This window comes from Rufibacter ruber (assembly GCF_001647275.1).
GTDB lineage: Bacteria > Bacteroidota > Bacteroidia > Cytophagales > Hymenobacteraceae > Nibribacter > Nibribacter ruber_C.
Genome location: NZ_LRMM01000014.1, coordinates 1 through 57,671 on the forward strand (window position 1 = coordinate 1; position 57,671 = coordinate 57,671).

Annotated in this window: 47 protein-coding genes and 2 pseudogenes (1 of these 49 running past the window's edge); 26 read left to right on the plus strand and 23 right to left on the minus strand. The window is 51.2% G+C overall.

Annotation, left to right across the window (positions count from 1 at the left end; genetic code table 11):
• Positions 1 to 424 precede the first annotated feature (424 nt).
• The 3 genes from A8O25_RS07470 to A8O25_RS07480 all read right to left on the minus strand — a co-directional run bounded on the left by A8O25_RS07470 (position 425) and on the right by A8O25_RS07480 (position 1,942).
• Positions 425 to 898 (minus strand): very short patch repair endonuclease, encoded by a 474-nt coding sequence (locus A8O25_RS07470; RefSeq protein WP_066832891.1) that lies wholly within the window; start codon positions 896 to 898, stop codon positions 425 to 427.
• Between the two features lie 389 nt (positions 899 to 1,287).
• Complete coding sequence (locus tag A8O25_RS07475; protein ID WP_066832894.1) at positions 1,288 to 1,554, minus strand: hypothetical protein; 267 nt, start codon at positions 1,552 to 1,554, stop codon at positions 1,288 to 1,290.
• 115 nt (positions 1,555 to 1,669) lie between these two features.
• Positions 1,670 to 1,942, minus strand: a complete 273-nt coding sequence (locus A8O25_RS07480; RefSeq protein ID WP_066832896.1) for a hypothetical protein — start codon at positions 1,940 to 1,942, stop codon at positions 1,670 to 1,672.
• A 203-nt stretch (positions 1,943 to 2,145) separates the two neighbouring features.
• Here A8O25_RS07480 and A8O25_RS07485 point away from each other — a divergent pair, with 203 nt between their 5' ends.
• Positions 2,146 to 3,762 (plus strand): hypothetical protein, encoded by a 1,617-nt coding sequence (locus A8O25_RS07485; protein WP_066832898.1) that lies wholly within the window; start codon positions 2,146 to 2,148, stop codon positions 3,760 to 3,762.
• A gap of 316 nt (positions 3,763 to 4,078) precedes the next feature.
• Here A8O25_RS07485 and A8O25_RS07490 read toward each other — a convergent pair whose 3' ends face one another.
• Positions 4,079 to 4,390: a MazG nucleotide pyrophosphohydrolase domain-containing protein gene (locus A8O25_RS07490; protein ID WP_066832900.1), complete on the minus strand. Its 312-nt coding sequence runs from the start codon at positions 4,388 to 4,390 to the stop codon at positions 4,079 to 4,081.
• A gap of 289 nt (positions 4,391 to 4,679) precedes the next feature.
• Between A8O25_RS07490 and A8O25_RS07495 the strand changes: the two genes are divergently transcribed.
• The 3 genes from A8O25_RS07495 (at position 4,680) to lpdA (ending at position 10,863) form a co-directional block, all read left to right on the plus strand.
• Positions 4,680 to 7,439, plus strand: a complete 2,760-nt coding sequence (locus tag A8O25_RS07495; protein WP_066832901.1) for a 2-oxoglutarate dehydrogenase E1 component — start codon at positions 4,680 to 4,682, stop codon at positions 7,437 to 7,439.
• Positions 7,440 to 7,521: 82 nt separating this feature from the next.
• Entirely contained in the window at positions 7,522 to 9,153 is a 1,632-nt protein-coding gene (gene odhB / locus A8O25_RS07500; protein WP_066832903.1) for a 2-oxoglutarate dehydrogenase complex dihydrolipoyllysine-residue succinyltransferase, read from the plus strand.
• Between the two features lie 306 nt (positions 9,154 to 9,459).
• Positions 9,460 to 10,863 carry a dihydrolipoyl dehydrogenase gene (gene lpdA, locus A8O25_RS07505; protein WP_066833095.1) on the plus strand — a complete coding sequence of 468 codons (1,404 nt, stop codon included), beginning with the start codon at positions 9,460 to 9,462 and terminating at the stop codon, positions 10,861 to 10,863.
• A gap of 109 nt (positions 10,864 to 10,972) precedes the next feature.
• On the opposite strand, the gene A8O25_RS07510 is transcribed toward lpdA, so the two are convergent.
• Positions 10,973 to 12,523: an OmpP1/FadL family transporter gene (locus A8O25_RS07510; RefSeq protein WP_066832906.1), complete on the minus strand. Its 1,551-nt coding sequence runs from the start codon at positions 12,521 to 12,523 to the stop codon at positions 10,973 to 10,975.
• 22 nt (positions 12,524 to 12,545) lie between these two features.
• The gene (locus A8O25_RS07515) at positions 12,546 to 13,655 is read right to left on the minus strand and encodes a hypothetical protein (protein WP_066832915.1); all 1,110 of its coding nucleotides are present in this window, start codon (positions 13,653 to 13,655) and stop codon (positions 12,546 to 12,548) included.
• Between the two features lie 204 nt (positions 13,656 to 13,859).
• Between A8O25_RS07515 and proS the strand changes: the two genes are divergently transcribed.
• A complete protein-coding gene (proS, locus tag A8O25_RS07520; protein ID WP_066832918.1) occupies positions 13,860 to 15,338 on the plus strand; it encodes a proline--tRNA ligase in 1,479 nt (492 codons plus the stop codon).
• A 338-nt stretch (positions 15,339 to 15,676) separates the two neighbouring features.
• Positions 15,677 to 16,324, plus strand: a complete 648-nt coding sequence (locus tag A8O25_RS07525; RefSeq protein ID WP_241498955.1) for an LOG family protein — start codon at positions 15,677 to 15,679, stop codon at positions 16,322 to 16,324.
• Between the two features lie 299 nt (positions 16,325 to 16,623).
• Here A8O25_RS07525 and hemH read toward each other — a convergent pair whose 3' ends face one another.
• Positions 16,624 to 17,655, minus strand: coding sequence for a ferrochelatase (hemH, locus tag A8O25_RS07530; RefSeq protein WP_066832921.1), 1,032 nt, complete (start codon positions 17,653 to 17,655; stop codon positions 16,624 to 16,626).
• A 350-nt stretch (positions 17,656 to 18,005) separates the two neighbouring features.
• On the opposite strand from hemH, the gene era reads away from it, so the two are divergent.
• From era to A8O25_RS07555, 5 genes are all read left to right on the plus strand, one after another.
• Positions 18,006 to 18,896 (plus strand): GTPase Era, encoded by an 891-nt coding sequence (era, locus tag A8O25_RS07535; protein WP_066832924.1) that lies wholly within the window; start codon positions 18,006 to 18,008, stop codon positions 18,894 to 18,896.
• 186 nt (positions 18,897 to 19,082) lie between these two features.
• The gene (der, locus tag A8O25_RS07540; RefSeq protein ID WP_066832926.1) at positions 19,083 to 20,396 is read left to right on the plus strand and encodes a ribosome biogenesis GTPase Der; all 1,314 of its coding nucleotides are present in this window, start codon (positions 19,083 to 19,085) and stop codon (positions 20,394 to 20,396) included.
• A gap of 61 nt (positions 20,397 to 20,457) precedes the next feature.
• A complete protein-coding gene (locus A8O25_RS07545; RefSeq protein WP_153042637.1) occupies positions 20,458 to 20,670 on the plus strand; it encodes a hypothetical protein in 213 nt (70 codons plus the stop codon).
• A gap of 231 nt (positions 20,671 to 20,901) precedes the next feature.
• Positions 20,902 to 21,114 carry a hypothetical protein gene (locus tag A8O25_RS07550; protein WP_066832930.1) on the plus strand — a complete coding sequence of 71 codons (213 nt, stop codon included), beginning with the start codon at positions 20,902 to 20,904 and terminating at the stop codon, positions 21,112 to 21,114.
• Positions 21,115 to 21,162: 48 nt separating this feature from the next.
• Positions 21,163 to 21,351 (plus strand): hypothetical protein, encoded by a 189-nt coding sequence (locus tag A8O25_RS07555; RefSeq protein WP_066832932.1) that lies wholly within the window; start codon positions 21,163 to 21,165, stop codon positions 21,349 to 21,351.
• Positions 21,352 to 21,731: 380 nt separating this feature from the next.
• Here the strand turns inward: A8O25_RS07555 and A8O25_RS07560 are convergent, their stop codons facing one another.
• The 5 genes from A8O25_RS07560 to A8O25_RS07580 form a co-directional block, all read right to left on the minus strand.
• Positions 21,732 to 22,301, minus strand: a complete 570-nt coding sequence (locus tag A8O25_RS07560) for a hypothetical protein (RefSeq protein ID WP_066832934.1) — start codon at positions 22,299 to 22,301, stop codon at positions 21,732 to 21,734.
• Positions 22,302 to 22,529: 228 nt separating this feature from the next.
• Positions 22,530 to 23,336 (minus strand): N-acetylmuramic acid 6-phosphate etherase, encoded by an 807-nt coding sequence (gene murQ / locus A8O25_RS07565; protein WP_066832936.1) that lies wholly within the window; start codon positions 23,334 to 23,336, stop codon positions 22,530 to 22,532.
• Entirely contained in the window at positions 23,333 to 24,184 is an 852-nt protein-coding gene (locus tag A8O25_RS07570; protein ID WP_066832939.1) for a BadF/BadG/BcrA/BcrD ATPase family protein, read from the minus strand. Before A8O25_RS07570 ends, murQ begins: the two co-directional genes overlap by 4 nt.
• A 48-nt stretch (positions 24,185 to 24,232) precedes the next feature.
• Positions 24,233 to 24,466, minus strand: coding sequence for a cytochrome b5 domain-containing protein (locus A8O25_RS07575; protein WP_066832942.1), 234 nt, complete (start codon positions 24,464 to 24,466; stop codon positions 24,233 to 24,235).
• A 547-nt stretch (positions 24,467 to 25,013) separates the two neighbouring features.
• Positions 25,014 to 26,162: a formimidoylglutamase gene (locus tag A8O25_RS07580; RefSeq protein ID WP_066832946.1), complete on the minus strand. Its 1,149-nt coding sequence runs from the start codon at positions 26,160 to 26,162 to the stop codon at positions 25,014 to 25,016.
• Positions 26,163 to 26,311: 149 nt separating this feature from the next.
• On the opposite strand from A8O25_RS07580, the gene A8O25_RS07585 reads away from it, so the two are divergent.
• The 10 genes and pseudogenes from A8O25_RS07585 to A8O25_RS07630 all read left to right on the plus strand — a co-directional run bounded on the left by A8O25_RS07585 (position 26,312) and on the right by A8O25_RS07630 (position 40,915).
• Positions 26,312 to 28,078, plus strand: a complete 1,767-nt coding sequence (locus A8O25_RS07585) for an AMP-dependent synthetase/ligase (protein ID WP_066832949.1) — start codon at positions 26,312 to 26,314, stop codon at positions 28,076 to 28,078.
• A gap of 183 nt (positions 28,079 to 28,261) precedes the next feature.
• A complete protein-coding gene (locus A8O25_RS07590) occupies positions 28,262 to 28,720 on the plus strand; it encodes a MarR family winged helix-turn-helix transcriptional regulator (protein WP_066832951.1) in 459 nt (152 codons plus the stop codon).
• A gap of 266 nt (positions 28,721 to 28,986) precedes the next feature.
• Positions 28,987 to 31,388: pseudogene (locus tag A8O25_RS07595) on the plus strand (3-hydroxyacyl-CoA dehydrogenase NAD-binding domain-containing protein).
• Positions 31,389 to 31,656: 268 nt separating this feature from the next.
• A complete protein-coding gene (locus tag A8O25_RS07600; protein ID WP_066832954.1) occupies positions 31,657 to 31,953 on the plus strand; it encodes a GIY-YIG nuclease family protein in 297 nt (98 codons plus the stop codon).
• A gap of 175 nt (positions 31,954 to 32,128) precedes the next feature.
• On the plus strand, positions 32,129 to 33,307 hold the full coding sequence (locus A8O25_RS07605) for an acetyl-CoA C-acyltransferase (protein ID WP_066832957.1): 1,179 nt from the start codon (positions 32,129 to 32,131) through the stop codon (positions 33,305 to 33,307).
• A gap of 37 nt (positions 33,308 to 33,344) precedes the next feature.
• Positions 33,345 to 33,707 (plus strand): four helix bundle protein, encoded by a 363-nt coding sequence (locus A8O25_RS07610; protein WP_066832961.1) that lies wholly within the window; start codon positions 33,345 to 33,347, stop codon positions 33,705 to 33,707.
• 37 nt (positions 33,708 to 33,744) lie between these two features.
• Positions 33,745 to 35,532, plus strand: coding sequence for an acyl-CoA dehydrogenase family protein (locus A8O25_RS07615; RefSeq protein ID WP_066832965.1), 1,788 nt, complete (start codon positions 33,745 to 33,747; stop codon positions 35,530 to 35,532).
• A 372-nt stretch (positions 35,533 to 35,904) separates the two neighbouring features.
• Positions 35,905 to 38,997 carry a SusC/RagA family TonB-linked outer membrane protein gene (locus tag A8O25_RS07620; protein WP_066832966.1) on the plus strand — a complete coding sequence of 1,031 codons (3,093 nt, stop codon included), beginning with the start codon at positions 35,905 to 35,907 and terminating at the stop codon, positions 38,995 to 38,997.
• A gap of 71 nt (positions 38,998 to 39,068) precedes the next feature.
• A complete protein-coding gene (locus A8O25_RS07625) occupies positions 39,069 to 40,448 on the plus strand; it encodes a SusD/RagB family nutrient-binding outer membrane lipoprotein (protein WP_161947716.1) in 1,380 nt (459 codons plus the stop codon).
• An 11-nt stretch (positions 40,449 to 40,459) separates the two neighbouring features.
• Entirely contained in the window at positions 40,460 to 40,915 is a 456-nt protein-coding gene (locus A8O25_RS07630) for a hypothetical protein (protein ID WP_153042638.1), read from the plus strand.
• A gap of 114 nt (positions 40,916 to 41,029) precedes the next feature.
• Here A8O25_RS07630 and A8O25_RS07635 read toward each other — a convergent pair whose 3' ends face one another.
• Together A8O25_RS07635 and A8O25_RS07640 are read right to left on the minus strand one after the other, a co-directional pair.
• Positions 41,030 to 41,668: a hypothetical protein gene (locus A8O25_RS07635; RefSeq protein ID WP_066832971.1), complete on the minus strand. Its 639-nt coding sequence runs from the start codon at positions 41,666 to 41,668 to the stop codon at positions 41,030 to 41,032.
• A 97-nt stretch (positions 41,669 to 41,765) separates the two neighbouring features.
• Positions 41,766 to 43,217 (minus strand): hypothetical protein, encoded by a 1,452-nt coding sequence (locus A8O25_RS07640; protein ID WP_066832974.1) that lies wholly within the window; start codon positions 43,215 to 43,217, stop codon positions 41,766 to 41,768.
• Positions 43,218 to 43,664: 447 nt separating this feature from the next.
• Here A8O25_RS07640 and A8O25_RS07645 point away from each other — a divergent pair, with 447 nt between their 5' ends.
• On the plus strand, positions 43,665 to 43,898 hold the full coding sequence (locus A8O25_RS07645; RefSeq protein WP_066832977.1) for a hypothetical protein: 234 nt from the start codon (positions 43,665 to 43,667) through the stop codon (positions 43,896 to 43,898).
• Positions 43,899 to 43,952: 54 nt separating this feature from the next.
• Here the strand turns inward: A8O25_RS07645 and recG are convergent.
• Together recG and A8O25_RS07655 are read right to left on the minus strand one after the other, a co-directional pair.
• Positions 43,953 to 46,050: pseudogene (recG, locus tag A8O25_RS07650) on the minus strand (ATP-dependent DNA helicase RecG).
• A gap of 141 nt (positions 46,051 to 46,191) precedes the next feature.
• Positions 46,192 to 46,533, minus strand: a complete 342-nt coding sequence (locus A8O25_RS07655) for a zinc ribbon domain-containing protein YjdM (protein WP_066832978.1) — start codon at positions 46,531 to 46,533, stop codon at positions 46,192 to 46,194.
• Between the two features lie 561 nt (positions 46,534 to 47,094).
• Here A8O25_RS07655 and A8O25_RS07660 point away from each other — a divergent pair.
• Positions 47,095 to 48,246 (plus strand): serine hydrolase domain-containing protein, encoded by a 1,152-nt coding sequence (locus A8O25_RS07660; protein ID WP_066832980.1) that lies wholly within the window; start codon positions 47,095 to 47,097, stop codon positions 48,244 to 48,246.
• 76 nt (positions 48,247 to 48,322) lie between these two features.
• Here the strand turns inward: A8O25_RS07660 and A8O25_RS07665 are convergent, their stop codons facing one another.
• The 6 genes from A8O25_RS07665 to mutY all read right to left on the minus strand — a co-directional run bounded on the left by A8O25_RS07665 (position 48,323) and on the right by mutY (position 53,339).
• The gene (locus A8O25_RS07665; protein WP_066832982.1) at positions 48,323 to 48,805 is read right to left on the minus strand and encodes a type II toxin-antitoxin system VapC family toxin; all 483 of its coding nucleotides are present in this window, start codon (positions 48,803 to 48,805) and stop codon (positions 48,323 to 48,325) included.
• On the minus strand, positions 48,795 to 49,574 hold the full coding sequence (locus tag A8O25_RS07670) for a hypothetical protein (RefSeq protein ID WP_066832985.1): 780 nt from the start codon (positions 49,572 to 49,574) through the stop codon (positions 48,795 to 48,797). The genes A8O25_RS07665 and A8O25_RS07670 overlap by 11 nt, the downstream gene beginning before the upstream one ends.
• A 182-nt stretch (positions 49,575 to 49,756) precedes the next feature.
• Complete coding sequence (gene gldD / locus A8O25_RS07675) at positions 49,757 to 50,359, minus strand: gliding motility lipoprotein GldD (RefSeq protein WP_066832988.1); 603 nt, start codon at positions 50,357 to 50,359, stop codon at positions 49,757 to 49,759.
• Positions 50,346 to 51,701, minus strand: a complete 1,356-nt coding sequence (locus tag A8O25_RS07680) for a transporter associated domain-containing protein (protein ID WP_241498956.1) — start codon at positions 51,699 to 51,701, stop codon at positions 50,346 to 50,348. The genes gldD and A8O25_RS07680 overlap by 14 nt, the downstream gene beginning before the upstream one ends.
• A gap of 26 nt (positions 51,702 to 51,727) precedes the next feature.
• Positions 51,728 to 52,216: a single-stranded DNA-binding protein gene (locus tag A8O25_RS07685; protein ID WP_066832993.1), complete on the minus strand. Its 489-nt coding sequence runs from the start codon at positions 52,214 to 52,216 to the stop codon at positions 51,728 to 51,730.
• A 46-nt stretch (positions 52,217 to 52,262) separates the two neighbouring features.
• Entirely contained in the window at positions 52,263 to 53,339 is a 1,077-nt protein-coding gene (gene mutY / locus A8O25_RS07690) for an A/G-specific adenine glycosylase (RefSeq protein WP_066832996.1), read from the minus strand.
• 191 nt (positions 53,340 to 53,530) lie between these two features.
• On the opposite strand from mutY, the gene A8O25_RS07695 reads away from it, so the two are divergent.
• The 3 genes from A8O25_RS07695 to A8O25_RS07705 all read left to right on the plus strand — a co-directional run bounded on the left by A8O25_RS07695 (position 53,531) and on the right by A8O25_RS07705 (position 56,605).
• Positions 53,531 to 53,836, plus strand: coding sequence for an HU family DNA-binding protein (locus A8O25_RS07695; RefSeq protein ID WP_066832997.1), 306 nt, complete (start codon positions 53,531 to 53,533; stop codon positions 53,834 to 53,836).
• A gap of 61 nt (positions 53,837 to 53,897) precedes the next feature.
• Positions 53,898 to 54,782: a tetratricopeptide repeat protein gene (locus A8O25_RS07700; protein ID WP_066832999.1), complete on the plus strand. Its 885-nt coding sequence runs from the start codon at positions 53,898 to 53,900 to the stop codon at positions 54,780 to 54,782.
• Between the two features lie 218 nt (positions 54,783 to 55,000).
• Positions 55,001 to 56,605 carry an Rne/Rng family ribonuclease gene (locus A8O25_RS07705; protein ID WP_066833007.1) on the plus strand — a complete coding sequence of 535 codons (1,605 nt, stop codon included), beginning with the start codon at positions 55,001 to 55,003 and terminating at the stop codon, positions 56,603 to 56,605.
• Positions 56,606 to 57,496: 891 nt separating this feature from the next.
• Here the strand turns inward: A8O25_RS07705 and A8O25_RS07715 are convergent.
• Positions 57,497 to 57,671, minus strand: partial view of a porin family protein gene (locus tag A8O25_RS07715; RefSeq protein WP_153042639.1) — the 3' portion only. The gene runs 536 nt beyond the window's last position; only the last 175 of its 711 coding nucleotides appear in the window; its start codon lies off the right edge, out of view; its stop codon occupies positions 57,497 to 57,499.

Sequence of the window (57,671 nt, forward strand, 5' to 3'; positions counted from 1 at the left end):
AGGCCATCCCCCGCTACCTCCTCATTGACAAGGCAGGCAGGATCGTGAACGCCAACGCCCCCCGCCCCAGCGAGCCGGACCTGCTGGAGAAGGAGCTGGATAAGCTGCTTAGGTAACTGTAAAAGCGGAGGTAGTTAGGATAGTGTAATCCTCTTGGGCAACGGCATGTTGTCTTTATCCTTTGATCCTGCTGAGACGAAGCTGCAAGTTGAAATAAGCATATTTGCCTTTCCTTCTAACATCTTAACCATGTAAAATAATGGGAAAGGGATAAGGCGGCCTCTTAATTTTAAGATTTTAGGAACACGCTGGCAGAAGAAAAGAAAGTGGCTGCGTCATCTATGGTAAGCTAGAGAATAAGTAAACACACCTTTCTTTTTTCCTGCCAATTTGGTTAAAATGGTTCCAAAACGCACTTAGGTACTTACGCCGCCTCCAGCCAATAGCTCTCCGGTACGCCCGCGTGCAGGCCTTTAATGGTGAGCAGGCACCCTTCCAGATCCTGTTGCAGCTGGCATTCCCAGATCACCAGAACCTGCCAGCCGGCTGCTTTTAATTTGGCGCGGTGCTGCTGGTCACGCGCTACATTGCGGGTGAATTTTTCACGCCAGAAGGCTGTGTTGCTTTTAGGCAGGGAAAGAGCACAGTGCGGGCAGCGGTGCCAGAAGCAGCCGTGCAGGAAAATTGCCAGCCTGCGGCCGGGATAGCAGACATCGGGCTTGCCCGGAAGATGTTTCCAGTGTACGCGATAGCCCCGTAGCCCTGCCTGCCACAAGGTTCGGCGCAGCAATAGCTCTGGCTGAGTGTCTTTGCTCTTGTTGCTGCGCATGTACCGGCTAACCTTCTCCTGGGCAGTAAGGGGAGGTGCCGTGGGTTTGTATGCCTTTTTCTTTGCCATGCTTCTGGTGTAGAAACAGAACGCAAATCAACGGCAGAGAGTGCCCGGGAGCAAACTCATTTATAGCAGTCTTACCAATTGAGGAAAAATGCGTTTCCGGGCCATTTTTCTGAAAACAGGCCAAAAACAGCCAGGAGGTGAAAGAGGGCAGCAGGGGTAAACGCTTGGGAGGCTGGTGCTTGGGCCTAGGGGGCGCGTGCGGTTCTGCCGGTGCGGCAGTGTTTGCCCGCCGTACCAGCCGTGGCGCTGGAAAGGATATGGGAAACAAGTTCACAGAAGTATTCTATTCCTGCTTGGGACTTCTATCTATTTATTGGTTCGTGAAAAAAGTCAAGCCCCTGCCGCCGGAGGGCGGGAGGGGCTTGACGGGTATCTTCCGGAAAGAAAGGTTAGTCTTTCACTTCCTCGGCGTCTGCAAACTGACCGCCGCTGTAGCTTACCAGTACAATGGCGCCAATGGCCACGGCGGCCACAGACAGAATCATCTGTACGGGGGTCATTTTCTGGCGTACTTTCAATAACATGTTTCCGGCGTCTGAGAGAAGCTCTGGCAGCACGTCATGGTTGCCCTGGTACACGTGCATGATAGATTCAACAGTGCGGGCAAAATCTTTGGGTTGTACTAGTTGGGCAGAAGTATTGGCTGATTGTTCCATAGTGAAGGTTCTGGTTTAGCGTATAAAAAAACATCCCGGCAGTGCCTTGTGTGGCCCTGCTGGGATGTGTATACGCAAGAAACCTCGCTTTGGTCAGGCAAAATCTCTGAATAAATCAGGCAACTTGCCCGCCCGCCCCGCGCACGGCCTCGTTGATTTTCTGAATGATCTTGTCTGGGCTGAACATCATGCTCGCCGGAAACGCCACATTCACGTTGTTGATCTGAAGAGACTGGCTTGCCTCGTCATACGCGTAATCTGCCGTTACGCCTTGCTTAGATACACGGCCGCTGTTGCCTTCTAATTCAATGCCGGCGGCGCTTAGTTTGCCTTTCAGGTTGTTGTACAACTCAGGGGTGATGCCGTTGTAGGTAGCGCTATTTGCCATAGGTCTGGTTATTTAAGTAGATGGTGAATCAAGGAATACAGTGTAACGCAAGGAGCAGTGGCAAGGTTAAGCTGCCGCTGGCGGCATAAAGGTAGTTGTTTTTGCCTGTTTTCAGGAAAACAGGCCAAAACGCATTTCCGGCATTATTTCTCAACCTTTGGCGGCTTTTTCAGGTACAGTTGAACTCTGAACAACCGCCCTCCATGAAAAGAAAAATTTTGCTGACACTACTGGGTTTCTTTTGCCTGTACGGGTTGGTGAGGGTCTTTTTTTCAGACCAGCCCAGTGAGGCGGTCCTGGGGCCTTCGCCGTTCCTGGGGGGGAATGTCCTGCACCACAACGCCCCAGACAGTGTAATGGTGAGTGCGGGCCGGCACTACCAGCTGGGTAAGGTGGGGGAGTTCTTTCTGGGGAAACATTACCGGGAGGTGTGGGCGGTGCCGGTGAAGGCCAAAGTGTTTCACATGCACGAGCAGAAAGGCGGCCTCCAGATAGAAAAGCTGGGCGGCGGTATGCAAACCACCAGCCTCACCCTCACAGACTCGGTGGGCCGTTTGTTTGCGTTGCGGTCTGTAGACAAAGACCCCATTGAGGTGCTGCCCCCCTTCTGGCGGAAAACATTTGTAGGCTCTTTTGTGCGGGACCAGATCTCAGCCACCAACCCGTATGCGGCCTTGGTGGTGGCCCCGCTGGCAGAGGCGGCCGGTGTCTTCCACCCCACGCCCAGCCTGGTGTACGTGCTGCCCTCAGATCAGGACTTTCAGCAGTATTCCAACCAATTTGGGAACAAGCTCTTTCTCATGGAGGAGAAGTTTACCACCAGGGCCTCGCTCACCAATAAGTTTGGGAACGCCACTGACTTGGTAGAGACAGAAGAAATGCTGGCGCGCCATTACCGCTCCAGCCACCACAGAATTGACCAGTGGGCGTACGCACGGGCCCGCCTGCTGGACCTGCTCATCAGTGACTGGGACCGCCATGAGGGGCAGTGGGACTGGGCAGAGTACCAGCAGAACGGTGAGACGTGGTACAAGCCCGTGCCCAAAGACCGGGACCAGGCTCTCTGCAAGTATGATGACGGCGTCATTCCCTGGATTGCCACCCGCAGGTTTGCGGCCAGAAAATTCTCCTCTTTCCACCCTGAGTTTCAAAATATCTTCGGGCTCACCATCAATGCCGCTTTTCTGGACGCCCGGGCGCTGCCCGAAGTCTCTTTGGTTGACTTTAAGAGGCTGGCCCGGGAGATGCAAATGGCTTTGACAGACTCAGTGCTGAGAATGGCGGTGCGCCGCTTTCCGCCGGCGGTGTATCAACTGGTGGGCGACGAGACCTACCAGAACCTGAAGAGCCGGTTAAAGCAACTGCCGCAGGCCGCCGAAGAATATTACAAGGTGCTGGCCAAAGAAGTAGCCGTGGTGGGGTCAGATGAGCGGGAGCGGTTTGTGGTCCAGCGCCTGTCACAGGGCAGAACCGTGGTAGAGGTCTTCAGGTTGGGCGAAAAGAATATCAACGGGACCAAAATCTACAGCCGCACTTTTTTTGCCAGCGAGACCGAGAAGATCAGCCTGTACGGGCTTGGGGGCGACGATTTCTTTGATCTGCGCGGGCATGCCGTGGTAGGGAGCTATGTCTATGTGTTCGGCGGAGCCGGTGGTGACCAGGTCACAGATGAGTCAACCGTAGAAGGGTGGCGCAAGAAGACAGTGGTGGAAGACACAGACCAGGGGGTGAAGCTGGTAGCAGGCCCTGAGACCGAGGCTAAGCTAGCCCGTGCGGCCGCAGAAGTCCCCTCCTTTGTACGGTTCAGGAAAAGGGAGTAGCGGTTGTTTCTGTTTTGGGGCTGTTTTCTGAAAAATAGCCCCAAAACGGCGGCGCAAGCAGATGCTTGCGCCCAGTCAATAATTTCAGGGCAAGAATGAAAAACGCTAATCAGGGTTTCAGTTTGTGTAGCCTCCGCATCAAAGCGTACACATGCTCTGTTATTAAAATAGCGGGTAAGTTAGAAGCCCTCTCCTTCAGGCAGAGGCTTTAGGAGGTAAGTTTGAGCAGGAATGTCTTCTGTTTTTGGCCTGTTTTCTAAAAAGTAGGCCAAAAACAGAAAAGCATGTTGGCCGCATCACACGCATGAGACAGCTTCTACACTTTTATGTTGCTGCCAATACGGTCAGAGACTTCATTGAATTTCTGCCGCACGCATTCGCCCAGATCCAGCCCCAACTGATCGGCCAGTAGATCAGCGTAGATCACTATGTCTGCCAGTTCTTTTCCTACGTCTTTCACGTCAATGCTGTCACCCCGCCTTATTTTCTTGATGAGGTTGCACATTTCGCCGGTTTCACCGGCAATGGCATTGCTCCAGTCAGCCAATGACCAGTCCAGGCAATTGTGATAGGCGGCAGACGTTTGGTTTCTGAGGCGGCTGGCGTGGGTGAGGTGGGAAAATTCCATAGTGGTTCAAATCTAAAAATTGAATATTGGAAAGAAAAGCAGAAAAAGGGTCATTAGGAAAAGGAGGGAGTAGAAAGATTTGTCCCTTATCTATTTATCTATAATTTCGCCAAAACCATAAAATTAACGTACCTCTTTTTTAAGCATGCGCAGATTCAGGCAATATGGTTCTGAGAGTCAATGATAATTTGATAACGGAAAGCGAATATTTGCTTATGCGAATCTTAGAATTAGGTTGTTAATCAATATTTTTTAATTTGCCGAGGTTTTAGAAAGTTCTAGCACTTTTATGGATAAATACTCTTATATAGCCAATGCGCATGGGGCGTATATAGATGAGCTATACAAACAATACCAACAAGACCCTGCTTCTGTAGAGTTTGGCTGGCAGAAATTTTTTGAGGGGTTTGACTTTTCCCAAAGCTACCCAAGCGAAAACGGGGAGGCGGCCCCAACTGCTTCTTCGGGCGCATCTTCTGCCAAAGGAGCTACCGCCGGTGAGGTGGACAAGGAAATTCAGGTGCGTAATCTAATCTACGCCTACCGTTCCCGTGGCCACCTGCGGTCAAACACCAACCCGGTTAGACCCCGCAAAGACCGCAAAGCGCTGTTAGACCTGTCTGACTTTGGGTTGTCTGAGGCTGATTTGGACACTAAATTCCAGAGCGGTTCAGAATTGGGTTTAGGCACGGCCAGCCTGCGCGATATTCTGGCTACCCTGAAAAAGGTGTATGAAAGAACCATCGGGTTTGAGTACATGTACATCAGAGACCCAGAGGTGCTGGAGTGGTTTAAGCAGAAGGCTGAGAAAGAGTCAGTAGACTTTAACCCTACTATTGAATACAAGAAGCGCATTCTGTCTAAGTTGAATGAGGCAGTGGTGTTTGAAAACTTCCTGCACACTAAGTTCTTAGGCCAGAAGCGTTTCTCACTGGAAGGTGGCGAAACTACTATCCCGGCGCTGGATGCCATCATTGACAAAGGTGCCGAGTTAGGCGTACAGGAAGTGGTGATTGGCATGGCGCACCGGGGCCGCCTGAACGTGCTGGCCAACATCATGGGCAAAACCTATGAGCAGATCTTCTCTGAGTTCCAGGGAACGGCCGTGCCAGACTTGACCATGGGTGACGGTGACGTGAAATACCACATGGGCTTCTCCAGTGAGATTGATACCCCGTATGGCCACAAGATCAACCTGAAGCTGGCACCCAACCCGTCTCACTTAGAGGCGGTGAACCCAGTGGTTGAGGGATTTGTGCGCGCCAAGCTGGACTCTATGTACGGCCGTGACACCAATAAAATACTGCCTATCCTCATTCACGGTGATGCGGCCGTGGCCGGCCAGGGCATTGGCTACGAGGTTACCCAAATGGCCAAACTGGAAGGGTACAGCACCGGCGGTACCATTCACTTTGTGATCAACAACCAGGTTGGTTTCACCACCGACTTTGAAGACGCCCGTTCTTCTATCTACAGCACTGACCTGGCCAAAATCATTGACGCGCCGGTGCTGCACGTAAACGGTGACGACCCGGAGGCGGTAGTGTTTGCCGTGCGTCTGGCTACGGAGTACCGTCAGAAATTCCATAATGATATTTTCATTGACATGGTGTGCTACCGCCGCCATGGGCACAATGAGGCAGATGAGCCTAAGTTCACGCAGCCACAGCTCTACAATCTCATCTCTAAGCACGCCAACCCCCGCGAGATCTATAACAAATCGCTGGTAAGCCGGGGAGAGGTAGATGCGAAGCTGGCAGATGAAATGGACCAGCACTTCCGCCAAACGCTTCAGGAGCGCCTGGATATGGTGAAGCAGGAACCGTTGCCTTACAACTACCAGGTGCTGGAGAAAGAGTGGCAGGAGCTGCGCCGCTCTACCCCAGAAGACTTCCATCAGTCGCCAGAAACGGGCGTGCCATTAGAGGCTATTGAGAAGGTAGGCAAAGCGCTGACTACGCTGCCAGAGAACTTCAAGCCGCTCAAGCAGATTGAAAAGCTTATCAAAGAGCGCCAGGATATGTTCTTTGAGAGCCGCTCATTGAACTGGGCCTCGGCGGAGTTGCTGGCCTACGGGTCTATCTTGCTAGATAACAAAATTGTGCGCATGAGCGGGCAGGATGTGCGCCGCGGTACGTTCTCGCATCGGCATGCGGTGGTGCGTGACGCCAATACCAACGCCGCCTACAACAACCTGAACCACATTCAGGAAGGCCAGCAGCAGCTGCAGATTTACAACTCGCTGCTGTCTGAGTACGGCGTGTTGGGCTTTGAATTCGGCTATGCCATGGCTAACCCCAACGCATTGGTGATTTGGGAAGCCCAGTTTGGTGACTTCGCCAACGGCGCGCAGGTTATGATTGACCAGTTCATCTCGTCTACTGAGTCTAAATGGCAGCGCATGAACGGCGTGGTGATGTTGTTGCCGCACGGTTATGAGGGCCAGGGGCCTGAGCACTCCAATGCCCGCCCAGAGCGCTTCCTGCAGTTGGCCGCTGAGTACAACATGTACGTGACCCAGTGTACCACGCCAGCCAACTTCTTCCACATGCTGCGCCGCCAGTTGGCCACGCCGTACCGCAAGCCGTGCATCCACATGTCGCCTAAGTCTATGCTGCGTCACCAGGCGGTGATGTCACCCATTGAAGACTTCGTGAACGGTTCATTCCAGGAGGTGATTGGTGACGGCTACGCCGATGCCAAGGCCGTGACCAAAGTGTTGCTGTGTACGGGTAAGGTCTACTATGACCTGCTGGAAGAGCAGCAGAGCACCAACCGCTCAGATGTGGCCATCATCCGGATGGAGCAGCTGCATCCGTTCCCAGAGGTGCAGTTGGTGCGTGAGCTGGAGAAATACCCTGAGGCCAAGATTTACTGGGTGCAGGAAGAGCCGTTCAACATGGGCGCCTGGACGTATATTCTGAGCGTGATGCGCAAGAACATTGATGACGTGGTATCACGTAAGCCAAGCTCTTCACCCGCTACCGGTTACAACAAAATTCACCAGAAAGAGCAGCGCAGCATCATTGAAAGAGCATTTAGCATTTAAATAAATATCAAGTCTGTTTTTGGCCTGTTTTTAGAAAAACAGCAAAAACAAACTTAAGGGACATCTTAAGCGAAAAGAAACTATGAGCTTAGAAGTAAAAGTACCGGTGGTTGGGGAATCCATCACGGAAGTAACCATTGCCAAATGGCTAAAACAAGACGGCGACCAGGTGGCCATGGACGAGGTAATCTGCGAACTGGAGTCAGACAAGGCTACGTTTGAGTTGCCCGCCGAGGCTGCCGGGGTGCTGAGAATCAAAGCCCAGGAAGGCGATACCATTCCAATTGGTGAAGTAATTTGCGTGATTGAAGGCGCTGGACAAGGAGCTTCTGCCCCGCAGCCTACCACGTCTGCCTCTCAAGATACGATCACTGAAAGCAAATCTGTGACGGATCCGCAGAGCACCGTAGCGGCAGAGAATACGCCAAGCCACGGCACCCAGAACCAGTCTACCACGGGTGGCGCAGCTGGTCAGACCATTGATGTGAAAATCCCGACGGTAGGGGAGTCTATCACCGAGGTGACCATCTCTAAATGGTTGAAAGCTGACGGTGACCAGGTAGCCATGGACGAGGTTCTATGTGAGCTGGAGTCTGACAAGGCTACGTTTGAATTACCAGCCGAAGCTGCGGGTGTGCTGCGCATAGTGGCGCAGGAAGGGGAAACTGTTGAGATTGGTGCCACCATCTGCCGCATTGAGGCGGGTGCCGGTTCAGGCGTGACTACGTCTCCTGCTCCACAGACGGCTCCTGCCGCCCAGCCGGCACAGGCTGCTTCTGCCCAGGGCGGTGGCGCTTCTACCTACGCCAGCGGCACGCCTTCGCCGGCGGCGGGGAAAATCCTTTCTGAGAAAGGCATCTCTGCTTCTGATGTAACCGGTTCTGGCCGTGACGGCCGAATCACAAAAGAAGATGCTCAGAACGCCCAGGCTCGTCCGGCGGCACAACCAGCCGCTGCTGCTTCCGCGCCAGCGGCCAAAGAATCTGCGGCATCGGCACCAGTCGCGGCGGGTTCTAGAAACTCACGCCGTGAGAAAATGAGCAGCCTGCGTAAAACTGTAGCGCGCCGTCTGGTGGCGGTGAAAAATGAAACGGCTATGTTAACCACCTTCAACGAGGTAGACATGAAGCCGATTATGGATATCAGGGCCAAATACAAAGACAAGTTCAAGGAGAAGCACGAAGTGGGCTTAGGATTTATGTCGTTCTTCGTGAAGGCGTGTACCGTGGCCTTGCAAGAGTGGCCAGCGGTGAACGCCCAGAGTGACGGCGGTGAAATGGTCTTCAACGACTTCTGCGATATCTCTATTGCCGTGTCTGCGCCTAAAGGTCTGGTGGTGCCGGTTATCCGGAACGCCGAAGGTCTGAGCCTGGACGGTATTGAGAAAGAAGTGGTAAGATTGGCTAAGCGTGCCCGTGAGAACAAACTGGGCATTGACGAGATGACCGGCGGTACGTTCACCATCACCAACGGTGGCGTGTTCGGGTCTATGATGTCTACGCCTATCATTAACGCGCCGCAGAGTGCTATCTTGGGCATGCACAATATTGTGAACCGCCCGGTGGCTATCAACAACCAGGTGGAAATTAGACCCATGATGTACCTGGCGCTTTCATATGACCACCGCATTATTGACGGTCGTGAGTCAGTGAGCTTCCTGGTGCGCGTGAAGGAGTTGCTGGAAGACCCAATGAGATTGTTGCTTGGAGTCTAACCGATAAAATCAATGAAGGAGGGGTGAACAGAAGGTTTGCTCCTCCTTTATTCTAATCAGTAGCAGAAGCAAAGATTGCTAGTCATCTTTCCTTATTTGTCATCCTGAAAGGATCTTGGTGGCGAACGGTAAGAATATGTAGTGAGCGCATATCTAGCTTGCCCACAAGATCCTTCCAAGATGACAGCACGGAGACGTTTTTGACCTCTTTTCCCGAAAACAGGCCAAAAACGGTCTTAAGACTTTTGCTTCTGCATCATATTGTTTTTGAGAACGGGAATTCTTTCCTTCATAAAAAGAAAAACCATGAAATACGATGTAACGGTTATTGGTTCTGGTCCTGGGGGCTACGTAGCGGCTATTCGCTGTGCGCAGTTGGGCCTGAAAACAGCCATCATTGAAAAATATTCGGTGCTGGGCGGTACTTGCCTGAACGTGGGCTGTATTCCGTCTAAGGCGCTGCTGGATTCATCTGAGCACTTCCACAACGCGGCGCATACCTTTAAGGAGCACGGCATTGAGCTGGAGAACCTGCAGGTGAACCTGGAGCAGATGATTACCCGCAAGAGCGGCGTGATTAAGTCTAACAACGACGGGATTGCCTACCTCATGAAGAAGAACAAGGTAGACGTGTACAACGGCTTAGGCTCCTTTGTGAACAAGAACACCATCAAAATCACGGGCCAGGACGGCGCTGAGCAGCAGATTGAGACGGACAAAACCATCATTGCCACTGGTTCTAAGCCGGTAAACCTGCCTTTCCTGCCCGTTGATAAAAACCGCATCATCACTTCTACCGAAGCGTTAACCTTAAAAGAGGTTCCCAAGCACCTGATTGTGATTGGCGGCGGCGTGATTGGTCTGGAGTTGGGTTCTGTGTATGCCCGCCTAGGCGCGAAAGTGTCTGTGGTAGAATACACAGATGCCATTATCCCTACCATGGACCGCGCCCTTGGGAAAGAATTACAGCGCGTCTTGAAGAAAACCCTCGGCTTTGAGTTCTTCTTCGGGCACAAGGTAACGGGTGCGCAGGTAGAAGGCGAAGGCGTGAAAGTAACCGCTGAGTCTCCTAAAGGTCAGGAAGTGACGTTTGAAGGTGATTACTGCTTAGTATCTGTAGGCCGTAAACCCTATACAGAAGGCTTGGGCTTAGAGAACGCAGGCGTGCAGTTAGGTGAGCGTGGTATGATTGCCGTAGATGACCACCTGCAAACCAACGTGCCCGGCATCTACGCCATTGGCGACGTGGTGCGTGGTGCTATGTTGGCGCACAAAGCCGAAGAAGAAGGGGTTTTGGTAGCCGAGCAGATTGTTGGGCAGAAGCCGCACATCAATTATAACCTCATCCCAGGCGTAGTGTACACCTGGCCGGAAGTAGCCGGTGTTGGTTTTACGGAGGAGCAACTGAAAGCCCAAGGCGTAGCCTACAAGACGGGTTCGTTCCCCTTCAAAGCCTCCGGCCGCGCCAAAGCGTCTATGGACACAGACGGTTTCGTGAAGGTGTTGGCAGATGCCAAAACCGATGAGATTCTGGGCGTGCATATGATTGGACCGCGTGCGGCAGACATGATTGCCGAGGCGGTGGTAGCCATGGAATTCAGGGCCTCGGCCGAAGATGTGGCCCGCATGAGCCATGCGCACCCAACCTATACTGAGGCCATGAAAGAAGCCTGTTTAGCGGCTACTGAGAACAGAGCTATTCATATATAGGGTTTAGCTGCTGCTTTATAAAATAGAACGCTCTCCTGATTTCAGGAGAGGCGTTCTATTTTACAAGCGTTTTAAGGCTGTTTTTCTAAAAATAGCTCAAAAACAGAACTTAGAAGTTCCACCCGAAGGTGACTACAAAGTTGGTGTTCTCATGCTTGTTTTCAGTGAGAGGGGTAATGGCCTCGTCATAGACAGAATCAGGTGAGCCAAACTCCAGATTGGAATAAGGGCTATACAGGCTCTTGTACTTGCTATACACCAAGGCGGCGTCAATAAAGTAGTTAGTCTGTCTCAGGCCAAAACCGCCCGTAAAGAAGGTTTTTGACTGATCAACATTGCTGTTCTTCATAGGGTCGCCGTACAAGCCTACACCACCTCTCAGCCTGAAGATGTCAATGCGGGCCTCCGCTCCAAATCTATAATTCATGGCACTTTGGTAGCTGTTGCGGGCCGCTTGGTTGGCGTTTTGAAAAGAGGCATCATTGGAGCTTAACCGGCCATTAGCGTAATTCACATATTCCACATCGGCGGTGATAAAGCCATTTTTGCCTAAGAACACGGCAGCGCCACCACTGGCCCTAAAGGGCGTGGTGAGGTTGTACTCAAACTCCCCAAGATCGGTTGTGGCATATTCTACATCATTGGTGAACATGCCCGTTGTGTAGTTAACCGTCAAGTTAGTGCTGTACTGGTCAACCAAAGTGTACCAGGTGGGAGTTTGAACGGCAACGCCTAACCTAAGCACATCTGAAGGGCGGTAGATGGCTCCTACTTTTAGCATGACCCCGGTTCCTTCAGTCGTTAGGTTGTCCTGGAGCCGAAAATTTTGCAGGCCAGACTGCGGGCTTTCAGCAACAGTAGGTCCGGTTTCAGAATAGGTTCTTGTCTGCTTAAACCGTACGCTGGTGATACCAATAGAGGCTCCCAGAAACAATTTGTCTCTAAAGCTGGCTCCGTAAGATAAGTCCCACTGGTTTTGTGAACCACTGGTGACAATGCTCTCTTGAAAAGGAGTGGCTACCAGTGCGCGGGTAATAGGGTCATTCTCATTGGCGGGTACCACAGAATAGTCTGGGGCGTAATAAAATCCTCCAGCTTCATCAAACGTGATGAGTCCAGTTTCATATGCTAAATAAGATTCATCAAATGCATTTGCCCCCTCTGTAGTTGAGTTGGCTAATTGGTCAGCATACTCGGCAAATTTTAACGCACCCCTTGGTGAGGTGCCGCGGTAGGTCATGCGCTGGTTGAAATTGTTCAGCCGGGTGAGCCCCAGGCCAAAAGACCCAGACCGCCAATCTCCTTCCTCGTCATCAGCCTTGCGGGTAGTGATCACTATCCCCACCTGAGGGATATTAAGGTTATTGCGGTTGTCCATGGCTGAGGTGCCAAAGACAGAACTGTTGGTCTCGTTGAAGTTAAGCCCGGCAGAAACAGTCACCTCTGAACGTCTGAACAAACCTAAGCCGGCTGGGTTAGCTGAGAAAGACCCGGCATCGCCGCCTAAGGCAACATTGGCGCCAGAGAGCCCTAAGGAACGGGCAGTGCCCCCAAAATCTGTGCGTGAATAACGAAGGACGTCTGTCTCGCTTTGAGCAAAGCCCTTCCCGGCACTGCCTAGCAGGGCCAGGCAGGCCAAAAGAAAGCTATATTTTTTCATGTGCTTTTAAAGAAAAGAGAGATTAGTTTCTGCCTCTGCGTCCGCCGCCTGAGCTAGAGCCCGAGCTGGAGCCGCTGCTGCTGCTTCTAGAAGGGAAGGATGAAGAGGAAGAAGATGATCTGGAAGGCTCATAAGAAGGTCTGCTCTGCTCATAAGAGCGGGAAGACTCTCTTTGGTAATCATTGTTCTGGCTGGCAGATGGGGCCGGAGACTCTCTGCGGCGTCTGCTTCGCTGGGCCTCACTGCTTCTGCTTCCAGAGTTTGACGGCGTTGGCGTATAAACCGGCTGTTCTGACCCGCTTGACCGTCTGGTGCGGGCATTCACAGGCTGAGGCTGCTCTGAAACGCTGCCAGGGTAAGAAGATCTTCCGGTGGTACGTCTAGAGCGGGTGCCTTCGTCTATCTGCGCATTAGAAACTCTGGAGCCGGAGCTTGGGGTGATGCCGCCGCGGGTTCCTCTGACTGCATTCTGGCTTGAGCTACCGCCAAGGTTAGAACTTCTGTCACGACGCGGGGCGTAGTTCACCTTTCTGGCCACAACACCGCCTCCGTAATAGCCCCCGTCATAGAAGCCGCCGCCGTAGTAGCCGCCATAGCGGTAAGGGTTGTATCTGCCGTAGCCGTAGTAACCCCATGGGTCATAGAAGCGACCGTACCCGCCGTAGCCCCAGCCGTAGCCTATGCCAATAGAGACAGAAATGCCAGTACGGGGCCACCAAGGATCATAAAGGGCCATGCCGGGGCCGTAAAACGGATCATACCAGGGGTCCATCATCATCGCTCTGGAATAGTAGCGGCCAGGGTAGAAAAATGGGTCACGGTACGCATAATACGGGTTGCCAAAGGGCGCATCATAGTACGAGTACTGGTAAGGGTCATTAGAAGCTCTGCGGGTCTTGCCAGAATAGGTTTCGGGGTCGCTCTCCCGCTCGGTAATGTCTCCAGAAGAGTTGGCCGCATACCCTTCAGTGGCCTCAGGGGCATATTCAGGTTCTACATACGTGACTTTGTCTGAGGAGGAGAAGTACACGTCATCCACTTCGCTGGTCTGCAGATTGGACGTCGTGCTGCACCCGGCCGCCAAAAATCCCAGCAGCGGCAAGAGGTACAGTTTATGGGAAAAATATTTCATGAGTTGTAGTAGTTGGAATGGATGCTAATTCAGATTCACAAAACTAGGTAACACGAGTATCCGGATCACCAACGTTTCTATTACAAGATATTAACGTATTTTTGAGCCGAAAAGGTATAGAAGCGTTCAAAGAAAAAACAAGCAAATTCTATGCCGGATTATTAAAGAATTTCTATATATTTCTCTTTTTCAAAGATACTTAAAATGAGCAAAGGGTTGCCTAAGCGTAGTGAGGATTATTCACTGTGGTACAATGAATTGGTTAAGCGGGCCGGCCTGGCCGAAAACTCCGCCGTGCGGGGCTGTATGGTCATTAAACCGTACGGGTATGCCATTTGGGAGAAAATGCAGCGCGTATTAGATGATATGTTCAAAGCAACAGGACATTCTAATGCGTACTTCCCCCTATTCGTGCCCAAAAGTTTGTTTGAGGCCGAAGAGCAGAACGCCGAGGGTTTTGCCAAGGAGTGCGCCGTGGTGACCCACTACCGCCTGCAAACCGACCCCGACAAACCCGGCAAGCTGCGCGTAGACCCCAATGCCCGCCTGGAGGAAGAGCTCATTGTGCGCCCCACCTCTGAGGCCATCATCTGGAACACCTACAAAGGCTGGATCCAGAGCTACCGTGATTTGCCCTTGCTCATCAACCAGTGGGCCAACGTAGTGCGCTGGGAAATGCGCACCCGCCTGTTTCTGCGTACCGCCGAGTTCCTGTGGCAGGAAGGCCACACCGCCCACGCCACTTCCAAAGAAGCCGTAGAGGAAACCGAACGCATGCTGCACGTCTACGCTGATTTCGCCGAGAATTTTCTGGCCCTGCCGGTGATTAGAGGTAAGAAAACCCCCAATGAGCGCTTTGCCGGGGCTTTGGATACTTACTGCATTGAAGGCCTCATGCAAGACGGGAAAGCCCTGCAGGCCGGTACGTCGCACTTCCTGGGACAGAACTTCGCGCAGGCGTTTGACGTGAAGTTCGCCACCAGAGAAGGCGTGCTGGAGCACGTGTGGGGAACCTCCTGGGGCGTGAGCACCCGTTTAATGGGAGCCCTGGTCATGGCGCACTCAGATGATGAAGGCTTGGTATTGCCTCCCAAACTGGCGCCTATCCAGGTGGTGATTGTGCCCATCTACAAAGGCGAAGAGCAACTGGCGCAAATCTCTGAGAAGGTGCTGGCCCTGAAAAAACAACTGGAGGCCAAAGGCATCAGTGTAAAATATGATGACCGCGACACCGAGCGCCCCGGCTTCAAGTTTGCCGAGTGGGAACTGAAAGGCGTGCCCGTGCGCATCGCCATTGGCGGGCGCGACCTGGAAAACGGCACCGCCGAAGTGGCCCGCCGCGACACCAAGGAGAAGTCCTCGCAGCAATTTGACGAGCTGGTGAACCTGGTGCCTGCGTTATTAGACGAGATTCAGGAAAACGTCTTCCAGAAAGCCCTGGCCTTCCGCGAAGCGAACACCACCAAAGTAGATTCTTACGAGGAGTTCAAGCGTATTCTGGACGAGAAACCCGGGTTTGTCTTAGCCCACTGGGACGGCACCCCGGAGACCGAAGAGCGCATCAAAGAGGAAACCAAAGCCACCATCCGCTGCATCGCCCTGGATTCACCGGAGGAAGACGGCGTGGACATGGTGACGGGCCAACCTTCTAAGCGCCGTGTGTACTTCGCCAGAGCGTACTAATAATTTAAAGATTGGGGAAGATGTGAAAAGGGCGTTTTCCTTTTCCTGCAGATAAAGAACGGGAGCTGCGTGAGTGGCTCTCGTTTCTGTTTTGAGCCTGTTTTAGGAAATTAAATCAAGAATGTAGCGTCGTTACCCTGTAACGACGTGTCGGCATGAAACGATAAAGCCTCTCCCAGAGAGACCATAATTTGAGCCCATAAGCAATGTAGGTTGAATGATCTGGTTCTCTGGTTTAGAGCCTATGCCGCTGCGTGGAAACACGCCGTTACAGGGTAACGACGCTACGGATTTCTGTTTTTTGGCCTGATTTCCAGAAAACAGGTCAAAAACGGGAAATGAATGTAGAACCGGACCTGCGCAACTTTTGTACCTTTGCCTTTCAACCCTTCAACCTGTTTCACATGAAAAGCATTGCCATCTTCTGCGGTGCCCAGAGCGGCCATAACCCGGTGTACCAAAAAGCCGCCCAGGCACTGGGAACCTTGTTCGCCCAGAAAGGTGTCAGGCTGGTGTACGGCGGCGGCAAAGTGGGGCTGATGGGCGTGATTGCCGATGCCGTGCTGGCGGGCGGCGGCGAGGTGGTGGGCGTGATTCCGCAGAGCCTCATGGACATGGAGGTGGGGCACCCGGGGTTGACCCAACTGCACGTGGTGCAGACCATGCACGAGCGCAAGGCCTTGATGGCCGCCGAGTCAGATGCGTTTGTGGCCATGCCCGGCGGCTTTGGCACGTTTGACGAGTTCTGCGAGATTGTGACCTGGAACCAGATCAACATCATTCAAAAGCCTTTTGCGCTTTTCAATGTGAACGGCTATTTCAACCCGTTCCTGCAGATGCTGGACCACGCCACCGCCGAAGGCTTCCTGAAACCAGAGCAACGGGCCAACGTGCTGGTGTCTGACCAGGGCGAGGACTTGATGAATCTGGTGCTGCAAAAAGCATCGGCCGTGGCCGAAGACTGGGTGGATTTCAAGCGCATCTGATTTTTCTGTTTTCGGCCTGTTTTTCAGAAAGTAGCTCAAAAACAGCGTTGAATTCAACTGGAACAGCGCCTGCTCCAAAAGGCCTGGCAGCGTCTGGAGGGCCTGCGAGTGTCTGGACCCAATGCTTTTACCACCGACTCACCCTCATTTAACCTTCTCCCTGAGAGGGAAGGAACGCCGCTAATGCGTTTTCGCCTGTTTCCCCAAAAACAGGCCGAAAACAGAAATAGCCACGGCACCTGCCGTGGCTATTTCTGTAATATGCTGTCGTGCTACGTGATACGCACTACCTGCTACGCTTATTCCGCCTCCTGCACCAGCTGCACCACGGTGTTGACCCAGGTGGGGTGCGTGTTACAGCTTTCTACCAGTTGCCAGTGTTCGCCGCCGGCTTTCTCAAACTCCTCTTTGAACTCTTCGCCCACCTCAATGGTGGTTTCCAGGCAGTCGGCCACAAAGGCGGGGCTGAAGGCCAGCACGCTCTTCACGCCGTTGGCGGCCAGTTCTTTCAAGATATTGTCTGTGTAGGGTTGCAGCCACGGGTCTTTGCCCAGGCGCGACTGAAACGCCACCGTATATTTTCCTTCGGGGATGTTGAGGGCCTTGGCCAGCTGGCGCGAGGTCTCAAAACACTGCGCGCGGTAGCAGTAGCGGTTACGGCTGTGGTACGTGTTGCAGCAGGCGCCCAACTGGCAGTAGCCTTTGGTGCTGGCCTTGAGAATCTGCCGCTCCGGCACGCCGTGGTAACTGAACACAAAATGGTCATAGTCCCGCTTGGCCATGTGCGTCTGGGCAATCTCTGCGAAGGTATTGATAAAGCCGGGGTGGTTGCAGAACGTGCTGATGAACTTGATGTCTGGGATCACCTCCCAGGTGCCCACCACCTCCATCACCTTCTCCTGCACCGAGCCCGTGGTGGCCGAGGCGTACTGCGGGAACAGCGGCAGCACAATGATGCGGTCCACCACCTTGTCTTGGAGCTCTTGCAGGGCGCTTTCAATGCTGGGGCTTTGGTACCGCATGCCCAGGGCCACGTGGTAGTTCTTGCCCAACCGTTCCTGCACCAGTTTCTGCAGGTCCAGGCCGTGGTACAGCAGCGGCGAACCGCGGTCGGTCCAGAGTTCTTTATAGATCTTCGCCGATTTAGGCGCCCTAAACGGGGCGATGATGCCGTTCACCAACAGGTAACGGTTTACGGCCGGGATGTCAATCACCCGTTTGTCTAAAAGGAATTCGCGAAGGTATTTTCTAACGTGGGGCACGCTGGGCGAATCTGGGGTGCCCAGGTTCACCAACAATACTCCTGTTTTTCCAGGGAGTCCACTTTTCATAAGCCTGATATTAGATTGCAAAGGTACATATTTGGGAGGCAGCAGGCACAGAACCAGCCCGTAAACTCTATAGATATTCCTTATAGGCCATAGAGTGTATAGAACCTGGGGTTTTGCTTTTTCTGTTTTGGGGCTGTTTTCAGAAAAACAGCCCCAAAACAGAAAAAGTACGGGGGCTGGTTCTGTCAACCGGCGCGTGCTGGGTTACTGCTGCAACTGTTTTTCTGGCTAAAGGTTTACCGCTCAGCGTTATTTTACGTCTTTATCAATCTCTTGATACTTTAGCCGTGATACTCAATACGATCTAAAAAAGCGTTACCTTTGCAAATTGTTTTCAAAAAGAGGTTAAAATGGCAGAACAGCCGCACAAAGCAGGGTTTGTAAGCATCATTGGGAAGCCCAACGTGGGCAAGTCTACCCTAATGAACGTGATGGTGGGCGAGAAGCTCTCCATTATCACGTCTAAGGCGCAGACCACCCGCCACCGCATTATGGGTATCCTGAACAGTGACAATTTCCAGATTGTCTATTCAGACACGCCCGGCATCATTCAGCCGCAGTACGAGCTGCACGAGTCTATGATGCGGTTTGTGCATTCGTCTCTAGAAGACGCAGATGTCATTCTCTTTGTGACCGATATTTATGAGAAGCATGATGAGAGCGAGGTGGTAGAGCGCCTGCGCAAGGCAAAAGCCCCCATTCTGCTGCTCATCAACAAGATTGACCAGGCCACCCAGGAAGACGTAGTAGCCAAAATTGCCTACTGGAAAGAGCAGCTGCCCGCGCAGGAGTACCTGCCCATTTCGGCGCTGCACAGCCAGGGCACGCCCGGCGTCTTCCAGAAGATTCTGGACCTGCTGCCGGAGCACCCGCCCTATTACCCCAAAGATGAACTAACTGACAAACCGGAGCGTTTCTTTGCCGCCGAAATGATACGGGAGAAGATTTTTCTGAACTACAAGAAAGAGATTCCTTACAGCTGTGAGGTAGTGATTGAAGAGTTCAAAGAAGACGAAGACATCATTAGAATGCGCGCTGAGATCAGCGTGGAGCGCAAAAGCCAGAAAGGCATTGTGATAGGCAACAAAGGCGAGGCCCTGAAGAAAGTAGGCACGCAGGCCCGCCTGGACATGGAGGAGTTCTTCCAGAAGAAAGTGTTCCTGGACCTGTACGTGCGCGTGAACGAAAACTGGCGCGCAGACAAGCGCCTGCTGGACAGGTTTGGGTATAACAGCATATAGTTGTTAGTTATTCGTTACTAGTTGTTGGTTTAAAGAGCATACTTCTTCAGATTCTAACAACGAACAACTAAAAACTAGCAACCACAAAAAGTCCCTAGCGGCGCCACGGCGGCGATACCGCAGGTTTAACCCGCGTTTTGGGAGCGATTCCCGAAAAGGAGCCTCAAAACGCACATTTCAGTAGATATGGCACAAAATACAATCGCCATTGTAGGACGCCCCAATGTGGGCAAATCAACCCTGTTTAACCGCCTGGTAGGTGAACGCAAAGCCATCATGGACAATGAGAGCGGCGTTACCCGTGACCGCCATTACGGGCACGGCAACTGGGTGGGCAAATACTTCACTGTAATTGACACCGGCGGCTATGTGCGCGGGTCTGATGATATCTTTGAAGAGGAGATCCGGAAACAAGTAGAGTTGGCTATCAAAGAGGCAGATGTGATTCTGTTCATGGTAGACGTGGAGATGGGTGTTACAGGGCTTGACCAGGAGTTTGCTGATGTCTTGCGCCGCACAGACAAGCCTATTTATCTGGTCGCCAACAAGGCAGATACCCACGCCCGCGGGCACTTGGCCGGGGAGTTTTATGCGCTGGGTTTTGACAGCGAGATTTTCCCAATCTCCAGCCAGAACGGCTCCGGTACCGGTGAACTGCTAGATGCCGTAGTGGCGCACTTCCCGGAGGAGGGGATTGAGAACCCAGAGGCCGGTATTCCGCGCATAGCGGTGGTGGGCAGACCCAACGTGGGCAAGTCCTCGTTTGTGAATCTGTTGCTGGGCGAGGAGCGAAACATTGTGACTGATATTGCCGGTACCACCCGTGATTCTATCCACTCGCACTACAACGCCTTTGGGCAGGAGTTCATAATTGTAGACACCGCCGGGCTCCGGAGAAAAAGCAAGGTGCATGAAGACATTGAATTCTACTCTGTCTTACGCTCTATCAGGGCGCTGGAGGAAAGCAATGTGGTGATTGTGATGCTGGATGCCACCCGCGGCATTGAGGCCCAAGACATGAATATCATTGGCTTGGCAGATAAAAACCGCAAGGGTCTGGTGATTCTGGTGAACAAATGGGACCTGGTGGAGAAGGAAACCAACACCATGCGGGATCTGGAGAACCATATCAGGGAGCGTATTGCACCCATTTCTTATCCGCCTATTGTGTTCATCTCAGTGCTCACTAAGCAGCGTGTGCACAAGGCTATAGAAACGGCTATACAAGTGTATGAGAACCGCTCCATAAAGATCCCTACTTCTAAATTGAATGAGGTGATGCTGAAAGAGATTGAGCGGTATCCGCCGCCGTCTATTAAAGACAAATACGTGAAAATAAAATACGTTACCCAGTTGCCCACTCATACGCCTACATTCGCGTTTTTCTGTAATTTGCCGCAGTACATAAAAGAGTCTTACACCAGGTTTTTAGAGAATAGGTTGCGGGAGCATTTTGGTTTTGAAGGTGTGCCTGTTAACTTAGTGTTCAGAAAAAAATAATTTGGAGAACTGGGAACAGAAAATGCCTCCAAAGCCCTTACCACCCTTTACCCTTTTCACCATGAGGAATGCATTGTATCTATTGGCTGTAGCAGGTTTGTCTATTTTTAGCGGGTGTGACTCAAAGAAAGCAGAAGAAACCAAGGTGCCTGCCATTGAAGATGCCACCAGTGCCACAGATATTGCTGAAACAACTGCCTCACCTATTGATACCGCAAGAGTACTGCCAGATTCAGCGGCCGTTGACACGGTCTCAGCTGGGGCTGTTCAGTAGAAGTCATAGTTACCTTTAAAACGTGCCTGCTCCTTACCCAAGGGGCGGGCACGTTTTGTTTTATGCCAAGAATCTGATCAGAAAGATCTTATATCTGCCATTAAAAATATATCTATTCAGCCATACGTGCGTACAATAGCCTAAATGCTTAAAAAGCTATCCCGCCAGCCAGAGGCTGAGAGGCCAAGCTGGGGAGAACATGAACTTACGCGCACTGAACAAAATAAAACTATGAAAAAGATATTTTTTGGAGCCGCCATGGTGATGAGTGCAGCAGCGCTCTCCTTCTGTGACTCTAAAACAGAGAACCACATGGAGGACCAGGCGGAGAGAACAGAGCTGCATGCCGAGATGGCCGGTGATACGGCTCTTGCCCAGCAAGCCCGGGCAGTGAAAGACAGCATTGACAAGGTAGACCCAGAAAACCCGGAAGACCAAAAATAGCAAGCCGTTCTGGCTAAACATGCTTGTACAACCATACAAAATAAAACTATGAAAAAGACATTGTTTACACTGGCGCTGGCGGCAGGTATGATGACCTTTAACGCGTGTGGCAACAGCCAGGAAGAGCGCACTGAAGACAACATGGAAGAAGTAGAAGACGCCGCTGAAGAAGCCGGTGACGAGGTGGAAGACGGCGCAGAAGAAGTGAAGGATGAAGTAGATGATAATGATGCTTAATTCCGGCACACTCCCTTAAAACAGAAGAGGCGGTACATGTACCGCCTCTTCTGTTTTAAGGGAGTGTGCCGTAGTAAAGGCTCCTTTCAGGGGGTGCGGCATTGAAGCTGTTTGGGCTTTTGTTTTTTCTCAGGTGCCAGCGTCTGTTTATGGCTTTAGAGTTTCTGTTTCTGGGGTGTTCTCTGAAGAGTAACCCTAAAACGTGGCTTTAGCCAAATACACCTCCACCAGAACAGGAGAAGGAAACGTTCTCAACAAGTTCCTTGCAAACATGATCTTCTATAGCCTGAACCGCCTTGGGCGCTGTGATGAAGTGCGGGAACCGCCTGGGCAGAGCAATTCTACCTGTTTCGTCTACTGGCCTAAGGGGCAGACCCACGCTAGGCTCCCAATCTTCTCTGGATCATACTGTCTACAATGGTGAACAGCTGCGGCGGCGTTAACGTGCGCCACGGTATTTTGTCCAGGTCGCCGCCAAAGTTGATGTAATAGTCAATGTGAAACTGCTGCATTTCACTCACCACAAAATCCTGGAAACCAATGGCCGCAATCCAGCCGTCTTCCACCTCTTCAAACCACTCCTCATAGTACGCGTCATCTGAACCGTGAAAGTTGAAGACGTTTTCCCCTACCAGAATGAAGCGGTGAATGCCTTCCCCAATCATCAGGTCCAGCACATTGCGCTTCAAGGTCATGATGTCATTGTTGATGGTGTCATTCCACTCGCCAATGAGCTCAATGACCGCGTAGCCGTCATTGTAATCTGCGTACAGAATCTTGATGAACAGCGTCTCAGAGTCAATGTCATCCCACTGCGGATGGATGTAGTAGCCGTAAATGGTGTGCGTGTACTCAGACTCGTTGTTTTCTGCGCCGTAGAGCGGCGAGCGCTCATCTTCTGAGGCTGAATACGCTTCTATCCAGTTATAAAAAGGTTCAATGGTGTGCATAGCGTAAAAATAAAGGCTGCAGGAATGGCTAACGCAGAAACAGGGGTTAGGGATGAGCGAATGGCATAAAAAAAAGATTCGCCGGTTACGGCGAATCTTAGCTCCTGTTTTAGAGCCGTTTTCAGGAAAATAGCTCTAAAACAGTAAAATGACAACAGACATCACCAGGGTGCTCCCTTTCTGTTTTGTCTGTCTGTTTTACTGGAAAACAAGGCCAAAAACAGAAGCCTAGTGCTGGTGGTAAGAAGAGATGGCGGCGCGCACGCTCCCGTGCAGCTCCAGCAGTTCACGGGCTTTCTCTTCGTCAATGCTCAGCTCATCCATGATCATGCGGGTGCCGCGGTCTACCAGCTTGTGGTTGGTGAGCTGCATGTCTACCATCTTGTTGCCCTTTACACGGCCCAGCTGAATCATTACGGAGGTGGTGAGCATGTTCAGGGCCAGCTTTTGGCCAGTGCCTGCTTTCATGCGCGTGCTGCCGGTCACAAACTCAGGGCCGGTCACTACTTCTACCGGGTACTGGGCAACCTGGGCCACTTTGCTGTTGGCGTTGCAGACAATACAGCCGGTGGTGATACCGCGCTCGTTGCAGGCCTGCAGGCCGCCTATCACGTATGGGGTTCGACCGGAGGCCGCAATGCCTACCACTACGTCTTTTTCATTCACCCCAAAGGCATCCAGGTCTTTGATGGCCTGCTCAAAATCGTCTTCGGCAAACTCTACTGCCTTACGGATGGCGGTGTCACCGCCGGCCATGATGCCAATGACCATGTCAAACGGAACGCCGTACGTGGGCGGGCACTCAGAGGCGTCTACCACGCCCAGACGGCCGCTGGTGCCGGCGCCAATGTAAAAGAGACGGCCGCCTTCTTTCAGTTTGGCCACGGTGGCCTCCACCAGCTTCTCCAGCTGCGGAATGGCCTTCTCTGCCGCCAGGGGAACGGTTTTATCTTCCTGGTTGATGTTGGTGAGCAGCTCACGCACAGTCATCTTCTCCAGATCATTGTAGTGTGAGGCGGTTTCTGTGGTACTCATACAGTGATTTTTTGCTGGTGGTACAGGCTTAGGCCTGCAATAGGACTTTCAAGAATGTTCTTTACGTTGATGTGGTATTGTTGGGCTACGGTGCGCAGGATATCACTAAAGTAAAATGCAATGGAACCTACAAAGTGGGTGCCTCGCTGCTGGTAGTCTGGGTATTTAGTGACGGTCTTCTCAAAGAAGTCTGCAAAGCACTTGAAGATCATCTGGTAGAGGTACGGGTGGTTGCGGTGGTCATGCATGAACTTGGCAAAACCCGCCATGTACCGGTTAGGGTAAGGCTTGCGGTACACCTGGTCAATGATCTCGTCACGGCCTACCTGGTAGCGCTCAAAAAAGGCCTGGTGCAGATCCTGGGGCAATTCCAGGTTAAGATATGCCTGAACAAGCAGTTTGCCCATGTAGCCCCCGCTGCCTTCATCACCCAGAATGAACCCCAGGTTGGGCATGCTTTCCACTATTTTCTCGCCGTCATAGTGGCAGGAGTTGGAGCCGGTGCCTAAAATGCAGGCAATACCTTCTTCATGGCCACACAAAGCCCGGGCGGCGGCCTCCAGGTCATGGTGCACTGACACGTCACTACTGGGGAACAGCGCTCTCAAGGCCGAGGCAACTACCTCCTGTTTGTCTTTGGCGCTGCAACCCGCCCCGTAGAAGTAAATTTCCTCGGGCATGTGTTGGGGCAACTGCGGCAGCAGGCTCTCCTGCAGGCTTTGGGTAATTTCAGCGCTTTCCTGATAGTAAGGGTTGATCCCTATGGTATGGGCTTGGGCCACTTCACCTTCAGCGGTTAACAAACGCCAGGAAGTTTTGGTAGAGCCGCTATCGGCGATGAGAATCATAAGAAGATACTAGAAGGGTAAAAAACTTAATAAGCACTCAAAGATTGGTTATTTTTTTAATAATCCTACCACAGAGAATTTATCAAATACATATTCTGTGTGGGGCGCATCTTTCAACTCATCTGTGAGATCCTGGCCTGCCCAATGCTCATAATGCTGCCCGCGGCGCCACAGCCGTGATTTAGTCACGTCATATATCTCTCCCTGGTACGCTACCCAGATCTCGTCACGGTCTTGCCCGTTGCGCAGGGCCAGTTGGGAGCGGGTGTATTCTGGGAGCATTTTTAAGGAGTGAAGGAGTGAAGAAGCGAATGCCAAATTATGAGCGAATGTGTACTTATTAAGTGGTGTTCTTTCCGGCTTTTGACAAAACAAGCAAAATTTCTGTGGTTTCGTGTAGTAAGGTCGCCGCAATTTTAGAAGATACGGTTTCTGACTCAGTGAATAGCTCCAGCCAAACATGGTTTCATCAGCTTCCTCTACGCCAATGCATAATATTAGCATGAAACTCTGCGCTTGACCCTGCCCGGCTGGCTGCCCTGTAATTTGCCGCCACAGAAGTGACCTAACGTAAGAGCTACCTTTTCATAATAACCGCTTCTTCAGTTCTGGGTAATTGCTGGCTAAACTTCATGGCCTGCAATGCCAGCATCTTGGTTCTCTGCCTAAACCGCGAGACAAATTCTGCTTTCGTTAACCCCTTCAACTGCTCCATGGGTAAATCTGATTTCCCTCCAAACAAGAGCTGCCGAGAAAAATCAAATCATGGGAAATAATTTATTCTTACTCCCCATTCATTCACGCAATTGCCCCTTCAATCATTGGAAGATTACATTCTGCTCTGCGTCAGAATCCACCTGTTGGGCACTTCCCCGTCGGCGGCGGTCAGGTAGTCCTGATAGCTGCAGGGAATGATAAGGGGCGGGCGCAGACCTGAGAAATCCTCTACCTCCATCCACCATTTATCATTCTGCCGGTTTTTATAGAAAATCATCTTGTTGGGGTTGTCATGGAAACCCACTGAGAACCGCATAAACTGGTTGCTCTGAAAGTTCAGCGGCTGCTGGCGCTGGTAATACCCTTCTATCACGTACCACACCATGGTGGCCAGCGTGGTGGCGGTGAGGTGGCGGTGGTCGTGCTCAGGCCGGTACCCGTAAAGACCAAAGGACGTTAGCTGTTCACTCTGTCCCGCATACCAGGCCAGTTGGCACGCCTCTTCACCGGTAAAGCCGAAGGGGTTTGCCTGCAGCTGGCCCGGGGCGTCTTGGTGGCGTATGGCAGAAACGTCAAAGCTTACCAGGTCAGCCTGCCTGATCACCGGTTCTATCTCCTTTAGGTTCTGCCGTACCTGGCCAATGCGGTACAACTCAAAATGCAGCTTCTCCAGCGCCGCCAGGGTGTGGTTGTCTGTGAGGTAGGTTTGGTGGCCCAGATGGCTCAGGCTGAACAGGTAATTGGGGTCGTGCAGCAGAATGCGGTGCAGGTGGCTCTGCTCTGGGGTGGCGTCTTCGTTCTCAAGAAGGTCTAGCTGGGAGTCAAAAAGAGCCAGACTGGCGGTTTTGTGCAGATGCTCGTAGCCCAGAAACTGCCCGTAGGTGAGATCATGGGAGCCGCCCAGCAGAAGAGGCAGTTTGCCCGCATCTACCAGTATCTCTACTACTTCTTTCAGGCGCAGGTAGGTGTCTTCCAGTTCAATGCCGGGCAGCAGGTTGCCCAGGTCCATGACCAGCCAGGAGCCGGTGCCTTTCATGAGACGGTACAGCTGCTGGCGAATCAGGTTGGGTCCCTGGTAGGTGAGGTCAACCGTGCCGGTGGTGCCGCGGTACTCGGGCAGGCCTACAAGCACCACCTCGGCACTGCGCCAGTCTGGGAACGTATGAATGAACGGCGCCAGGTAGCCACCCACTGACTTGGGGTTGTCGGCAATGCCGAAGGTGTCTTCCGGCAGCGGCTCAAAGAAGATGGAAAGGTTCATGAAACGGAGGGGCAAAAATCAAATTTAGCTAAATAAAGGGCAGGGCAGGAATACTTTTTTAGGAAATCTGCGTGTAACAGGCAAAAGCGTTAAATTTTTTTTAACCAGAATTTGCATTATCTTACCCCAATAAACTAGACAACAGCACTATGAAAGTGACCCGCGTTTTTGACTTGCTGACGCAACAGGTGCAGGAATTTCCGCAGCCAGACTGCCTGGCTACAAAAATAAATGGCGAGTGGGTGAAATACAGTACCCAGGAGGTAATAAAAACGGTGAACACGCTGAGCCTGGCCTTGCTGAAAATGGGCATCAGGAAAGACGACAAGGTAGCCCTTATCTCCATGAACCGCCCGGAGTGGGTGTTTGCCGACTACGGTATTCAGCAGACGGGGGCGGTGAGCGTACCCATGTACCCTACCATTACCGTTGAAGACTACCGGTATATACTGCAAGATTCTGAGACCAAGCTTATTCTGGTTTCTACAGAAGACTTATATAACAAAGTAAAAGAAGCCGCCACGGGGCTGCCTGGTATTCAGGGTATTTACACGTTTGACCGCGTGCCCGGCGCCAGGCACTGGACCGAGCTGCTGCAATTAGGCGAAGGCGAAGACGCGGCCACGCTGGAGCCGCACAAAGCCGCCGTGCAGCCCTCAGACTTGCTCTCCATCATTTATACTTCCGGTACCACCGGTGCCCCTAAGGGGGTTATGCTTTCGCACAACAACCTGGTGAGTAATTTCATGTCGGCTATGCCGTACGTGCCCGTGAACCAGAGCCACCGCGCCTTGAGCTTTTTGCCGCTCTGCCACATTTATGAGCGCATGGTGTCTTGTATTTATATGAGTGTGGGCGTTTCTATCTATTTTGCCGAAAGCATTGAAAAGGTGGCTGATAACCTGAAAGAGGTGAGCCCAGACATCTTTGTGACGGTGCCGCGCCTGCTGGAGAAAGTGTATGACAAAATTGTCGCCAAAGGCGGAGAGCTTACCGGCGTGAAAAAAGCGCTGTTCTTCTGGGCGCTGGGCCTGGGGCAGAAATATGATACCCGGAAATCACCGGGCTTCTTCTATGATGTGCAGCTCAAACTGGCCCGCAAGCTCATCTTCTCCAAATGGAAAGAGGCGCTGGGCGGAAAAGTAAAAGTCATTGTTTCCGGCGGAGCCGCTCTGCAGCCAAGGTTAGCCCGCGTGTTCTGGGGGGCCGACATCAGGGTAATGGAGGGCTACGGCCTTACGGAGACATCGCCGGTGATTGCCGTGAACCGCTACGAGCCCGAGAACAACGTGATTGGCACCGTGGGCCCGGCCATTGACCGCGTTGAAATCAAAATTGCCGAAGACGGCGAAATCCTGACCCGTTCTGAGAGTGTGATGGTGGGCTACTACAAGCGCCCAGACCTCACCGCCGAAGTCATTGACCCGGACGGCTGGTTCCACACCGGTGACATTGGCGAGTTTGTAGAAGGCAAGTACCTTAAAATCACAGACCGTAAGAAAGAGATGTTCAAAACCAGTGGCGGTAAGTACATTGCCCCGCAGCTCATTGAGAACAAACTCAAGGAGTCGCTGGTGATTGAGCAGGTAATGGTGGTAGGCGAGGGCGAGAAATTCCCGGGGGCTTTGATTGTGCCAGCGTTTGAAGGCCTGCAGGAGTGGTGCAGAATCCACAGCATCAACTACACCACCAATGAGGAAATGATCAGGAAGCCCGAGGTGCTGGACAAGTTCCAGAAGGAGATAGACAAAGCCAACGAGCAACTGGCGCAGTATGAGAAAATCAAAAAGTTTGTGCTGCTGCCCAACCTCTGGAGCGTTGAATCTGGTGAGATGACGCCTAAACTGAGCATCAAGCGCAAAATCATCACCAACAACAACCGCGCGCTGATTGACAGCCTCTACCGGAGTGCGTAGATTTACAGAAAGCCCCGCCCAAACGCGGGGCTTTTTTTGTGCGCACGTTTTCGGGCTGTTTTCCGTAAAACAAGGTAAAAACGCATTTCTTCTTGCCGAGAGAAAAAAATCTTCAATTATAGTATGCAAGCATAACAAATTTTTCTAAATTTGGTAAGAGAGGTATAGACCTACAGACATTCCATGAAAGCAAGTGAGACGGTAGACTATAATATAAAGGTGTGCTGGCATGCCATTGCGCGTATGTACAATGCAGAGGCGGCCAAGAATGACATCACCACCTCCATTGGGTTTGTGCTCCTGAACATTGACCCTGACCAGGGCACGGCCGCCACCAAGATTGCGCCGCTGCTGGGGCTGGAAGCCCGCAGCCTGACGCGCATCTTGAAAAGCATGGAAGAGAAAGGCCTTATCTACAAAGTGGCAGACACCCAGGACAAGCGGAGCGTGCGCATTCTCTTGACAGAACTGGGGCTGGAGAAACGGGAGGTGAGCCGCATCACCGTAAAGCAGTTCAATTATAAAGTGCGGGAGGTGATCCCGGAGAGCCAGCTGCAGGTGTTTTTTCAGGTGATTGGCCAGATTAACAGTTTGATTGAGTCTAAAGATGTTTTTTCTGACGAAGGAAGCAGTGAAAAATAAAAGGCGTTTCTGACCTGTTTTGGCTAAAACAGGCCGAAAACAGAAACTGCTCTTCCCCCTTTGAAGGGGGTAGGGGATGCAAGGGCATTTGAAGAAAAGAGTACTTAGCTTAAATAGGAAAAGGATTGATTCTCGGGAATACGATTATCAACACGAGTAATCATTCTCCTACCCCCTTCAAAGGGGACGGAGGAGTACCTAAAAGCTTAAATAGAATTAATCGTGCTACGTGATACGCACATCGTGATACATAATTAAGAGCAACTATGAAGAGAATTATCAAGAAAGTGGCGGTGCTGGGCTCGGGCGTGATGGGCTCGCGCATTGCCTGCCACTTCGCGAACATTGGCGTGCAGGTGCTGCTGCTGGACATGGTGCCGCGGGAGCTTCTGCCCGAGGAACAGGCCAAAGGCCTTACGCTGGAGAACAAGCTGGTGCGCAACCGCATTGTGAACACCGCCCTCCAGACGGCCATTACGTCTAACCCCGCACCGCTCTACGAGAAAACCAAAGCCAGCCTCATCAAGACCGGTAACTTTGATGATGACCTCAAAGGCATTGCCGACTGCGACTGGACCATTGAGGTGGTGGTGGAGAACCTGAAAATCAAGCAGTCCATCTTTGAGAAGGTGGAGCAATACCGCAAGCCGGGCACGCTGATTACCTCTAATACCTCTGGTATTCCTATTCACTTGATGGCCGAAGGCCGTTCAGAAGATTTCCAGAAGCACTTCTGCGGTACCCACTTCTTCAACCCGCCGCGCTACCTCAAGTTGCTGGAGATAATTCCAACCCCTTACACAGACCCTGAAATCACGCAGTTTCTGCTGGAATACGGGGACCTGTTCCTGGGCAAAACCACCGTGCTGGCCAAAGACACCCCAGCGTTCATCGCCAACCGCGTGGGTATCTACGGCATCATGCAGGTGCTGCACGTGATGGAGAAACTCGGCCTGAATGTAGACGAAGTAGACCGCTTAACCGGCCCGGTAGTAGGTAGACCCAAATCAGCCACCTTCAGAACGTCTGATGTGGTAGGTCTGGACACACTGGCCAAGGTAGCCCAAGGCTTGTACCAATCTGGTGAGAAAGACGAAGCCCGTGACCTGTTCCAGTTGCCCGCCTACATTCAGCAGATGCTGGAGAAAAACTGGCTGGGTGATAAAACCAAGCAAGGCTTCTACAAGAAAACCAAGAACGCCCAGGGTGCACCGAGATTCTCACGCTGGACCTGAAAACCATGGAATACGGGCCTAAGCAAAAGGTCAAATTCCAGAGCATGGAAATGCTCAAGCCCATTGAAGACCTGCGCAAGCGCCTCAAAGCGTTCAGCCAGGTGCAGGACAAAGCGGGAGATTTCTTCCGGGAGACTTCCTACGGGCTATTCCAGTACGTGACCAACCGGATTCCGGAGATTTCAGACGAACTCTACCGCATTGATGATGCCATGCGCGCCGGTTTTGGGTGGGAGCTGGGGCCGTTTGAGACCTGGGATGCCGTGGGTGTGCGCGAGACCGTGAGCGCCATGGAAACCGCCGGGTATAAGCCGGCCCAATGGGTATATGAAATGCTGGAGGCCGGGCACGAGAATTTCTACCGCAGCCACAACGGCCAGCGCCAGTATTATGATATAGAGAGCAAAGAATACAAGCAGATTCCGGGCACCGAGAAATTTGTGCTGCTGGACGTGTTGCGCGGCACAAACGTAGTCTGGAAAAACGCCGGCTGCTCTATCATTGACCTGGGCGACGGCATCTTGAATGTGGAGTTCCACACCAAGATGAACTCCATCGGCAGCGAAATCATACAAGGCCTGAACAAAGGCATTGACCTGGCCGAGCAAAGTTTCAGAGGCGTGGTGATTGGCAATGAGGCCGCTAATTTTTCGGCGGGAGCCAACCTGGCGCTGGTGTTCATGTACGCCATTGACCAGGAGTACGACGAGCTGAACCTCATGATTAAGCAGTTCCAGAATACCATGATGCGCATGCGCTACTCCGCTATTCCGGTAGTGGCCGCGCCGCATGGCCTGACCTTGGGCGGGGGCTGCGAACTTTGCTTACACGCAGACCGCGTGCAGGCAGCCGCTGAATCATACATTGGTTTGGTGGAATTTGGAGTTGGTGTAATCCCGGGCGGTGGCGGCACGAAGGAAATGACGTTGAGAACCTCGGCGGCCTATGAAGAAGGGGACACCGAATACAACGCCCTGCGCAACGTGTTCATGACCATTGGTACGGCCAAGGTCTCCACCTCGGCCCATGAGGCCTTTGATTTAGGTTTCATGCGCCGCGGCGATGGCATCACGCTCAACAACAACCGCCTCATTGCCGAAGCCAAAGCCGAAGCCATTCTTTTAGCCGAAGCCGGTTACACCAAACCCACGCCCAAGACCAACATCAAAGTGCAAGGTCGCGGCGGATTGGGCATGTTCGTGACGGGCGCTTACGCCATGCAGGCCGGTGGTTTCATCTCTGAGCACGACCGTAAAATCTCTGAGAAGCTGGCCTACGTGATGTGCGGCGGTGACCTCTCCATGCCGTCTGAAGTCTCTGAACAATACCTGCTGGACCTGGAGCGCGAAGCCTTCCTGAGTCTCTGCGGTGAGCGCAAGACCCTGGAGCGCATCAAGAGCATCTTGACTACGGGTAAACCGCTGCGGAATTAGGGGTTGACTCTTCTGTTTTTGGCCTAGTTTTCAGAAAACAGGCCAAAAACGGAAAGTTTGCTCGCAGGAGCTTTGGCAACCGGCCGCTCCTCTCTTTGTCATTCTGAAAGAAGTTTGATTTCACTCAAGCAACGTCTCTTCCCTCTCTGTCATCCTGAAAAGAACTTAGGGAACAGTGGGCGAATGAAACATGCAATAGAAGGCAAGGCGTTTACAAACAGTTGTCATTCTGGAAGAATCTTGGTGGCGAACTAGACAAGCAGCGGGCATGAAACAGCATAACTACTTTGTCTATATCACGTCAAACCCTACAAAGACTGTGCTCTACGTGGGAATGACCAATGACCTGCTCCGCAGGCTGTATGAACACCGGGAGAACAGAGGGAAGCCTGAGACGTTTGCCGGAAGGTACTACTGCTACAAGTTGCTCTATTATGAGCGGCACACCTTTGTGCAGCATGCCATTGACCGGGAGACAGAACTGAAACTAATGAGCAGAGAAGAAAAAGTAGCTTTGATTAAGACCATTAACCCTAAGCTGCTTTTCCTGAAAGTAGCCGACTGAATTACCGTTCGCCACCGAGATTCTTTCAGAATGACAAAAGTGGGGTGGCTTTAGAATTAATTACAGTTAGCCCACAAGGTCCTTTCAGGATGACAGGGAGTATCAAGAAGAGAAAATAGAATGAAACTCGTTTTCAGCTTGTTTTTATAAAAACACCTCAAAAACAGAAAAGAAAATGCAAACTGCCTATATAGTTGCCGGATTCAGAACCGCCGTGGGGAAAGCCCCGCGCGGCGTATTCCGGTTCACCCGGCCAGATGATTTGGCCGCCGATGTGATCAAACACCTGCTGGCATCGGTGCCGCAACTGGACCCCGCCCGCGTAGACGACCTGCTGGTAGGGAACGCGGTGCCCGAGGCCGAGCAAGGCCTGCAGATGGGGCGTATGATTTCGCTCCTGTCGCTGCCCATCAACGTGCCCGGTGCCATCATGAACCGCTACTGCGGCTCGGGTATTGAAACCATCGCCACGGCATCTTTCAAAATTCAGGCCGGCATGGCCGACTGCATCATCGCCGGAGGCGCCGAGTCTATGAGTCTGGTGCCGGTGGTGGGCTGGAAAACCGTGCCGAACTACAAGATCGCCAAAGAGCACCCGGAATATTACCTGAGCATGGGCTTGACCGCTGAGGCCGTGGCCAATGACTTCAAAGTGAGCCGTGAAGACCAGGACGCCTTCGCCTATGCCTCGCACCAGAAAGCCATCAGAGCCATTCAGGAAGGCCGGTTCAAAGACCAGATTGTGCCCATCACCGTGGAAGAGACTTTCTTAGACGAGAACGGCAAAAAGAAAACCCGCTCCTATGTGGTAGACACCGATGAAGGTCCGCGCGCTGATACGTCGCTGGAGCGATTGGCCAAGCTGCGTCCGGTTTTTGCCGCCAACGGAAGCGTGACGGCTGGTAACTCGTCACAGACCTCAGACGGGGCCGCTTTTGTCATTGTCATGAGCGAGCGCATGGTGAAAGAACTGAACATTGAGCCCATCGCCCGCCTGGTATCTTACGCCGCCGAAGGCGTGGACCCGCGCATCATGGGCATGGGCCCAGTAAAAGCCATTCCGAAAGCTTTAAAGAATGCGGGCATGAACCTGCAGGACATTGACGTGATTGAGATGAACGAGGCCTTCGCGTCACAGTCTATCGCTGTAATGCGGGAACTGGGCATTGACCCAGACAAACTCAACCCCAACGGCGGCGCTATTGCCCTAGGCCACCCGCTGGGCTGTACCGGTGCCAAACTAAGTGTGCAACTCTTCAGTGACCTCCGCCGCATGAACAAAAAGTACGGCATGGTGACGGCCTGTGTGGGCGGCGGCCAGGGCGTGGCAGGTATCTATGAACTGCTTAAATAGATGTTAGACGCTAGATGTTAGATACTAGACTTTTCTGATGCACAATTTTAGGGAATTAAAGGTATGGCAGGAGGCAATTTCGCTTGCAAAGCAAGTGTACGAGTTGACTTCTACTTTCCCGGCGAACGAGAAGTATGGTCTAACATCGCAGATGAATCGTGCGGTTGTTTCTGTCGCCTCTAATATTTCAGAAGGGGCCGGAAGAAACTCTGATAAAGAGTTCGTTCAGTTTTTAGGATTTGCGTTAGGTTCTGCCTTTGAAGTGGACACGCAGTTAGTTCTGGCACATGCTTTTGGCTTTGTAAAGGAAAACGATTACCAGGACATGTTACAAAAGATGAACCAAGTGCAGCGCATGATTTATGGGTTTCAACAGTCTATCATCAAAAAGAATAAATAGTCTAAAATCTAACATCTAGAATCTAGAGTCTTAAAATATGGAAGCAACTAACAAAACCTTAAAAGGCGGTGAGTTCATCATCAAAGAAACCAACGCCGCAGATATTTTCATCCCGGAGGATTTCTCTGAGGAGCAGCGCATGATGGCCGAGACGGCCCAGCAGTTTGTGCAGACCGAGGTGTACCCGTTGGTGGAGCGCCTGGACAACCACGAGGAAGGCCTGATGGAAGGCTTAATGAAAAAAGCCGGGGAACTCGGCCTGTTTGGCGTAGCCATCCCGGAGGAGTACGGCGGGCTGAGCATGGACTTTAACTCGTCATTGCTCGTGACCGAGTCAGTAGGTTCCGGGCACTCATTCCCGGTGGCGTTTGCCGCGCATACCGGTATCGGAACGCTGCCTATCCTGTACTTCGGTACCGAAGAGCAGAAAGCCAAATACATTCCCAAGCTCGCCTCTGGTGAATGGTCAGCGTCTTACTGCTTGACCGAGCCAGGTTCCGGGTCTGATGCCTTAGCGGCTAAAACCAAAGCCGTGCTGGACGTGGAAGGGGAGAACTACATCCTGAACGGCCAGAAAATGTGGATTACGAACGCCGGCTTCGCCGATGTGTTCATTGTCTTCGCGCAGGTTGACGGCGATAAGTTCACCGGCTTCATTGTGGAGAAAGGCTATGAAGGTTTGAGCTTAGGCCCCGAGGAGCACAAGATGGGGATTAAAGGTTCTTCTACCCGCCAGGTGTTCTTAACTGACTGCAAAGTGCCGAAGGAAAACGTGCTGGGCGAGATTGGCAAAGGCCACTTGATTGCGTTCAACATCCTGAACATTGGCCGTATTAAACTGGCGGCGGCGTGTTTGGGTGCTTGTAAAAGCGTAGCAGACCTGTCGGTTAAATATGCTAATGAACGTATCCAGTTCAAGATTCCAATCTCCAAGTTCGGGGCTATCCGTCATAAACTGGCAGAGCAAGCCATCAGAATCTTCGCGGTGGAGTCTGCGCTGTACCGTTGCGGGCATGACATTCACGTGAAGGAGCAAGAGCTGTTGGCCGCCGGTAAAAGCTACAACGAGGCTGTGTTGGAAGCCGCCCGTGAGTTCGCTGTGGAAGCCGCTATCTTGAAAGTAGACGGCTCTGAAGTGTTGGACTACGTGGTAGACGAAGGCGTACAGATTTACGGAGGCTACGGCTTCTCAGCTGATTACCCCATGGACCGCGCGTACCGCGATGCCCGTATCAACCGCATCTTTGAAGGCACCAATGAAATCAACCGCATGCTCATTGTAGACATGGTGTTGAAAAAAGCTCTCAAAGGGGAACTTGACCTGATGGGCCCAGCCGCCAACGTGCAGAACGAGCTGATGGCCATTCCTGATTTTGGGGAGGAAGACACCAGCCTGTTTGCCGCTGAGAAAAAGTCTGTGGAGAAATTCAAGAAAGCCGTGTTGCTGACCGCCGGTACTGCCGTGCAGAAGTTCATGATGACGCTTGACAAAGAGCAGGAAGTCTTGATGTATATCGCTGACATGGCCATCCAGACCTACATTGCCGAGTCTACCATGCTGCGCGTAGAGAAACTGGTGAGCCGCAACGGCGAAGAAGCCACCAGCCGCCAGCTGGACATGATGCGCGTGGTGATTAATGACGCCGCTGACCGCATCAACAAAGCCGGGAAAGAAGCCATTGCCGCCATGTCTGAACCAGGTGATGAGCAGAAACTGTTGTTGATTGGTCTGAAGCGTTTTACCAAACTGGAGCCCTACAACACCAAAGAAGCCCGCCGCCGTATTGCCGCTGAGATGATCAAGGCAAACGAGTTCGTGTACTAATTTTACGTTTTCGGCCTGTTTTGGCCAAAACAGCTCAAAAACAGAACGCCCCGCTAATACAGCGGGGCGTTCTGTTTTTATGATAATGTAAAAAAACTAGATGTTTGAAACTTTATTTATCATAAAACGTAGGGTCAGTTTTTTTTGCTTTTATACATAAAAAGCAATGAGTTAATGTTTTAATATGTAAAGTTGTTTTATTTAAATTTAAGATATTGTAATTACAAACCTTTGATAATCAACATGATGAATTACTGTTAAATTAAGTATTATTTAATTGGTTAAATAAATTTAAAAAGAATAAAAACGTTTTTCATGTCGTAATTTTTCTGCTAATTTGGCCGAAATAATCTACCAATACACCTAATAACTATGATAAAACACCTACTTTTATTACTTCTATTGGTCATAGCGAGCTTGAATTCGTTTGCCCAAATTAGAATAACCGGGCAGGTCACCTCGGGCAAGTCCAGAGAGGCGCTTCCCGGCGTAACCGTACTAGAGAAAGGCTCCCCCACCAATGGTGCTTCAACTGGCGCAGACGGCCAATTCTCTATTACAGTTCCTGGACCCAATTCAGTGCTGGTTTTCTCCTTTATAGGTTTTGTGACAAGAGAGGTGACGGTTGGCAATCAGCAGACCATCAATGTTATCTTGAATGAAGATGCACGTGCCTTAGATGAGGTGGTGGTAACGGCATTTGGGGTGGTTCAGGAGCGGAAGGCACTGACTTATGCGGTGCAGGAGGTGGATAGCAAACTGATCCAGGAAACAAATCAGCCCAATGCTTTGAATGCTCTGCGTGGAAGAGTGGCCGGGGTGAGCATTACCAGTGCAGGCGGTACCCCCGGGGCTGGTTCTACAATTGTGATACGGGGTATCAACTCTTTAAATCCTAGTGCCAATAATCAGCCTCTTTTTGTGATAGACGGTGTTCCTGTAAGTAACCAGACAGATATTACAGGAGGAAGGGAAGGGAGCACGTTTACCAATAGCAACCGTTTTGCTGATATCAACCCAGATGATATAGCCTCTATCTCTGTGCTGAAAGGGCCTGCCGCGTCTGCTTTGTATGGATTGCGGGCTTCTAACGGTGCTGTGATCATCACTACCAAGTCTGGTCAGGCGGGTAAAACAACCTTTAATTACCGCACCTCTGTCAGCTTTGATGACGTGTACCGTACGCCCCCCATGCAGGATAAGTACGGGCGCGGTTTCAATGGCATTTACAATCCTGCTGATTACCGGGCAGATGGGCCACCTATTCCGGCGGGAGAGCCTGTATATGACCAGTGGGACCAGGTATTCAACACGGGGCACCAGTATCAGAATAATTTTTCTTTCTCAGGAGGTACTGACAAGGCTACTTTCTACGGTTCCCTGGGCCGCCTGGACCAAACCGGGGTGGTGCCTAATTCTGAATATGAGCGAACAACCGCTAAGATTGCAGGTACCCTGCAGGCTACTGAACGGCTGAAGATAGACGCCTCTGCTAACTTTATTAATTCAAACAATACGAACCCCAGAAACGGGGTAGGTGGCTCAGGGGTCATCTCTTATGCCTCCAGGTACGCGCCAGACGTGAACATTGAAAACTATCTGAACCCTGACGGAACCCAGAACAGATATACTACGCAGTTAGACAACCCGCTTTTCTTTGCTGAGAATGCTTACCAGACAGAAACCTTGAACCGCATCATAGGCAACATGGGGTTAAATTACAGGTTTACTGATTGGCTTGCGCTGGACTACCGTGCCGGTATTGACTACTATGGGACCCAACGTAATGTAGTGACCCGCCCTACCGTCTTAATTTCGGCTACCAGCCGAGGCAGTATTTCTGAGCAGTACCTCACCTACCAGGAGATTAACAGCAATTTATTGCTCACGGGAGACCGGCAGCTTAATGAAAACTTTGGACTCACGGTGTCACTTGGGAACCAGGTGACCATGATCAACACTACAGATGTGAACGGCTCAGGAACCAACTTCATTCTGCCAGACTTTAACAGTGTGAATAACCTGGGGCAATACACCGTTCGCTCTTACCCGTCTGAACGCAACATCATTGGGGTGTTTGGAGATGCAAAGCTGAACTATAGGGAAACCGTCTTCTTAAATGTGACAGGCCGTAATGACTGGTCCTCTACCTTGCCTAAAGCAAACAGATCCTTCTTCTACCCATCTGTAAGTTTAGCCTACATCTTCAGTGAGACTTTAGGGCTTTCAGGTAACCGCTATTTTAACTACGGTAAACTGAGGGCTTCTTACGCGGAGGTAGGGAAAGATGCTGCCCCTTATCTGCTTGGGAACTACTACACCACCCAGGCTCCCTTCTTAGGGGTGGCGGGTGTTAGAAGAAGTGAGACCATTGGGTCAGAGACGCTGCGGCCAGAGCGTACCAAAGGCTTTGAATTTGGGGTAGAGCTGGCGTTTCTGGGGAACAGGCTGCGTCTGGACGCCAACTATGCTATTCAGAACTCTGTTGACCAGATTGTGCCTATCCCCACCAGCCGCTCCACAGGTTTCTCAACCTATGTGACCAATGCTGGGGAAATCCAGAACCGGGTGCTGGAGTTAGTGGTAGATGCAGATGTCATCAAAGGCGGTGACTTTAGCTGGAACACTATTTTCAACTTTTCCCGCCTGCGGGGCGAGGTGCTGGAAATGCCAGAGGGGGTAAGCGTAATCACGTTCCAGCCAGAGAGCCCTTGGGTAAAACAGCGAATTCAGCCTGGCGGAAGACCCGGTGACTGGTATGGCTGGAAACTTAGCAGAGTTGAAGATCCTGCAAGCCCTGCAAACGGACGGTTAGTCATTGTAGATGGTTACCCAAACGTAAACAACCAGTGGAAGGGGGCTGCACTGTCTGAAGACACTTATCTGGGAAATGCGTTCCCTGATTTTGAAGGGGGCTGGAACAACACTTTGCGGTACAAGAATTTTGAACTGAGCTTCTTGTTCAACTTCAGAAAAGGAGGCTACGCTTTTGACATTAACAGACGTATGCGTTATGGTTCTACTGGTGGCGAGGCGCCAACTGGTGCAGAAACAGAGCTCCGTAACCGGTTAGTGATTTTTGACGGTGTAGTCAATACGGGTACCACAGAGAACCCGGTTTGGGTAGAGAATACAACTCCGGTGGTGCTGGACGTGGCAAACTTCTATAGCCAGGCTTTCAGGTACCGGTTGGCCAGTGAATATAACGGTTTTCAGGAAGCCTCTGTGCTGCGCCTGCAAAACGTAAGCCTTTCTTATACCTTGCCTAAGGGACTATTGGGGAAAACCCCCTTCTCAAATGTGACGGCCTCTGTTACAGGAAACAACCTTTGGATGTCCTCTCCCTTTGTAGGGTTTGACCCAGAGCAGAGCGCCTATGGGCCAGGCAGCAATGTCTTTGGTTACGTGGGTACCAATATACCCGCTACCAGAAGTGTTTATTTTGGTTTAAACTTTAGCTTTTGATTCTTATTATGAGAAAGATAATATTGAGAAAGATAATATATAGTGCAGCAGTCGCCTTTAGCACCTTGTGTATGGGTGCTTGTAGTGACCTGCTTGATGTAAATACAGATCCGTCAAGAGTAAGTGGGGAGGAGGCGACTCTGCCTACCTTGCTTCCGTCTGCTGAGCGTTTTTCTGCCAATACGCAATATGGCGCTGCCCAGTATGGAATACAGTATCCAGAGTACCTTACAGGCCAGACGGTGAGTCAATTTGCACCGTATGGCTTTGATCAGCTGTGGCAGCCGTTTTATTCAGATGCCCTGCCTGCGCTTCAAGACATTATTGCAAGGGCTGAGGCTGCCGGTGCTTATAATTACTCAGGCATTGCCAAAACCCTGCTGGCCTTGAACCTGATGACTGTGGCAGATATTTATGGGGACGCCCCTTACTCTGAGGCAAACAAAGGAACGGCCAATCTGTATCCCTGCTATGATAAGATGGAAGACTTGTACCGGGTGCACATAAAAGCGCTTTTAGATGGCGCCATTGCAGACCTGGCGCGGCCACTGCCTACCCTTCCCAGCTTACAAACGGTACAGAATGACCTGATTTATAACGGGGACCTGACTAAATGGACAAAAGCGGCCAGAGCGGTAAGAGCCCGCTACTTTCTGCACCTGAGTGAGAAGGAGCCAGCTATGCTGGCTATGGCAGCGCAGGAGGCGGCGGCGTCCTTCACGTCTAATGCAGATGACCTGCAGCTGAATTATGAGACTCAGAACCCTAACCCCTGGTTTGGCTTTTTGGGCAATGCTACAAGCAAAATCATGCAGCCAAGCTCTTATGTGATTGATTTATTGAGTGGGCGGGGTGGCAGATTTCAAGGGGTGACAGATCCCCGTTTGCCTATTCTGGTGACAAAGTCAGGCACTGGGGCTTCCTACATTGGTCTCACACCAGGTGCGGTGGCAGGTACCCAGGCAGATGTCAATGTGAACATGACGGCATCCTCCTGGCATACCAGGGCCGTGGCGCCCATCTTGTTTATTACGTATGCAGAAATGCAGTTTATTATTGCTGAGGCTCTTTTCAATACCAATAAACCAGAGGCGTATGCCGCTTACAGGAGAGGGATAGAAGCCAGTATGGCTAAAGTGGGGGTGCCGGCAGGTGAAATCACTACCTATCTGGCCAGCCCAACCGTGGCATTGAGTGCGGCTACTCTCACGCTTCAGGACATCATGCTGCAGAAGTATCTGGCGCTGTTTCTTCAAATTGAGACATGGGTAGATATGCGGCGTTACCAGTATAGCCAGACGGTTTACCCAGGGCTTCCGAAACCTGTTGTGAACCAACTCCCAGGCAACCCTTGGGTGCAGCGCTCTAATCTGGCAGATGAGGAGCCCGGTGTGAATACCTGCTTGCCAAAGGGAGTTACCCAGACAGACATCTTATGGTTATTCCAATAAACAGCTAAGACATGAAAAAGATTAATAGTTTACTTGCTTTCTTATTGATGGGGCTTGCCTTAACATTTAGCTCCTGTGATGAAGACCCAACCGAAGATCTGGAAGAGATCATCAAAGAGGACTTGGGGTATGTGCCTAGAATCTCCACCTTCAAACTAGTTACTCCTGCCACCGCCACTGTACAGCCCGGTACCAACCTGACACTGGATCTGCGGTTCTGGTCTGAGGGCCAGATCAAGGATATTCAGTTTTACATGCGGTCAGGGGGCCAGTTAACCAAAATAGGGGAGAGTGCATATAAGCCCGCTTATAGCAAAATAACCCGTACAGACTCGCTTCTCTTTAATTACCAGGTACCAGCTACTGTTGCCCCAGGAAGTAAGTTCACCATACAGGCACGTGTGGCAAACCAGGGGCTGGAGCAGTACCCTGCCAGAGATAGTGTGGTGTTTACAGTTCCCCAGTAAGAAGCCAAATCTTTAAAATGCGTTTTAGGCCTGTTTTGGCCAGAACAGCTCAAAAACAGAACGCCCCGCTGATTTAGCGGGGCGTTCTGTTTTTTTAATTGTAACGTTCTTGGTCTATCCGCGGCGTCTCTCCTGAATAGTCATCAAGAGCAAACTGAGCAGTATCTGTTCCTGCTCAATGACTGTGCAGGTGCTTTCTTTGTAGACGGAGAATTTGCGGGCTAAAAAGGATTTCTGCTTTTGGAGGGTAGCGACCAATGCGCCACCGGGCCGCGTGACATGGTAAGACGGGTTCAAAAAGTAACCAGTGAACAAGCCTAGAAAAGGAATTCTGCCTAAAGCAGTGTCGCTTGCCCTTACCCATCCCGCCCCTTCTCTTATGGTAAAGATGGCTTGCAGGTGCTGGTCAAATACCTGGTAATGCGCCGCCAATTCAGGTACCCATGTAACGCGGGCTACGTAGCCTAAGACCTGCCCCTTGGCATCTAAGAACCCGAAGGAAGCAGTGAAATTTTTCCAGGGAACTGCTTTGATGGTGTAAATGGCTTCTGCCTCAGAAGCATCTTTGAAAACCGTTATCTCGTCTATAAAAGGGTCAATGTTCAATAAACTGGATTCTGAGAATTCATCATGGTGAAGCTGCTTCACATAGAGAGCTCTACGGCCGTTTGCGTCTGTGACAGAGAGCCGGTTGGCAAGGGTAGTAACCTTGAAGGAAAAATCCAGGGGGAAAAGGAGATCCTGTAGGTGCATAAGTGTAGCGCTAAGGAGCTTACGTCATGTGCATTTCTCTGCTCGGCTATTTTCTGTTTTCGCCTGTTTTGGCGAAAACAGGCCGAAAACGGAATGGCTATTTAAAGGTGATTCGGCTTAGCCGAAGACCCGCTGAGGCTTTAGAGGGACGGTTCACGGCAATGATGCTGTTCTCCTCCAGCCACGTGGTAAAATCTTTGACGTAGGCGGCCCCCATATCATTGGCTACGTTCAAGCCCATAGGCTTTGGCGTGTCTGAGGTGCCGGTAAGGAGATGGATGGAGCGGTTGTACAGATCTGTTTTGCCGTTCAGGGTTTCCAGCGTGAGCAGCTGCAGGCGGTTCCCAAAGAGGCGGGCACTGTAAGAGATGCCGGCAAAGCCCTCAGTGGCGGGGGCCACCTGGTTCTTTAAAATGACTGAGTTCCAGGTGGGGTTCAGGTACTCATCATAGGAGAACAGCAGCAGTTCTTTGGCGTGATAGGGACTGTTCTCGCCGCCTTCCTCATATTTCTTTTCGGCCAGTACCAGGGCCTGGCCTTCTGTGCTCACCAGAATGTCTGACAGGTAGATGTCCTCCAGGCGGTTGGCGCCGCTGGCTTTGGCCACCCGCTGTGAAAACTCAGGGGTAAAGACAAACTCTTCCGCGAAGCGCATATTGTTGATAGCATAGTCAAACTTCACCAGTTTCAGGCTGCGGTAGTCCCCAGATTTCTCTTCGGCCACTAAGACTGCCGCGTACAGGCTGCTATCCTGGGCCAGCTGGTAATGGGTGTCCAGGACGTAGCGTTTCTCCCCGTCAAACACGCCGCCCACCATCACCTCCATCACTTTGATCTCATTGTCCTGGTTGTTGTAGCGGCGCACACTCAGGCGCATGTTGTTATCTGTTAGCAGAGACACGTATTGGTCACCGCGGTTGTCAATGTGCACCTGCGCGGTTACCTGGCCGTTGGTGCCCCCAAAATCATACGGCCGCTCTTTGATCTTATTGAGGGTGGTGGCGTCATAGACCACGGCCAGCATAGAGCGCAGCTGTTCATCACGCGTGATAGAGTGGTAGGTAACCAGTTTAGAACCATCTTCTGAGACAGAAAGGGTAAGCCTGCGGCTTTTGCTGGGTGCTTCCTGCAGTTTCTTCTGCAGCAGCTCCTTGCCCGTGGTAAGGTCAAGGATGGTGCCATACAACGCCTGGCTGCCTTGTTCCGGGTCTATGCGGTGCGTCACCACCAGGGCTGTTTTGGCGCTGACCGCAAAGGCCACCAGAGATTCTGAACCCAGAAGGGAAAAAGGAGCCGACCATCTGGTTTTCAGGTCTGCGCCATAGCGCTCTACGGCATAGGTCTGGTTAGACTTCCGGCTCAGGATGACAAAATCAGTGGCATTGACGGGGTATGATTTACGCGCTATCTGCTGGTTGTAGTAATTCCCAGCGGTCTCAGGGGCATACGTGAAAGACGCAGACTTGATCTTTTGGCTAAAGCTGTCAGTTTTACAGAAGAATATGCCAGCTACTATAAGAAAAAGAAGTCTGGGGAAATGATAATTCATAAAAATTCATATTTAATAAGTAGACAAATATACCTCTTTACACTGATTGAAGGCTGCTTTTTATAGAATTTGCAATAAACCAACCCATGAGCGGAATCTGTAAATTGTTAACAGTTAGATAATTGATTTTTTTGTGCGTATCTTTGCGCCCGCATTGCGCAGAGAGGTAACCTGGCGGGAATTTGGAGAGAGTACTATTTCAGGAATAAGTACTTATACTAACAGTAGTGTGGAAAACTTTTTCTGAGGAAGATAAAAACCCGAAGTCAGGCCTGCCGTACATACCTAGGCTTATCAGCTTGGTAGGCATAAAATGGTAAGATCTGCGCAGAAAGGTTGCTTGATAATTACTTAACAGAAGGGTTACCTCTTGATAATTACTTAAGCGCGGGAGATCGCGTACATTTACCATACATAATTAAATAAAACACCTTTAACGTTTATTTTATGAGATTTACATTTAAGATGTTTGTGCTGGTTGGGCTTATTCTTGTTGGAAAATTCTTAAAAGAAGACTCTGCCAATGGTACTGTTCAGAAAGTGGAAGCAACGAGCCAGAATATTTATTCCTTAGACGCAAAAGCACCACTTCCTTTCACCCAGAAGACAAATCATATTTTAGAACCTGTAACCAAAGAAGGAACTACTACTGAGAAAACCTTTACGTATTCATTGAATTAATCTGCTCCCTCAGAGAAACGAATTTTTCTCCCCTAAAAAGACCCAGACTCAAGTCTAGCTGATACGGCTCCAGTTCACGGTGTTGTGGCTCAGCGACCGGATGTGCCTCAGTAAGTTGGCATGCTCTGGAAGGCTTAAGTCCGGGTCTTTTTCTATGATCTGCAGGGCGGCCGCCCGGCTCTCTTTCAAAATCTTGGCGTCTTTGGCCAGGTCAGCAATTAGCAAATCTAAAACCCCGCTTTGCTGGGTTCCCATCAAATCTCCCGGTCCGCGCAGTTTCAGGTCAATGTCGGCAATCTCAAAGCCGTTGTTGGTCCGCACCATGGTTTCAATGCGCGTCTTGCCTTCCTTGCTGAGTTTATAGCCCGTCATTAAGATGCAGTAGCTTTGGTCGGCGCCACGGCCTACGCGGCCCCGCAGCTGGTGCAGCTGGGCCAGGCCAAACCGCTCGGCGTTTTCAATCACCATCACGCTGGCGTTGGGCACATTTACGCCTACCTCAATCACGGTGGTAGCCACCATAATGTGCGTCTCGTGCTTCACGAAGCGCTGCATCTCATAGTCTTTGTCCTGGGGTTTGAGTTTGCCGTGCACCATGCTCACGCGGTACTCCGGGAACGCGCGGGTCACACTCTCGTAGCCGTCCATAAGGTCTTTGTAGTCCAGGCCTTCAGACTCTTCAATGAGCGGGTAGACAATGTACACCTGCCGCCCCAGCTTTATCTGCTCACGTATGAACCCGAACACCCGCAGGCGGTTGCTGTCATAGCGGTGCACGGTAATAATTTCTTTCCGGCCCGCCGGGAGCTCATCAATCACAGATACTTCCAAATCACCGTACAGCGTCATGGCCAGGGTTCTGGGGATTGGTGTGGCTGTCATGACCAGCACGTGCGGAATGATGCGGGGGTTCTTCTGCCAGAGCTTGGAGCGCTGCGCCACGCCAAAGCGGTGCTGTTCGTCTACAATGCAGAGGCCCAGGTTATGGAACTGTACTTCGTCTTCCAGCAGGGCGTGGGTGCCCACAATCATCTGCATTTCACCAGAGCGGAGTTGCTCATGAATGGGCTTACGGTCTTTCTTTTTGGTGGAACCGGTGAGTTTGCCCAGCACTATGCCCAGTTTGTCTGCGTACTGTTTCAGTCCCTGGTAGTGCTGGTCAGCGAGAATCTCAGTGGGGGCCATGAGGCAGGCCTGGGCTCCGTTGTCGGTGGCCAGGAGCATGGTCACGAAGGCCACAATGGTTTTGCCGCTGCCCACATCGCCCTGCAAGAGGCGGTTCATCTGCTTGCCGCTGGTCACGTCCTGGTAGATCTCGCGCACCACGCGCTTCTGGGCATTGGTAAGGTCAAAGGGCAGGTGGTTCTTGTAGAACTCAGTGAGGGTAGGTGTTTTATTAAATACCTGCCCGGCCAGTTCGGCGCGGCGTTTTGGTGGCGGTGCGCAGGAGCTTGAGCTGGGTGTAGAACAGTTCTTCAAACTTTAACCTGAACCGCGCCGCCGCCAGGGTATCCCAATTCTTGGGGAAGTGAATCTGCAGCATGGCCTCGCGCTTAGACACCATGCGGTACTGGTCCACCAGCTCAGGGGTGAGCGTCTCAGGCAGGTGCGTGGGCGCCTGTTTCAGGAGCTCCTGCATCATGCGGCTGATGGCCTTGCTGTCTACGCGGTGGTTCTTGAGTTTTTCAGAGGTATGGTAAACGGGCTGCAGATATGTCTGCTCCAGCTTTACCTCAGAGAGTTCTTCCAGCTCTGGGTGCGCCATGTTGAACCGGCCGTTAAACAAACTCGGCTTGCCGAAGGCGATGTACTCATGGTTCACCTTGAGCTGGCCCGTCATGAACTTCACGCCTTTGAACCACACCAATTCTATCTCGCCGGAGGCGTCTCTGATTATGGCCGAGAGGCGTTGTTTGCGGCCTTCGCCTAGCAAATTTTTCTCCAGAATGCGGCCTTTGATCTGCACATACTGCATGTCTTCGGTCAGCTCGGCAATGGCGTGGAACTGCGTGCGGTCCATGTACCGGAACGGGTAGTGCTGAATGAGGTCGCCGTAGGTGAAGATGCCCAGCTCGGTCTGCAGCAATGTGGCCCGCTGGGGCCCCACGCCCTTGAGGAACTCTATCTTGGTATGGAAAAAGCCAGATGACACGTAGTTGGGAGGCGCTTCCTGTTTTTAGCCTGTTTTTGAGAAAATAGCCCAGAAACAGGAGCGAAGCCGTTCTGTAAAGTTACGGAAAAGGAGAAAGCGGGGCTACCGCAGACGCTAAAGAATAACGTGCGTCTGAACAGTTTACGCCTTGCGCACAAACTCAGATTTAAGCGCCATTGACCCGAAGCCGTCAATTTTGCAGTCTATGTTGTGGTCGCCGTCAGTGAGGCGTATGTTTTTCACTTTGGTGCCGGCCTTTACCGGTTTGGGCGCGCCTTTCACGGGCAAATCTTTGATGACCACCACCGAGTCGCCGTCTTGTAATACGTTTCCGTTGGCGTCTTTTATCTGCAAACCTGCCTCTTGGCTCGCCTCCGCGGGGTTCCACTCGTGGCCGCATTCTGGACAGGCGTAGGTTTCTTCTCCCGTTGCGTAACCGTAGGGTGAGTTGCAGTTGGGGCAGGGTTTTAATTCGTCAGACATGGTATGCTTGTTTAAGAAATAGGCTGGCGTTGCTGCGTTTTTGGCCTGCTTTCTAAAAAATAGTCCAGAAACGCCTGGCCGAACCGGTGGGTAAAATTACAGAAAAGAAAGGAGCGGGGCTAATGCAGAAATGGTTGGCAAGCTTCATAGACGGCAAACAGGCGCATCCAGGAACAAATTGTTCACTGGTAAACCGCAGCCAAAATTCTTGCGCTGCGTATATGCACTATCTATTAACTAAAGAAAGGAGGGACAATCTGTGCTAGGCTTTTACGGGTTATTAGTAAGCACCTTCCACGCTGGTAGAGCGTTACGCCATTAAGTGGCCCTGAGTAGGTTTCGGCCGTGGCCGATGCCTTGCAGTTTTAAGTTTTTGAATTTTCATAAAGGAAGTCCTTCTGTTTTTGGCCTGTTTCTTAGAAAATAGCCCTGAAACGGAAGGGCTTTCTTGCCTGCCGTCCCTTGGCAGACGCTCTTTGCCGGTGCAACTAAAGGTGGTTTGGAAAGATATAGAGGGTTTCCTATTTTCCAGCCAGAAACTCTTCACCTATCCCTCCCGCTATGAGACCCTTCTTGGTTGCTTTTCTCATTCTGTGTATTTCCTGCCAGACCTTTGCCCAAACAGACAAAGCCGAGACTGATTTACGCCGCATCATGGAGCAGAAGAAAGCGGTAGGGTTGGCCGTGGCGGTGGTGAAAGACGGCAAACTGGTCTACACCCGCTCGCTGGGAATGAAAGACGTGGAGCAAAACCTTCCGCTGGCGGAAGATGATATGTTCAGGATTGCCTCTATCTCAAAGTCCTTTTCGGCCACGTCTATCATGCAGTTAGTGGAGGCCAAGAAAATGTCGCTGGACGATGATTTCAGTAAGCTGGTGGGTTTTCAAGTGCGCAACCCCAAGTTTCCGGACAAAGTGATCACGCTCAAGATGGTGCTCTCGCACACCTCCAGCATCTTAGACCGCAACGGCTATTTCAACCTGGACGTGATTCACCCAGACAAGAACCCCAACTGGCAGAAGTGCTACGCAGATTATGCGCCCGGCACGCAGTACACCTACTGTAACCTCAACTTCAACCTAGTGGGCGCGGTGATTGAGCGCGCCACCGGCCAGCGGTTTGACCAATACGTGAAGCGGCACATTCTGGACCCGCTGGGGCTGTACGGCGGCTACTGCGTAGATTCCCTGGACCGCTCCAAGTTTGTCACCCTCTATGAGTACAATGCGGGCGGCAACGCTTTCACACCGTCACCGGCAGCCTATGCGCCCCGCTCAGAGGAAATCAAAAGTTACGTGATGGCCCAGAGCACGCCTGTGTTTTCGCCTACCGGCGGAATGAAAATCTCTGCCAAGGATTTGGCTACCTACATGCTCATGCACCTGAACCAGGGCCGTTACCCGGGCGGCCGTATTCTCTCCAAAAAAAGCGCGAAGCTCATGCAAACACCCGTTGTCAAAACCACAGACGTGTCTCATTACGGGCTGGCGCTGCGCACGGCGGGCAACTTGATTCCGGACAAGGTGCTGGTGGGGCATACGGGCTCAGCCTACGGCCTGTACAGCGCCCTATTCTTCCACCCGAAGGAGAAGTTCGGGTTTGTGGTGATGACCAACGGCTGCCATACCACGTCTTCAGAAGATGAGATTAGGGACATCTTGCACCTGACCATGCGCAGCCTGAATGAGAATGTGGTGAAAGCGGGGAAATAATACGGGCGTTTTTGGCCTGTTTTGGCGAAAATAGGCCGGAAACGGATAGGGGCTAATTTTTAAAAAGCAAATGAACTTACAAATCAAGTAATCCGAACGCTTGATGATAAGGCGTGCTAATATCTAAGAATTCAAATTTTGCGCGGGCCTTACTTCTAAGTATTTCAATTATCACACCTGACCGTGCATCAGACGTGACAAAATGAGTGATGGTTTTATCAACGTCTGCTTGCGCAAAAAGCTTTGAGTCATTAGGTATAATAGCTCTAGGCATGAGTTGTTCTTTTAGAGCGCCTTTTCCTTCAAATATAATTCTGGCAAATTCGCCTGCTTTTTGCGCATGGTCAAGATTAAAAGGTATAATCTGAATATTACGGAGAGGCAGTTGGTCAATTTTACCAAGAACGCAGTATTCTGCAATTGTGATGGTTGATACTTTTAGCGTTACCCCTTTGTTTAGGAAATAGCGGAAATATTCCCTTGCATTCTGATGAAGTGGGTCTTCATCGTTTAAGAGCCTTATAAAGAAACTTGTATCTAAGAGAACACTATGTGTCATAACCGCCTCTGATATTATTCAACCAGTCATTGGCATTGATATCTTTCCAGTTTGACTTTGCCTTGGTGATTAAGGTGTCAAGGTATTGGTCATCATATTTGGGACTAAAATCAATTAATTGAAGTAGTTTTAGGCTTGATTTGTCAATTTCGCCCGTTTCTAGGTTTTGTTTCCCTGTAGCTCTTACTCCAAATTTCTTATACAATAGGTTCTCTTCTTGGTTTTGCAGATATACTTTAGGAGCTTCTATTGTCAGGGAGCCAAACTCATCAGTATCTAAATGTATATTGGCTTTCGTTTTTCCTCCGGCATTTGTTAATGTGCCATAGAAGTACAGTTCTGCGTCAATCCAAATATTTTCTGTTCTAAAAAACTTAGTGTTAGGGGTTATTCTTAAAGCCGTTTCTTCAGATACAGAAGTTTTGATTTCAAAGTCGTAATTCTTTTGGTAAGAAAGGCTTTGAATGTTTTCAATGGCTTGTGCAGTCTTTAAGTCAAGGAAATCAATAGAATTTACTTTTTCTATTTGGCTTATTACAGCACTGAAGCCAATGATTGCTTGAAGACTAGTTTTGAATATATTCCTTATTGAACCTTCTTCAATATCATATGTAATGATTGGTCTATCCTTCTTATTGTTGGGATAAAGAAGGTCTTCTATATTTTGAAGAATTAAAGCAATCTCTTTAATGTCATAGTTGTCTGGGGATAGCGTTAAGCTCCCTTTGTTTCCTATGACACGAATTTCGATGCTTCCAATTTTGTCCATACACAAAAGTAACGGATTAAACCGGGTTTTAGATATGTTTGGGAGCCGTGGTAAAGTTCACCTAGCTGATAAAATTAAATGAAAAAGCCGAACAGTATACAAGATACCATTCGGCTTCCATTTAATGAACTTCAGTTTTCCGTTTCCGGCCTGTTTTCGCCAAAACAGCCCCAAAACGCAAACTACTTCACCTGCTCCGTCCAGTGCAGCGTATTCAGCAAATGCACCACATCTTTTTTCAAGTACTCAATGACTGGGGCCAGTGAATCATTGGCGGTGGCAGTCCGGAAGTAGAGGGCGCCCCGGAAGAAGTGTTTGGTGCTGTCTGTGAGGTAGAACTGGAACTGGCTGGGCACCTCGCCCTGTAGCTCAAAAACGCTGGCGGTGATGCCGGTGGGGGTTTTAATCTGGCTTTCCTCAATGGCGTAGGCTTTGATCTGGTGCCGGCTGGTGAGCTTACGCGCGTCTTCCACCAAGCTGTTAAACGCCTTGGGGTCCTGGTTGAAGTTCTTGTAGGTGAGCTGCACGTTGGCCTTGAACTGCGGGTAATAGAGGTCAATCCAGTGCGGTTCGGCAATGCGGGAGGAGTCTTTGAGCACCTTGGCATAGACCGAGTGTTCAAAGGTGTACGGGTGCCGCTCCTGCAGCGGCTGGTATTTGGCCGCGGGCAGGTCTATGCGGTTGTAACCCTTGGGTTTGGGCGTGTAGTCTTCACCAGCGCAACTGGCTAAGAAAAAGCTTCCGCAGAAGGCAGCTAGTATGAACAGGAAGTTATTCTTCTTCATTGTTAGGATGCGGCACAATCTGGTGCACGCGTACTTTTTTAATCTTTTTACTGTCAGCGGCTTCTATCTTGAAGATATAGGGCCCCAATTGCATTTCCTCGCCGGTGTGCGGTATGCGGGAGAACAGGCGCAGCATTAAGCCGGCCAGTGACTCCACTTCGCCCCTGATCTCCTTGAGCAGCTCAGCGGGCGGATCTACAATTTTGCAGAAATCGTGCAGAGAGGTGCGGCCCTCAAACAGGAACGTGTGTTCATCCAGTTGCGTATAGTAGCGGTCCTCTTCGTCGTCCAACTCGTCATGGATTTCGCCCACAATCTCCTCAATCACATCTTCCAGGGTAAGCAGGCCGGTGGTGTCGCCGTACTCGTTCACCACAATGGCCATGTGCACCCGCCGCTCCTGGAATTCACGCAACAGCTCGTCAATCTTCTTAGATTCTGGTACAAAGTACGGGGTTCTGATCAGGTTCTGCCAGGTAAAATCTGCTGGGGCATTGAGGTGGGGCAGCAGGTCTTTTACGTACAGCACGCCGTCAATCTTGTCCAGTCCGTCTGAGTACACCGGCACGCGGCTGTAGCCCCAGTTGTGCACCTGTTTGAGCAGCGCAGGAAACGGCATGCGGCGGTTGAACGCAATAATATCTACCCGCGCCCGCATTATCTGCCGCACGGTAATAGAGCTGAAGTTCACAATGGCTTTCAGCAAGCCTTTCTCTTCTGGTGAGGCTGGTGCCGAAGGGGCATGGTCCAGGGACTGTGACAGCTCCTCAGTGGCAGACGGCGTCCCGAAGGCTTCACGGGTGCGGCCCATCATACGCTGCAGTGGCAGGAAAACGGCCACAAAGGGGGCGCCTAAAGTTGAAATAACCTGAATCACGGGCAGCAGAGCGGGCTGGTGCTGGCTTTGCTGTTTCCTTCCCCATGCGGCAGACAGCAGCCGGGCCGCTAGCAGAACCGCTGCCAGCCCTATGGCAATGCCCAGCAACGCCAGCCACTGGTGCGCCGCGCCGGGTGCAAGAACATGGGTAAGAAGTTTAAAAACAGAGAGGGCCAGCAGCAGGTGCAATGTGGAGTTCAGGAACGCTCCGGCCAGAATCACCCGCTCTGGTGCCTGCGAAAGGTGCTGTACGTGGGCGGCCATTTTAAGGCCGGCGTTATTCTGGGCAGTGGCCAGAAAGCGCTGAAAAGCAGCCAGGGCAGCCGTTATGGCCAGGCTGCTCACAAAGAACAGCAGGAGCAAGGCGGTTGGCCACGCCCATGCCGCCGGGTCAACCTGGGGAAGGGTTAAAGTAAGAAGAGAGCCCCAACTGTAGGGCTCTCCTGATGGAGGTATACTTTCCAAGTGAAAAGAATTGGTTCAACAATAGGTTAGAAGGGCAGGTCGTCTGGCTCTTCCTCATAGGCCGCCGAACGGGTGCTGCCGCCTTTGCTGGCAGAACTGGCGCCGGCGTTTCCGCCGCCGGAAGAGGCTTGTTCATTGCCGTAGCTTCCGCCGCCGTTGTTCTGACCGCCGTTGCCGCCTTCAGAGCGGCCACCCAGCATGGTCATGTTGTCTGCTACAATCTCAGTGCTGTACCGCTGTATGCCGTCTTTGTCTGTATAATTGTTAGACCTGATTCTGCCTTCAATATAAACTGACTGGCCTTTCTTGAGGTATTTCTCAGAGACTTCGGCCAAGCCGCGCCACAGCACTATGTTGTGCCACTCTGTGCGCTCCTGGCGCTCGCCGTTCTTGTCTTTGAACGTCTCAGAGGTGGCCAAAGGGAAACGGGCTACCGCCACACCGCCTTCTAAGTGCCTCACCTCCGGGTCTTTGCCAAGGTTGCCAATCAAGATAACTTTATTAATGCTTGCCATAGAATTGTATAAAGGGGGTGCAAACTTAAATTAACTTATAAATATACTAAAAGAAGTGCTCTTTCAAAAATGAATCTATCAATACTGGCTTGGGCAAGTCTTCTATTTCTGAAATGGAATATAGCCGCAGCCCAATACTTTCTTCAGTCTCTCCCCTTAAACGGGAATCAAGCGAAACAAGGTAAAACTGCGCCATAATTTTCTGGTGGCTCAACACGTGTTTATACGTTTTGCCGGTAGAAGAAAAAGGGGTGAGGTTAGTGGCTAGCGTCTCTGCCGCCTGCCCCTGCAGGTGCTCTGGGGTGAGCTTGGCTGTGTCTGATTCTATGGTGTGGAAATCATACAGGCCCATCCAGATGTCGTTCTGGGTGCGCTTTTTCATATACAGCTGGTCGCCTACCCGCAGAACCAGGTAATGGAAGAACCGTTGGCGGCTGCTCTTGGCTTTCTCTTTCACCGGCAGCGCCGAAACCAACCCGTTCAGAAACGCGAAGCACGTCTGTTGCAGCGGGCAGAACAAACAGTCTGGGGCCACCGGCGTGCACTGGATAGCGCCAAACTCCATAATGGCCTGGTTGTAAGTGTCCGGCTCGCCGGCCGGAATCAACTCATTGGCCAGAGCCTCAAACACTTTTTTGCTCGCCGGGGCGGCAATGTTCTCGTGCTTGCCAAAGACCCGGGCCAGTACGCGGTACACGTTCCCGTCCAGCACGGCCACCTGTTCCTGGTAGGCAAAAGAAGCGATGGCGGCGGCGGTGTAAGAGCCAATTCCCTTCAACTGCAGCAGCCCCTGGTAACTTTTAGGAAACTGCCCCCCAAACTGGTCTACCACCTGTTTGGCGGTGAAATGCAGGTTTCTGGCGCGGGAATAGTAGCCCAGCCCCTGCCATAGGCGCAATACTTCGTCTTGGGGGGCGTTTGCTAGGGAGTACACCGTGGGGAACTGCTCCAGGAACCTGAGGTAGTAAGGCAGGCCTTGTTTTACCCGGGTTTGCTGCAGAATAACCTCAGAAAGCCAGATGGCATACGGGTCAGTGGTCTCACGCCAGGGCAGTGCCCGCTTGTGGCGGTGATACCAGGCAATAAGGGTATTTGTAAAGAAAGAATTGGTTGGGTGGGCCATGCAGGGGCTTTAACATCTTGGCTAGCTGCGGGGTATACGCGCTGAAAACCAACAGATTTTTTAAACAAATAGTTTTACTACTCAAAAAAGGCGGTTACCTTTGTGCCCCGATTTCGAGGTGCCGTGTGACAGCGGTAAACGTTTGTACAAACATATTCATCTTCACTCAATTACTTAAAACGTTTAAACAAGTGACTAAAGCAGAAGTTATATCAGAGATTGCAGATAAGACAGGGATTGAAAAGTCTGATGTTGCAGCTACCGTTGAAGCATTCTTCAAAGTGGTGAAAGACTCAATGGCCGATGGTAATAACATTTATGTGCGTGGCTTTGGAAGCTTTGTGAATAAGAAGCGCGCCAAAAAAGTTGCCCGTAACATATCTAAAAACACCTCTATCATCATTGATGAGCATTTTATCCCAAGCTTCAAACCATCTAAAACGTTTGTAGCCAAGATCAAAAACAGTAAGAAAATTAAAGCTGAGGTCGTTTCTTAGTTTTTTCGTAGTTTTGCAGCCTTAACTCTTTGTTTAATAATCATTTCCAGATTCAATAGATATGTCAAAAGGTAAGTTAGCACTCATTTTTTCTGCCGTAGTGCTGGCCGTTCTGTTGGCTTTATTGCCTAAAGTGGTGATTAACAAAGACAAAAAGGCTGACCTTGCCTCTAACGGAGCCGCCGCCGAGTCTAGCCATGACCCCAACCATGAGGGCCATGAAGACCATGCAGCTGAGGCGGCGGCCCCGGCAGATGCCGCCAATGCCCACATGACGGCTACGCCCGCCCAGTTGAAAGAGATTGCAGACCTGCGAGCCAAATTCAACCGGGCCAGTAGCCCTCAGGACAAAGGCAAAGTAGCAGATGAACTGGCGCAGAAATACGCGGCTATTGCCAAGCATGACAGCGCCGGGTATTTCTATGAGCAGGTAGCCGCCGTAAGACCAGGGGAGAAAAGCTTCCAGAAAGCGGCCGACCAGTACTTTGAGGCGTTCACCTTTGCCGCTACCCAGGAGCGTTCACAGCAACTGGGGCAAAAGGCGCAGGGGCTGTATGCGCAGGTGCTGAAAAACAACCCTGCCAATCTGGATGCCAAGACGAACCTGGCTATGACGTACATCGCCAGCGAAACGCCCATGCAGGGAATTACCCTGTTGCGGGAGGTGATCTCGGCAGACCCTAAAAATGAGAAGGCTCTGTTTAACCTGGGAGTTCTTTCTATGCAGTCTAATCAGTATGATAAGGCGGTAACGCGTTTTCAGGAACTGCTGGCGGTAAACCCTAAGCATGTAGATGCTACGTTCTACTTGGGCATTTCTCTGGCAGAGACCAAGCAGAAGCAAGAGGCGCAGAAAGCGTTTATGCGGGTAAAGGAACTGAGCAAAGAGCCGGAAGTGTTGGCTTCAGTAGACAGTTACCTGCAGAAGCTGAACAGCGCCCAGTAAAAGAGGAGTTAAAATATTTTTCACTTATAAAACATCAAGATTATGCCTTGCGGTAAAAAAAGAAAAAGACATAAGATCGCTACCCACAAAAGAAAGAAGCGTCTTAGAAAGAATAGACACAAGAAGAAATAGGTTCGCGCCTGTTTTTCTTTGAGCCCAGGTTGCCGCAGAGGTGATACTGGGCTTTGGTATATTCTTTCATCTAAGCTACTAAGACATTGAGTAACGAATTAATCATTAATTCTACTCAAGATGGAGAACGAATAGCCCTTCTTCAGGATAAGCGGCTGGTGGAGTATCATTTTGATAAAAATGATACCAACTACAGCGTGGGGGATATTTTTCTGGGAACCGTGAAAAAGGTGATGCCTGGCTTGAACGCAGCGTTCATAGACATTGGCTACACCAAAGACGCGTTCCTGCACTACCATGATTTGGGAGAGAACATCAAGACTCTGAACAAATACGTGAAAACGGTGCAGACCCAGAAGAATGCCTCTGCCAAGCTTACCCAGATCAAGTTTGAACCAGAAATTGACAAGCTGGGCAAGATGGCAGACGTCCTTAAAAAAGGACAGCAGATCTTGGTGCAGATTGTAAAAGAGCCAATCTCTACAAAAGGGCCCCGGCTCTCCTGTGAGATCTCCCTGGCCGGCCGTTACCTGGTGCTCGTGCCATTTTCTAACACCGTGAGTGTGTCTAAGAAAATAGTGAGCAAAGAGGAGCGTACGCGTCTAAAACGCCTTATTTCTTCTATTAAACCAGAGAATTTTGGCGTGATCATCCGCACCGTGGCTGAAGGCCGCGAAGTGGCTGAGCTGGACAAGGACCTCAGAGGTATGCTGGCTACCTGGGAAGAAGGCATTGCCACTTTGAAGACCGCCAAAGAGCGCGACAAAGTGATTGGGGAGCTTGGCCGCTCCTCCTCCATGTTGAGAGACATTTTGAATGAAAGTTTTGACAGCATTGTGGTTGATGACCCCAAGCTGCATGATGAAATCAAAACTTACATTGAAACCATTGCCCCAGATAAGCTGAAGATTCTGAAGCATTACACGGGCAAGGTGAAGACCTTTGAACACTTTAACATTGAAAAGCAGCTGAAATCCCTGTTTGGGAAGACAGTGAGCATTCCGGGTGGGGGGTATCTGGTGATTGAACACACAGAGGCCCTGCACGTGATAGATGTGAACAGCGGGAACAAATCCAACTCCGAAACGGACCAGGAGGCCACCGCGCTGAATGTGAATCTAACTGCGGCAAAAGAGGTGGCGCGTCAGCTGCGCCTCCGGGACCTGGGCGGAATCATTGTAGTAGATTTCATTGACATGAAATCTGCTGAGAACCGGCAGAAAGTGCAGGACGTGGTGAAGGAAGAGATGAAGAAAGACCGGTCTAAGTACACGGTGCTGCCCATCTCCAAATTCGGGCTCATGCAGATCACCCGCCAGCGCGTACGGCCTGAGCAAAACATAGTAACCGGTGAGGTGTGCCCTACCTGCGGAGGCAGCGGGAAAATATCTGCCAGCATTCTGGTAACCGACGACATTGATCAGACCATTGAAGATCTGCTCACCCGCCAGAATCAGAAAAACATTACGCTGTATGTGCATCCGTTCTTGCATGCGTACTACACCAAAGGCCTCATTTCCCGCCAACGGAAGTGGTTCCTGAAACACTTTAAGTGGGTGAACGTGATGAAAGATACCTCCCTTGGCCTCACAGATTTCAAGGTGATGGATGAACACGGCGATGAAATTGAGCTTCGCTCAAGTTATTCAGAAGTGAATGGTCTCCAAGACCGTGCCGTAGAAGGAGAATAAGTTTTTTCTGCTCCTTTCATAATAAAGAAAGCCCCTGCTTACTGGCAGGGGCTTTTCTGTTATAGTACGTTCTGTTTTTAGGCTACTTTTAGGAAAACAGGCCAAAAACGCTCATGAAATTCTGGTTGCTGCGTGTATTTGTTAGCTGCCAGTTTTATGTTGGCTATTTTCAGATAGGCGTAATACTCATCCAACTGCTTCTGCCAAACCTCTGGCTATATTACTTTCTACTCGCGTTTATCAGGTTGAGCCTTGATGCTCAACCTGACCAAAAGAATCAAGAAGGGAGGAACTCTCTGAGGCTCAGACAGGCTTCCCTTGGTTTAATTTCGCACCTGGCAACCGCTATTCCTTCCATTGCTTCCGTAGCCACTGCTACCTGGAACCGCCTGTACGTGCACCCGCTATGCGCCTGCGTGCCTGGCGGCACTGGCCCGCTCCCGCAGGTACTGATAAGGAGCTACTGCGTTTCCACGCTGTTTTCTAGGAAGTAGGTGAGAAACGAAAAGGCAAGCGGTAGTAATTATCCATTATCACTTCTTAGCAGTTGCTTTCCCGCTGTGCTCTTGATGCCCCCTCTAAAGCGCGGGAGTTACTTACATACATTTCTGATATTCCCCCTTTGAAGGGGGCGAAGGGGGATGTTTACACAGGAGGGCACGCATTGCAGAGGTAGGGGCGTATGGCATACGCCCGCACGCATTTCCGGAGACTCCCCTCCTCTGAGGGGTAGGGGTGTGTTCAATGAGCCTGCAACTACTTTATGGCGAGGGTCTGCGCTAATTATGGTTTGGACCGCCTTGCCCTCATCCTAACCTTCTCCCAAAGGGAGAAGGAACACTGCATTTTCTGTTTTTTGGCCTGTTTTCCAGAAAACAGACAGAAAATGCTCTAAAATTTAATCCCGAAGTCAAGGGAGAAGACATCATTTTTCAGCTCCACTTTGTCATCCTTGAAAATACCGGCGTAGTGGTCGTCATCTACATCTGTAAGGCCGCGGTGGTAGGTGATACCGCCAAAGAGCTTGGTGCTGACCCCAATCTGCCGCTCTACCCCCACCCCAATC

Coding starts and splice junctions, on each gene's coding strand:
- A8O25_RS07590 (WP_066832951.1), top strand. CDS start 28,262: ATGAAAGCAAGTGAGACGGTAGACTATAATATAAAGGTGTGCTGGCAT.
- A8O25_RS07510 (WP_066832906.1), bottom strand. CDS start 12,523: ATGAAAAAATATAGCTTTCTTTTGGCCTGCCTGGCCCTGCTAGGCAGT.
- A8O25_RS07555 (WP_066832932.1), top strand. CDS start 21,163: ATGAAAAAGACATTGTTTACACTGGCGCTGGCGGCAGGTATGATGACC.
- der (WP_066832926.1), top strand. CDS start 19,083: ATGGCACAAAATACAATCGCCATTGTAGGACGCCCCAATGTGGGCAAA.
- murQ (WP_066832936.1), bottom strand. CDS start 23,336: ATGAGTACCACAGAAACCGCCTCACACTACAATGATCTGGAGAAGATG.
- A8O25_RS07580 (WP_066832946.1), bottom strand. CDS start 26,162: ATGAACCTTTCCATCTTCTTTGAGCCGCTGCCGGAAGACACCTTCGGC.
- A8O25_RS07485 (WP_066832898.1), top strand. CDS start 2,146: ATGAAAAGAAAAATTTTGCTGACACTACTGGGTTTCTTTTGCCTGTAC.
- A8O25_RS07600 (WP_066832954.1), top strand. CDS start 31,657: ATGAAACAGCATAACTACTTTGTCTATATCACGTCAAACCCTACAAAG.
- A8O25_RS07640 (WP_066832974.1), bottom strand. CDS start 43,217: ATGAATTATCATTTCCCCAGACTTCTTTTTCTTATAGTAGCTGGCATA.
- hemH (WP_066832921.1), bottom strand. CDS start 17,655: ATGAAAAGTGGACTCCCTGGAAAAACAGGAGTATTGTTGGTGAACCTG.
- A8O25_RS07645 (WP_066832977.1), top strand. CDS start 43,665: ATGAGATTTACATTTAAGATGTTTGTGCTGGTTGGGCTTATTCTTGTT.
- A8O25_RS07610 (WP_066832961.1), top strand. CDS start 33,345: ATGCACAATTTTAGGGAATTAAAGGTATGGCAGGAGGCAATTTCGCTT.
- A8O25_RS07515 (WP_066832915.1), bottom strand. CDS start 13,655: ATGAAATATTTTTCCCATAAACTGTACCTCTTGCCGCTGCTGGGATTT.
- A8O25_RS07560 (WP_066832934.1), bottom strand. CDS start 22,301: ATGCACACCATTGAACCTTTTTATAACTGGATAGAAGCGTATTCAGCC.
- odhB (WP_066832903.1), top strand. CDS start 7,522: ATGAGCTTAGAAGTAAAAGTACCGGTGGTTGGGGAATCCATCACGGAA.
- A8O25_RS07545 (WP_153042637.1), top strand. CDS start 20,458: ATGAGGAATGCATTGTATCTATTGGCTGTAGCAGGTTTGTCTATTTTT.
- A8O25_RS07655 (WP_066832978.1), bottom strand. CDS start 46,533: ATGTCTGACGAATTAAAACCCTGCCCCAACTGCAACTCACCCTACGGT.
- A8O25_RS07570 (WP_066832939.1), bottom strand. CDS start 24,184: ATGATTCTCATCGCCGATAGCGGCTCTACCAAAACTTCCTGGCGTTTG.
- A8O25_RS07480 (WP_066832896.1), bottom strand. CDS start 1,942: ATGGCAAATAGCGCTACCTACAACGGCATCACCCCTGAGTTGTACAAC.
- A8O25_RS07475 (WP_066832894.1), bottom strand. CDS start 1,554: ATGGAACAATCAGCCAATACTTCTGCCCAACTAGTACAACCCAAAGAT.
- A8O25_RS07665 (WP_066832982.1), bottom strand. CDS start 48,805: ATGACACATAGTGTTCTCTTAGATACAAGTTTCTTTATAAGGCTCTTA.
- proS (WP_066832918.1), top strand. CDS start 13,860: ATGAGCAAAGGGTTGCCTAAGCGTAGTGAGGATTATTCACTGTGGTAC.
- A8O25_RS07620 (WP_066832966.1), top strand. CDS start 35,905: ATGATAAAACACCTACTTTTATTACTTCTATTGGTCATAGCGAGCTTG.
- A8O25_RS07700 (WP_066832999.1), top strand. CDS start 53,898: ATGTCAAAAGGTAAGTTAGCACTCATTTTTTCTGCCGTAGTGCTGGCC.
- lpdA (WP_066833095.1), top strand. CDS start 9,460: ATGAAATACGATGTAACGGTTATTGGTTCTGGTCCTGGGGGCTACGTA.
- A8O25_RS07615 (WP_066832965.1), top strand. CDS start 33,745: ATGGAAGCAACTAACAAAACCTTAAAAGGCGGTGAGTTCATCATCAAA.
- A8O25_RS07670 (WP_066832985.1), bottom strand. CDS start 49,574: ATGGACAAAATTGGAAGCATCGAAATTCGTGTCATAGGAAACAAAGGG.
- A8O25_RS07635 (WP_066832971.1), bottom strand. CDS start 41,668: ATGCACCTACAGGATCTCCTTTTCCCCCTGGATTTTTCCTTCAAGGTT.
- mutY (WP_066832996.1), bottom strand. CDS start 53,339: ATGGCCCACCCAACCAATTCTTTCTTTACAAATACCCTTATTGCCTGG.
- era (WP_066832924.1), top strand. CDS start 18,006: ATGGCAGAACAGCCGCACAAAGCAGGGTTTGTAAGCATCATTGGGAAG.
- A8O25_RS07550 (WP_066832930.1), top strand. CDS start 20,902: ATGAAAAAGATATTTTTTGGAGCCGCCATGGTGATGAGTGCAGCAGCG.
- A8O25_RS07470 (WP_066832891.1), bottom strand. CDS start 898: ATGGCAAAGAAAAAGGCATACAAACCCACGGCACCTCCCCTTACTGCC.
- gldD (WP_066832988.1), bottom strand. CDS start 50,359: ATGAAGAAGAATAACTTCCTGTTCATACTAGCTGCCTTCTGCGGAAGC.
- A8O25_RS07660 (WP_066832980.1), top strand. CDS start 47,095: ATGAGACCCTTCTTGGTTGCTTTTCTCATTCTGTGTATTTCCTGCCAG.
- A8O25_RS07525 (WP_241498955.1), top strand. CDS start 15,677: ATGAATGTAGAACCGGACCTGCGCAACTTTTGTACCTTTGCCTTTCAA.
- A8O25_RS07605 (WP_066832957.1), top strand. CDS start 32,129: ATGCAAACTGCCTATATAGTTGCCGGATTCAGAACCGCCGTGGGGAAA.
- A8O25_RS07630 (WP_153042638.1), top strand. CDS start 40,460: ATGAAAAAGATTAATAGTTTACTTGCTTTCTTATTGATGGGGCTTGCC.
- A8O25_RS07575 (WP_066832942.1), bottom strand. CDS start 24,466: ATGCTCCCAGAATACACCCGCTCCCAACTGGCCCTGCGCAACGGGCAA.
- A8O25_RS07625 (WP_161947716.1), top strand. CDS start 39,069: ATGGGTGCTTGTAGTGACCTGCTTGATGTAAATACAGATCCGTCAAGA.
- A8O25_RS07585 (WP_066832949.1), top strand. CDS start 26,312: ATGAAAGTGACCCGCGTTTTTGACTTGCTGACGCAACAGGTGCAGGAA.
- A8O25_RS07490 (WP_066832900.1), bottom strand. CDS start 4,390: ATGGAATTTTCCCACCTCACCCACGCCAGCCGCCTCAGAAACCAAACG.
- A8O25_RS07495 (WP_066832901.1), top strand. CDS start 4,680: ATGGATAAATACTCTTATATAGCCAATGCGCATGGGGCGTATATAGAT.
- A8O25_RS07685 (WP_066832993.1), bottom strand. CDS start 52,216: ATGGCAAGCATTAATAAAGTTATCTTGATTGGCAACCTTGGCAAAGAC.